Source organism: Pseudomonas sp. Irchel s3a18, assembly GCF_900187535.1.
GTDB lineage: Bacteria > Pseudomonadota > Gammaproteobacteria > Pseudomonadales > Pseudomonadaceae > Aquipseudomonas.
In genome coordinates this window covers 1-54,783 of the sequence record NZ_FYDV01000021.1, presented here as the reverse complement: position 1 = coordinate 54,783, position 54,783 = coordinate 1, and the positions used below count along the sequence as shown (strand labels likewise).

At 60.2% G+C, this 54,783-nt stretch carries 57 protein-coding genes and 1 riboswitch (1 of these 58 only partly in view); of the genes, 36 read left to right on the top strand and 21 right to left on the bottom strand.

The window, feature by feature from the left end:
• The 5 genes from prfA to CKW29_RS22360 form a co-directional block, all read left to right on the top strand.
• Window positions 1–974, top strand: the 3' portion of a protein-coding gene (gene prfA / locus CKW29_RS22380; RefSeq protein WP_095146715.1) for a peptide chain release factor 1. The gene continues 109 nt to the left of window position 1, outside the view; only the last 974 of its 1,083 coding nucleotides appear in the window; the start codon falls outside the window, past its left edge; it ends in the stop codon at window positions 972–974.
• The gene (gene prmC / locus CKW29_RS22375; RefSeq protein WP_095149130.1) at window positions 975–1,805 is read left to right on the top strand and encodes a peptide chain release factor N(5)-glutamine methyltransferase; all 831 of its coding nucleotides are present in this window, start codon (window positions 975–977) and stop codon (window positions 1,803–1,805) included.
• On the top strand, window positions 1,799–2,554 hold the full coding sequence (locus CKW29_RS22370; RefSeq protein WP_095146713.1) for a molybdopterin-synthase adenylyltransferase MoeB: 756 nt from the start codon (window positions 1,799–1,801) through the stop codon (window positions 2,552–2,554). The genes prmC and CKW29_RS22370 overlap by 7 nt, the downstream gene beginning before the upstream one ends.
• The gene (gene murI, locus CKW29_RS22365; protein WP_095146712.1) at window positions 2,547–3,338 is read left to right on the top strand and encodes a glutamate racemase; all 792 of its coding nucleotides are present in this window, start codon (window positions 2,547–2,549) and stop codon (window positions 3,336–3,338) included. Before CKW29_RS22370 ends, murI begins: the two co-directional genes overlap by 8 nt.
• Window positions 3,339–3,452: 114 nt before the next feature.
• Entirely contained in the window at window positions 3,453–3,971 is a 519-nt protein-coding gene (locus CKW29_RS22360; RefSeq protein ID WP_095146711.1) for an acyloxyacyl hydrolase, read from the top strand.
• Window positions 3,972–4,070: 99 nt separating this feature from the next.
• Here the strand turns inward: CKW29_RS22360 and CKW29_RS22355 are convergent, their stop codons facing one another.
• The 6 genes from CKW29_RS22355 to CKW29_RS22330 all read right to left on the bottom strand — a co-directional run bounded on the left by CKW29_RS22355 (window position 4,071) and on the right by CKW29_RS22330 (window position 9,836).
• The gene (locus CKW29_RS22355) at window positions 4,071–4,376 is read right to left on the bottom strand and encodes a YkgJ family cysteine cluster protein (protein ID WP_095080050.1); all 306 of its coding nucleotides are present in this window, start codon (window positions 4,374–4,376) and stop codon (window positions 4,071–4,073) included.
• Window positions 4,377–4,457: 81 nt separating this feature from the next.
• Window positions 4,458–5,240 (bottom strand): SDR family oxidoreductase, encoded by a 783-nt coding sequence (locus CKW29_RS22350; protein WP_095146710.1) that lies wholly within the window; start codon window positions 5,238–5,240, stop codon window positions 4,458–4,460.
• Window positions 5,241–5,293: 53 nt separating this feature from the next.
• A complete protein-coding gene (phrB, locus tag CKW29_RS22345) occupies window positions 5,294–6,739 on the bottom strand; it encodes a deoxyribodipyrimidine photo-lyase (protein ID WP_095146746.1) in 1,446 nt (481 codons plus the stop codon).
• A gap of 21 nt (window positions 6,740–6,760) precedes the next feature.
• Window positions 6,761–7,699, bottom strand: coding sequence for a MerR family transcriptional regulator (locus CKW29_RS22340; protein ID WP_095146709.1), 939 nt, complete (start codon window positions 7,697–7,699; stop codon window positions 6,761–6,763).
• Window positions 7,700–8,662, bottom strand: a complete 963-nt coding sequence (locus CKW29_RS22335) for a DUF523 and DUF1722 domain-containing protein (RefSeq protein WP_095146708.1) — start codon at window positions 8,660–8,662, stop codon at window positions 7,700–7,702.
• A 187-nt stretch (window positions 8,663–8,849) separates the two neighbouring features.
• A complete protein-coding gene (locus tag CKW29_RS22330; RefSeq protein WP_095146707.1) occupies window positions 8,850–9,836 on the bottom strand; it encodes an NAD(P)/FAD-dependent oxidoreductase in 987 nt (328 codons plus the stop codon).
• Between the two features lie 196 nt (window positions 9,837–10,032).
• On the opposite strand from CKW29_RS22330, the gene CKW29_RS22325 reads away from it, so the two are divergent.
• A complete protein-coding gene (locus CKW29_RS22325; RefSeq protein WP_095149129.1) occupies window positions 10,033–10,935 on the top strand; it encodes a TIGR01777 family oxidoreductase in 903 nt (300 codons plus the stop codon).
• Window positions 10,936–10,948: 13 nt separating this feature from the next.
• Window positions 10,949–11,971, top strand: a complete 1,023-nt coding sequence (gene hemH, locus CKW29_RS22320; protein ID WP_095146705.1) for a ferrochelatase — start codon at window positions 10,949–10,951, stop codon at window positions 11,969–11,971.
• Window positions 11,972–12,048: 77 nt separating this feature from the next.
• On the opposite strand, the gene CKW29_RS22315 is transcribed toward hemH, so the two are convergent.
• Entirely contained in the window at window positions 12,049–13,323 is a 1,275-nt protein-coding gene (locus tag CKW29_RS22315) for a uracil-xanthine permease family protein (RefSeq protein WP_095146704.1), read from the bottom strand.
• Window positions 13,324–13,325: 2 nt separating this feature from the next.
• Window positions 13,326–13,964: a uracil phosphoribosyltransferase gene (upp, locus tag CKW29_RS22310; RefSeq protein WP_095079728.1), complete on the bottom strand. Its 639-nt coding sequence runs from the start codon at window positions 13,962–13,964 to the stop codon at window positions 13,326–13,328.
• 165 nt (window positions 13,965–14,129) lie between these two features.
• Between upp and CKW29_RS22305 the strand changes: the two genes are divergently transcribed.
• From CKW29_RS22305 to CKW29_RS22290, 4 genes are all read left to right on the top strand, one after another.
• Complete coding sequence (locus CKW29_RS22305; protein ID WP_095080052.1) at window positions 14,130–14,687, top strand: hypoxanthine-guanine phosphoribosyltransferase; 558 nt, start codon at window positions 14,130–14,132, stop codon at window positions 14,685–14,687.
• Between the two features lie 2 nt (window positions 14,688–14,689).
• The gene (locus CKW29_RS22300) at window positions 14,690–15,163 is read left to right on the top strand and encodes a WbuC family cupin fold metalloprotein (RefSeq protein ID WP_095146703.1); all 474 of its coding nucleotides are present in this window, start codon (window positions 14,690–14,692) and stop codon (window positions 15,161–15,163) included.
• 49 nt (window positions 15,164–15,212) lie between these two features.
• The gene (locus CKW29_RS22295) at window positions 15,213–15,698 is read left to right on the top strand and encodes a hypothetical protein (protein WP_095149128.1); all 486 of its coding nucleotides are present in this window, start codon (window positions 15,213–15,215) and stop codon (window positions 15,696–15,698) included.
• 77 nt (window positions 15,699–15,775) lie between these two features.
• On the top strand, window positions 15,776–16,063 hold the full coding sequence (locus CKW29_RS22290) for a PA4642 family protein (RefSeq protein ID WP_095146701.1): 288 nt from the start codon (window positions 15,776–15,778) through the stop codon (window positions 16,061–16,063).
• A gap of 67 nt (window positions 16,064–16,130) precedes the next feature.
• On the opposite strand, the gene mqo is transcribed toward CKW29_RS22290, so the two are convergent.
• A complete protein-coding gene (mqo, locus tag CKW29_RS22285; protein ID WP_095146700.1) occupies window positions 16,131–17,639 on the bottom strand; it encodes a malate dehydrogenase (quinone) in 1,509 nt (502 codons plus the stop codon).
• 742 nt (window positions 17,640–18,381) lie between these two features.
• The gene (locus CKW29_RS22280) at window positions 18,382–18,615 is read right to left on the bottom strand and encodes a hypothetical protein (protein WP_095146699.1); all 234 of its coding nucleotides are present in this window, start codon (window positions 18,613–18,615) and stop codon (window positions 18,382–18,384) included.
• 182 nt (window positions 18,616–18,797) lie between these two features.
• Between CKW29_RS22280 and CKW29_RS22275 the strand changes: the two genes are divergently transcribed.
• Window positions 18,798–19,382, top strand: coding sequence for a YajG family lipoprotein (locus CKW29_RS22275; protein WP_095079739.1), 585 nt, complete (start codon window positions 18,798–18,800; stop codon window positions 19,380–19,382).
• Window positions 19,383–19,974: 592 nt separating this feature from the next.
• Here CKW29_RS22275 and CKW29_RS22270 read toward each other — a convergent pair.
• Complete coding sequence (locus CKW29_RS22270) at window positions 19,975–20,181, bottom strand: hypothetical protein (protein WP_095146698.1); 207 nt, start codon at window positions 20,179–20,181, stop codon at window positions 19,975–19,977.
• Window positions 20,182–20,375: 194 nt separating this feature from the next.
• Here CKW29_RS22270 and CKW29_RS22265 point away from each other — a divergent pair, with 194 nt between their 5' ends.
• Window positions 20,376–20,663, top strand: coding sequence for a hypothetical protein (locus tag CKW29_RS22265; RefSeq protein WP_095146697.1), 288 nt, complete (start codon window positions 20,376–20,378; stop codon window positions 20,661–20,663).
• Window positions 20,664–20,738: 75 nt separating this feature from the next.
• On the opposite strand, the gene CKW29_RS22260 is transcribed toward CKW29_RS22265, so the two are convergent.
• The gene (locus CKW29_RS22260) at window positions 20,739–21,905 is read right to left on the bottom strand and encodes a 1-acyl-sn-glycerol-3-phosphate acyltransferase (protein ID WP_095146696.1); all 1,167 of its coding nucleotides are present in this window, start codon (window positions 21,903–21,905) and stop codon (window positions 20,739–20,741) included.
• Between the two features lie 140 nt (window positions 21,906–22,045).
• On the opposite strand from CKW29_RS22260, the gene CKW29_RS22255 reads away from it, so the two are divergent.
• From CKW29_RS22255 to CKW29_RS22245, 3 genes are read left to right on the top strand one after another with little or no spacing between them, the layout of a single operon-like run.
• On the top strand, window positions 22,046–22,228 hold the full coding sequence (locus tag CKW29_RS22255) for a CPXCG motif-containing cysteine-rich protein (protein WP_052967976.1): 183 nt from the start codon (window positions 22,046–22,048) through the stop codon (window positions 22,226–22,228).
• 12 nt (window positions 22,229–22,240) lie between these two features.
• Window positions 22,241–22,501 (top strand): putative signal transducing protein, encoded by a 261-nt coding sequence (locus CKW29_RS22250; RefSeq protein ID WP_095146695.1) that lies wholly within the window; start codon window positions 22,241–22,243, stop codon window positions 22,499–22,501.
• Between the two features lie 35 nt (window positions 22,502–22,536).
• Window positions 22,537–23,157, top strand: a complete 621-nt coding sequence (locus CKW29_RS22245) for an SOS response-associated peptidase (protein ID WP_095146694.1) — start codon at window positions 22,537–22,539, stop codon at window positions 23,155–23,157.
• Window positions 23,158–23,242: 85 nt separating this feature from the next.
• On the opposite strand, the gene CKW29_RS22240 is transcribed toward CKW29_RS22245, so the two are convergent.
• A complete protein-coding gene (locus tag CKW29_RS22240) occupies window positions 23,243–25,384 on the bottom strand; it encodes a methyl-accepting chemotaxis protein (protein WP_095146693.1) in 2,142 nt (713 codons plus the stop codon).
• Window positions 25,385–25,659: 275 nt separating this feature from the next.
• Between CKW29_RS22240 and CKW29_RS22235 the strand changes: the two genes are divergently transcribed.
• The gene (locus CKW29_RS22235; RefSeq protein WP_095146692.1) at window positions 25,660–26,475 is read left to right on the top strand and encodes a M48 family metallopeptidase; all 816 of its coding nucleotides are present in this window, start codon (window positions 25,660–25,662) and stop codon (window positions 26,473–26,475) included.
• Window positions 26,476–26,531: 56 nt separating this feature from the next.
• Here CKW29_RS22235 and CKW29_RS22230 read toward each other — a convergent pair whose 3' ends face one another.
• The 3 genes from CKW29_RS22230 to CKW29_RS22220 form a co-directional block, all read right to left on the bottom strand.
• Entirely contained in the window at window positions 26,532–27,104 is a 573-nt protein-coding gene (locus tag CKW29_RS22230; RefSeq protein ID WP_095146691.1) for a TMEM165/GDT1 family protein, read from the bottom strand.
• A gap of 89 nt (window positions 27,105–27,193) precedes the next feature.
• Window positions 27,194–27,315: riboswitch (yybP-ykoY riboswitch) on the bottom strand.
• Between the two features lie 52 nt (window positions 27,316–27,367).
• A complete protein-coding gene (locus CKW29_RS22225) occupies window positions 27,368–28,366 on the bottom strand; it encodes a class I SAM-dependent methyltransferase (protein WP_095146690.1) in 999 nt (332 codons plus the stop codon).
• A 33-nt stretch (window positions 28,367–28,399) separates the two neighbouring features.
• Entirely contained in the window at window positions 28,400–29,365 is a 966-nt protein-coding gene (locus CKW29_RS22220) for a 2-hydroxyacid dehydrogenase (RefSeq protein WP_095146689.1), read from the bottom strand.
• A gap of 93 nt (window positions 29,366–29,458) precedes the next feature.
• On the opposite strand from CKW29_RS22220, the gene CKW29_RS22215 reads away from it, so the two are divergent.
• The 6 genes from CKW29_RS22215 (at window position 29,459) to CKW29_RS22190 (ending at window position 39,196) form a co-directional block, all read left to right on the top strand.
• Window positions 29,459–30,088, top strand: coding sequence for a LysE family translocator (locus tag CKW29_RS22215; RefSeq protein ID WP_095146688.1), 630 nt, complete (start codon window positions 29,459–29,461; stop codon window positions 30,086–30,088).
• A gap of 143 nt (window positions 30,089–30,231) precedes the next feature.
• On the top strand, window positions 30,232–31,914 hold the full coding sequence (locus tag CKW29_RS22210) for a fatty acid--CoA ligase (RefSeq protein ID WP_095149127.1): 1,683 nt from the start codon (window positions 30,232–30,234) through the stop codon (window positions 31,912–31,914).
• A 337-nt stretch (window positions 31,915–32,251) separates the two neighbouring features.
• Window positions 32,252–34,126 carry a DUF1302 domain-containing protein gene (locus tag CKW29_RS22205; RefSeq protein WP_095146686.1) on the top strand — a complete coding sequence of 625 codons (1,875 nt, stop codon included), beginning with the start codon at window positions 32,252–32,254 and terminating at the stop codon, window positions 34,124–34,126.
• Between the two features lie 27 nt (window positions 34,127–34,153).
• Complete coding sequence (locus CKW29_RS22200) at window positions 34,154–35,518, top strand: DUF1329 domain-containing protein (protein ID WP_095146685.1); 1,365 nt, start codon at window positions 34,154–34,156, stop codon at window positions 35,516–35,518.
• A 263-nt stretch (window positions 35,519–35,781) separates the two neighbouring features.
• A complete protein-coding gene (locus CKW29_RS22195) occupies window positions 35,782–38,523 on the top strand; it encodes a LuxR C-terminal-related transcriptional regulator (protein ID WP_095149126.1) in 2,742 nt (913 codons plus the stop codon).
• 172 nt (window positions 38,524–38,695) lie between these two features.
• On the top strand, window positions 38,696–39,196 hold the full coding sequence (locus CKW29_RS22190; protein ID WP_095146683.1) for a methylated-DNA--[protein]-cysteine S-methyltransferase: 501 nt from the start codon (window positions 38,696–38,698) through the stop codon (window positions 39,194–39,196).
• A 52-nt stretch (window positions 39,197–39,248) separates the two neighbouring features.
• On the opposite strand, the gene CKW29_RS22185 is transcribed toward CKW29_RS22190, so the two are convergent.
• A complete protein-coding gene (locus tag CKW29_RS22185) occupies window positions 39,249–39,710 on the bottom strand; it encodes a YMGG-like glycine zipper-containing protein (RefSeq protein WP_095146682.1) in 462 nt (153 codons plus the stop codon).
• A 41-nt stretch (window positions 39,711–39,751) separates the two neighbouring features.
• Window positions 39,752–40,432 (bottom strand): DUF3313 domain-containing protein, encoded by a 681-nt coding sequence (locus CKW29_RS22180; RefSeq protein WP_095149125.1) that lies wholly within the window; start codon window positions 40,430–40,432, stop codon window positions 39,752–39,754.
• 175 nt (window positions 40,433–40,607) lie between these two features.
• Here CKW29_RS22180 and CKW29_RS22175 point away from each other — a divergent pair, with 175 nt between their 5' ends.
• Both CKW29_RS22175 and CKW29_RS22170 read left to right on the top strand, forming a co-directional pair.
• Complete coding sequence (locus CKW29_RS22175; RefSeq protein ID WP_095149124.1) at window positions 40,608–41,252, top strand: MBL fold metallo-hydrolase; 645 nt, start codon at window positions 40,608–40,610, stop codon at window positions 41,250–41,252.
• Between the two features lie 117 nt (window positions 41,253–41,369).
• Window positions 41,370–42,074, top strand: coding sequence for an OmpA family protein (locus tag CKW29_RS22170; RefSeq protein ID WP_095146680.1), 705 nt, complete (start codon window positions 41,370–41,372; stop codon window positions 42,072–42,074).
• 92 nt (window positions 42,075–42,166) lie between these two features.
• Here CKW29_RS22170 and CKW29_RS22165 read toward each other — a convergent pair whose 3' ends face one another.
• Entirely contained in the window at window positions 42,167–42,601 is a 435-nt protein-coding gene (locus tag CKW29_RS22165; RefSeq protein WP_095079783.1) for a YhcB family protein, read from the bottom strand.
• 144 nt (window positions 42,602–42,745) lie between these two features.
• Between CKW29_RS22165 and CKW29_RS22160 the strand changes: the two genes are divergently transcribed.
• From CKW29_RS22160 to zapE, 3 genes are all read left to right on the top strand, one after another.
• Window positions 42,746–43,375 (top strand): alpha/beta hydrolase, encoded by a 630-nt coding sequence (locus CKW29_RS22160; protein WP_095146745.1) that lies wholly within the window; start codon window positions 42,746–42,748, stop codon window positions 43,373–43,375.
• A 24-nt stretch (window positions 43,376–43,399) separates the two neighbouring features.
• Window positions 43,400–44,755, top strand: coding sequence for a tryptophan--tRNA ligase (locus CKW29_RS22155; protein ID WP_095146679.1), 1,356 nt, complete (start codon window positions 43,400–43,402; stop codon window positions 44,753–44,755).
• 90 nt (window positions 44,756–44,845) lie between these two features.
• The gene (gene zapE, locus CKW29_RS22150) at window positions 44,846–45,940 is read left to right on the top strand and encodes a cell division protein ZapE (RefSeq protein ID WP_095079789.1); all 1,095 of its coding nucleotides are present in this window, start codon (window positions 44,846–44,848) and stop codon (window positions 45,938–45,940) included.
• Window positions 45,941–46,031: 91 nt separating this feature from the next.
• Here zapE and CKW29_RS22145 read toward each other — a convergent pair whose 3' ends face one another.
• On the bottom strand, window positions 46,032–46,928 hold the full coding sequence (locus tag CKW29_RS22145; RefSeq protein WP_176465348.1) for a GlxA family transcriptional regulator: 897 nt from the start codon (window positions 46,926–46,928) through the stop codon (window positions 46,032–46,034).
• A gap of 245 nt (window positions 46,929–47,173) precedes the next feature.
• On the opposite strand from CKW29_RS22145, the gene CKW29_RS22140 reads away from it, so the two are divergent.
• Entirely contained in the window at window positions 47,174–48,310 is a 1,137-nt protein-coding gene (locus CKW29_RS22140) for an acyl-CoA dehydrogenase family protein (protein WP_095146677.1), read from the top strand.
• A 139-nt stretch (window positions 48,311–48,449) separates the two neighbouring features.
• Here CKW29_RS22140 and CKW29_RS22135 read toward each other — a convergent pair whose 3' ends face one another.
• Window positions 48,450–49,490, bottom strand: a complete 1,041-nt coding sequence (locus tag CKW29_RS22135) for an NADP(H)-dependent aldo-keto reductase (RefSeq protein ID WP_095146676.1) — start codon at window positions 49,488–49,490, stop codon at window positions 48,450–48,452.
• A 245-nt stretch (window positions 49,491–49,735) separates the two neighbouring features.
• On the opposite strand from CKW29_RS22135, the gene rplM reads away from it, so the two are divergent.
• The 7 genes from rplM to CKW29_RS22100 all read left to right on the top strand — a co-directional run bounded on the left by rplM (window position 49,736) and on the right by CKW29_RS22100 (window position 54,608).
• Complete coding sequence (gene rplM, locus CKW29_RS22130; RefSeq protein WP_095146675.1) at window positions 49,736–50,164, top strand: 50S ribosomal protein L13; 429 nt, start codon at window positions 49,736–49,738, stop codon at window positions 50,162–50,164.
• A gap of 14 nt (window positions 50,165–50,178) precedes the next feature.
• Window positions 50,179–50,571: a 30S ribosomal protein S9 gene (gene rpsI, locus CKW29_RS22125; protein ID WP_002555064.1), complete on the top strand. Its 393-nt coding sequence runs from the start codon at window positions 50,179–50,181 to the stop codon at window positions 50,569–50,571.
• 253 nt (window positions 50,572–50,824) lie between these two features.
• Window positions 50,825–51,418 carry a ubiquinol-cytochrome c reductase iron-sulfur subunit gene (gene petA / locus CKW29_RS22120; protein ID WP_095146674.1) on the top strand — a complete coding sequence of 198 codons (594 nt, stop codon included), beginning with the start codon at window positions 50,825–50,827 and terminating at the stop codon, window positions 51,416–51,418.
• Window positions 51,418–52,629 (top strand): cytochrome bc complex cytochrome b subunit, encoded by a 1,212-nt coding sequence (locus CKW29_RS22115; RefSeq protein ID WP_095146673.1) that lies wholly within the window; start codon window positions 51,418–51,420, stop codon window positions 52,627–52,629. Before petA ends, CKW29_RS22115 begins: the two co-directional genes overlap by 1 nt.
• Window positions 52,629–53,411: a cytochrome c1 gene (locus CKW29_RS22110; RefSeq protein WP_095146672.1), complete on the top strand. Its 783-nt coding sequence runs from the start codon at window positions 52,629–52,631 to the stop codon at window positions 53,409–53,411. Before CKW29_RS22115 ends, CKW29_RS22110 begins: the two co-directional genes overlap by 1 nt.
• Before the next feature lie 149 nt (window positions 53,412–53,560).
• Entirely contained in the window at window positions 53,561–54,178 is a 618-nt protein-coding gene (locus CKW29_RS22105; protein WP_095146671.1) for a glutathione S-transferase N-terminal domain-containing protein, read from the top strand.
• Between the two features lie 16 nt (window positions 54,179–54,194).
• Window positions 54,195–54,608 (top strand): ClpXP protease specificity-enhancing factor, encoded by a 414-nt coding sequence (locus tag CKW29_RS22100; protein WP_095146670.1) that lies wholly within the window; start codon window positions 54,195–54,197, stop codon window positions 54,606–54,608.
• Window positions 54,609–54,783 lie beyond the last annotated feature (175 nt).

Below are 54,783 nucleotides of genomic sequence, written 5' to 3'. Positions count from 1 at the left end.
CCTACTCCAAGGAGTACGCGGAAGTCGAGCCGATTGTCGCCACCTATAAACAGTTGCTCAAAGTGCAGGGTGACCTTGAGGGCGCTCAGGCGCTGCTCAAGGACAGCGACCCGGACATGCGCGAAATGGCCGTGGAAGAAGTCCGCGAAGCCAAGGAGCAACTGATCGAACTCGAGGCCAGCCTGCAACGCATGCTGCTGCCCAAGGACCCGAACGACGGACGCAATGTGTTCCTGGAGATTCGCGCCGGCACCGGTGGTGACGAGGCGGCGATCTTCTCCGGCGACCTGTTCCGCATGTATTCGCGTTACGCCGAACGGCGTGGCTGGCGGGTCGAGATTCTCTCGGAAAACGAAGGCGAACACGGTGGCTATAAAGAAGTCATCGCCCGCGTTGAAGGCGAAAACGTCTACGGCAAGCTGAAGTTCGAATCCGGCGCGCACCGCGTGCAACGGGTTCCGGCCACTGAGTCCCAGGGCCGTATCCACACCTCGGCCTGCACCGTGGCGGTATTGCCGGAGCCTGATGAGCAGGAAGCGATCGAGATCAATCCATCGGACTTGCGCGTCGACACGTATCGTTCCTCCGGTGCCGGTGGCCAGCACGTGAACAAGACCGACTCGGCCATCCGGATTACCCACTTGCCGTCGGGCATCGTGGTCGAATGCCAGGAAGAACGTTCCCAGCACAAGAACCGGGCGCGGGCGATGTCCTGGCTGTCGGCCAAGCTCAACGATCAGCAAACCAGTGCCGCGGCCAATGCCATTGCCAGCGAGCGCAAGTTGCTGGTGGGCTCCGGTGATCGCTCCGAGCGGATTCGGACCTACAATTTTGCCCAAGGCCGGGTCACGGACCACCGGGTCAACCTGACGTTGTATTCCCTTGATGAAATCCTTGCCGGTGGCGTTGATGCCGTGATCGAGCCGTTGCTGGCCGAGTATCAGGCTGACCAACTGGCAGCGATAGGTGAGTAAATGACCATCATTGCCAGTTTGTTACGCGCAGCCGACCTGCCTGACTCGCCGACCGCGCGTCTGGATGCCGAGCTGCTGCTGGCCGCGGCCCTGGGCAAGTCCCGCAGTTTCTTGCACACCTGGCCCGAGCGCATCGTACCCAGCGAAGCCGCGCTGGTCTTTGCCGAGTACCTGCAGCGTCGTCGCTCCGGCGAGCCGGTGGCCTACATCCTCGGCCAGCAGGGTTTCTGGAAGCTGGACCTGGAAGTGGCACCGCACACGCTGATCCCGCGACCGGACACCGAATTGCTGGTGGAAACCGCGCTGGACCTGTTGCCCGCGACACCGGCCAAGGTGCTTGACCTGGGCACCGGCAGTGGCGCGATCGCCCTGGCGCTGGCCAGCGAGCGGCCGGCCTGGCAGGTCACGGCCGTGGACCGGGTCCTCGAAGCCGTGGCTTTGGCCGAGCGCAATCGCCAGCGTCTGCACCTGAATAATGTCAGTGTGCTCAGCAGTCACTGGTTCAGCGCGTTGAAAGAACATCGCTACACGCTGATCATCAGCAACCCGCCTTATATCGCCGCTGCCGACCCGCACCTGGCGGAAGGGGACGTGCGTTTTGAACCGGCCAGTGCGCTGGTGGCCGGCACCGATGGCCTTGATGACTTGCGCTTGATCATTGGCCAGGCGCCGCAGCATCTGGAAGCCGGTGGCTGGCTGATGCTCGAGCACGGTTACGATCAGGCCGACGCCGTGCGTGATCTGTTGCTGAATCAGGGCTTCGAAGAGGTCCACAGCCGCAAGGACCTCGGCGGCCATGAACGTATCAGCCTGGGGCGTCTACCGTGCTGAATGATCAGGAGCTGTTGCGCTATAGCCGGCAGATTCTGTTGCAACACGTCGACATCGACGGTCAATTGCGACTCAAGCAGAGTCGTGTACTGATCATCGGCCTCGGTGGGTTGGGGGCGCCGGTCGCGCTGTACCTGGCGGCGGCCGGGGTTGGCCAGTTGCATCTGGCGGACTTCGACACGGTCGACCTGACCAACCTGCAACGCCAGATCATTCATGACACCGACAGCGTCGGCCTGAGCAAGGTCGACTCGGCCATGGGTCGTCTGAAGGCGATCAACCCCGAGGTCCAGTTGATCCCCCATCGTGCTGCGCTGGACGAAGACTCACTGGCCGCCGCGGTATCGGCGGTTGACCTGGTGCTCGACTGCTCCGACAACTTTTCCACCCGTGAGGCGGTGAATGCGGCCTGCGTGGCGGCCCGCATACCCCTGGTCAGTGGCGCGGCCATTCGTCTGGAAGGGCAGCTTTCGGTGTTTGACCCGCGTCGTGCCGACAGCCCGTGTTACCACTGTTTGTACGGACACGGCAGTGAAGCCGAGCTGACCTGCAGCGAGGCGGGAGTGGTCGGCCCGTTGGTGGGACTGGTGGGCAGCCTGCAAGCGCTTGAGGCGCTGAAGCTGCTGGTGGGGTTCGGTGAGCCGCTGGTTGGACGCTTGTTGTTGATCGATGCCTTGGGCACCCGCTTCCGCGAACTGCGGGTCAAGCGTGATCCGGGTTGTAGTGTGTGTGGGGGCAAGCATGCGTGAGGCGCCTATCGGCGTATTCGATTCCGGCGTCGGTGGGTTGTCGGTGCTGGCGGAAATCCAGCGATTGCTGCCCAATGAATCACTGCTGTACGTCGGTGATTGCGGGCACATTCCCTACGGCGAGAAAACCCCGGAGTTCATTCGCCAGCGTTGCAGCGTAATGGCCGATTTTTTTGTGACGCAAGGCGCCAAGGCGGTCGTCGTGGCGTGCAACACGGCCACCGTGGCGGGGGTCGCGGATCTACGCCGTGATTACCCGCACTGGCCCATCGTTGGCATGGAGCCAGCGGTCAAGCCGGCAGCGGCGGCGACCCGCAGTGGCGTGGTCGGTGTGCTGGCCACTACCGGCACCTTGCAGAGTGCCAAGTTCGCGGCCTTGCTCGACCGTTTCGCCACCGATGTCCGGGTCGTTACTCAACCTTGCCCTGGCCTGGTGGACTTGATTGAAGCGGGGGATCTGCACAGCCCGGCATTGCGCTCCCTGCTGGGCGGTTACCTCGAACCCTTGTTGGCGGCCGGCTGCGACACCATTATTCTCGGCTGCACCCATTACCCCTTTCTCAAGCCGTTGCTCAGGCAACTGATCCCGACCGACATCAGCCTGATCGATACCGGCGCCGCGGTGGCCCGGCAACTCCAGCGCTTGCTGGCCGAACGCGAACTGCTGGCCGACGGGCCTGCAAGCCCTGCGCAGTTCTGGACCAGTGGCAGCGCGCAGCACTTCAGAAATATCTTGCCGATACTCTGGAATAACGCCGGGGTTGTGCGAAGCTTCAGCCTGTAGATCGTTGTCAGGAAGCGATTCAATCGGGTCGAACGTTCACGCGAAGGCTTCATTCTATTGCGGCGACTATCAGGCCAAAAAACTACAAAAATGTTCGCGAAAAGGATGTTTCTGATGAAGCGACTGTTCTGCCTGGCTGCGATTGCAGCTGCACTTTTGGGGCACAGCTACAGTGCGCAAGCGGCGGGTGTGGAGTTCGCAGTGGGTGAGACCAGCGAATCGACCATGGTCTACCGCCTGGGCATGCAATTCGATTGGGACAAGAGCTGGTTGCAGAGTGACATCGGCCGCGTGACCGGTTACTGGAGCGGGGCCTACACCTTCTGGGATGGCGACGAGGCATCGAGTAACCATAGTCTGTCGTTCTCGCCTGTATTCGTTTATGAATTCTCCGGGGAAAACATCAAGCCTTACCTGGAAGCCGGAATTGGCGTGGCGGCGTTTGTTCATACGGAAGTGGAAGACAACCAGCTCGGATCGTCTTTTCAATTCGAAGACCGCTTTGGCTTCGGCCTGCGCTTTGCCGGCGGACATGAGGTCGGCATACGCGCGTTCCATTATTCCAATGGCGGCATCAACCACCCGAACGACGGTGTCGAGAATTACTCGTTGCACTACACGATGCCGCTGTAACGTCCAAAGCGTCGCGGACCCGTCTTGCCCAAGGCACATGGCGTCTACAGGGGCGAAGCTTGCCCGCGATGGCGCCCGATTTCACATCAGGCCTGAAACTCAGCGGTACGCCGTCGCAATTCCCTGACGCTCCTCGATGCACTCCGGTGCCCCCATCTCGAACTCCCGGCAGATCAGCGGGCGTTTTTCGTAGATGGTGCACATCATCGTGTCGCGATCGAGTGCGGCGCACCAGCCGTCGTCCAGGCGCAGCATGACTTCCCCGCCCCAATCATCAGTGTCGATAAACCGGTCAGGTACGCCAGTGTCGGTGATCAGCATGACTTCGAGCTGGCAGCAGCAGGCCGCGCAGGTCGAGCAGGTGACCGCCGGCTCGACGATTTCGGTGAGGGGGATGGTGTTCATGGCAGGCAGTGTAAGGCAGCGAGCCATGGCTGTGTGAACGCTCTGACGGACGTTTTGCCGCAGCCTTGCGGCCGGCGACATTCATGGCGAGTCCTTGATGGGCGGCGAGCTCCTGAGCATGGGTTTGCCGATCACCAGTTTGACCTGGTCAGTCGGTTTCGACAGTGGCCACAGTTGCGACATATGCAAGGCCGGGAAGGCGATTTCCAATGGGCGCTGTTTAAGTTTTCCGACGATGTACCGCGCCGCCATGTCGACGGGCCAACTCAGGGGCATCGGGAACTCCGTTGCATCGATCAGCTGGGTGTCGACGTCGCCGGGGCTGACCACAGTGACTGCGATACCCTCCGGTGCCAGTTCGATACGCAAGGATTCAAACAGGTAACGCAGGCCGGCCTTCGACGTGCCATGGGCTTCTGCCCGAGGCAGCGGCAGGTAAGTCACTGAGCTGGCAATGCCCACCAGATGGGGGGCAGTGCCGGCACGTAGCAAGGGCAGGGCGGCTTCAGTGCAATAACTGCAGGCCAGCAGGTTGGTGCGCACCACATGTTCGATGATCGATGGGTCGAACGGTTGGGGGTCGACGTATTCACAGGTGCCGGCGTTGAGAATCACGCTGTCCAGCGCGCCCCACGCCTGCTGGATCTGTTCGCCGATTTCGCGCACGGTCTGGCTGTTGGTCAGGTTACCGGGGACCACCAGCACTTGCCCGGGATAGCGCAGTGCGAGCACCTTCAAGGATGCGCTTTTGCGTGCACTGACCGCCAGGTGCGCACCGGATCTCAACAATTCTTCGGCCAGCGCGGCGCCAATGCCGTTGCTGGCGCCCGTCAGCCAATACCGCCGTGGAGGCGTGAGACTCATCCCGTTCTCCTTTCAGTCAGCCAATAGCTCGGTCCAATGTGGGTACAGGTACATCACGCTATGCCCCGACACCCATCCAGGGACGCAGGCAGGTGTTTGAACGCCGCCAGTGCACGCTCGCGCGATTGGCTGAGGTTGACGATGGGTAGTGGATAGCCTGCTACGGCAAACAATCCGCCCGAGGCCGCCGGGTTGTGGATATCTTTGTTGTCCAGCCCGGCCAACTCAGGCAGCCAGTGTTTGATAAACAGCCCTTCGGGGTCGAATTTTGCCGATTGGCTCAACGGGTTGAAAATCCGGAACCAGGGCGCCGCGTCGGTGCCCGTGGAGGCACTCCACTGCCAGCCTCCGTTGTTCGCCGCCAGGTCGCCGTCGATCAGGTGGCGCATGAAAAAGCGTTCGCCCTCACGCCAGTCGATCAACAGGTTTTTGCTCAGGAACATCGCCACCACCATCCGCAGACGGTTGTGCATCCAGCCGGTGGCCAGCAGTTGGCGCATGGCCGCGTCGATGATGGGCAAGCCGGTGCGCGCCTCTTTCCAGGCGGCCAGTTCGTCAGGCGCTGTGCGCCAGGCCACGGCTTCGGTTTCCGGGCGAAAGGCCTGGTGGCGGGAGACCCGTGGGTAGCCCACCAGAATGTGTTTGTAGAATTCGCGCCACAGCAGCTCGTTGATCCAGGTCACTGCGCCAACGCTGCCACTGTCGAATTCACCCTGATTCGCTTGCAGTGCGGCGTGCAGGCATTGCCGGGGCGAAATCACGCCGGTGGCGAGGTAGGCCGACAACTGGCTGGTGCCGGGTTTGGCCGGCATGTCGCGTTCGTCCTGGTAGTAATGGATCTGTGCCTGGGCGAAAAACTCAAGCCGTCGGTGCGCTTCGTCCTCGCCTGCCGGCCAGAGTGCGTGCAGCTGCGCGCTCGGCGTCTCAAAGCCCGGGATCTGCTCGGGAACCGGGTCGCTGTTGATTGCCATGGGGGACTGAGCCTTGGGGGGCGCCACCAGCTGGGGCAGCGCGCCCTGCAAGCGGGCATGACAGACTTTGCGGAACTGGCTGTAAACCTTGAACCAGGTGCCGGTCTTGGTCAGCACACTGCCTGGCTTGAACAGCAATTGATCCAGGTAGTGATGGAAAGCGACTGCGCTGGCGTCGAGGGCCTGGCTGACGGCCGTATCCCGGCGTGTCTCATGAACGCCGTATTCTTCGTTGACGTGGACGGCCTCAACGTTCAGCTCGTTGCACAATGCAACCAGTACCCCGGGGGCGTCGTCCCAGCGGGGGGCGCTGCGGATCAGCAGGGGAATGTTCAGCTCGCCGAGCGCCTGGCTCAATGGCCGCAGGTTACGCAGCCAGAAGTCCACTTTGCACGGTGCATCATCGTGGGCCAGCCATTGCCCGGGGCTCAACAGGTACAACGCTACACTCGGGCCGCGCGCCGTGGCGGCCGAGAGAGCCGTGTTGTCATGCAAGCGCAGGTCGTTGCGCAGCCAGATCAATTGCAGGGTCGGTTTCGCCTTGGGCATTTAAATGAGTCCGCGCGCAAGCAGCATCTGGTGGGCCGCCAAGGGGTCTTTGGCGAGGAGTAAATCAGTGCAGTCTGTAGTGCTCACGGACAACTCGGTGTGGTGGATGCACACCGTGGGGCCGGCGATGAGTGTTGGGCAACTGACGTTGTGCAGAAGTTTCGTCAGCTGTTTGAGATTGATCGATGTGCTCGAGTACAGCAGTACCGCGCGTGCTTGCAGGTGCTCGACCGCCAGGGCCAGTTCGCCCGCCGGCAGCGGCCCGTCGAACACTTCCACCGGGCAGTCGGTGCTGCTGATCAGCCAGGCGGCCAGCCACAGTTGCGGCTCCAGTGGCAGGTCGGAGTGGTTGATCAGCAACAGCGGCGCACCGCGCAGCTGGCGGTTGTTGTGGTAGAGCCTGGCGCCCAATTTGCTGCGCAACCAACCATGGAAGAACCGTTGTTCCATCCGTGCGCCGAACTGCCCCTGCCAGCGCTGCTCGAGTTCGCCCAGTAGCGGCATCAGCAGTTGCTCGCACAAGGTCCGGGGCGGGTACAGCGACATGGCCTGGTTGATCAGGTCGTCGACCTCCCGCTCGGCTAGCTGACTGATGGCCCGGGTCAGTTTCTGGCGCAGGATCTTCCACTCGTTTTCCACCGTCGTGCTGAACGTCTGTGGCGTGTCGAGCAGCGGCTTGACCTGGCTCACGGCTACGCCACGGTTGAGCCAGGTCACAATGGTGTGGATGCGTTGTACATGGTCGGCCGAGAACAGGCGGTGCCCCTTTGGACTGCGCTGCGGCACGATCAGCCCGTAACGGCGCTCCCAGGCACGCAAGGTGATGGCATTGACGCCGGTCACGCGGGCCACGTCGCGGATCGGCAGCCAGCCTTCAGCCAGTGCCTGTTGGTAACCGGCGCTGCAATCCTGAGCATGGGTATCGGGTTGGTTGTTCATTTAAATCGCATTTCGCAGGCTGAGATTTTCCGGGTGCGGCTGCAGGTAGACCTGTTGCGCAACGTACGGGTCGGGATGTTGGCGCAAGTGATGCTTGAGCAGGGTCAGGGGAACCACCAGCGGCACGATGCCGTGGCGATACTGGCTGATCAGGTGCTGCATTTCCTGCTTGTCCTCGTGGCTGATGACTCGTTTGAAATAGCCGGCAAGGTGTTGCAGTACGTTGCTGTGAGTGCGGCGGGTGGCGCATTGCGTGAGGGCTGTCATCAGCGCCTTGAAGTAGCGCGGGCCCAGCTCATCGGGATCGCTCTGGCCCGGGCGACCCAGCAGATTGCCCAGGGCTTTGTATTGCACCGGGTTGTGGGCCATCAGCAGGTACTTGTAACGGGCGTGGAAGTCGGTCAGACCCTGGCGGCTCAACCCGGCTCGCAACACTGTCTGCCATGCGGCGTAGACGAATACCCGGGTCAGGAAGTTCTCGCGCAGTATCGGATCGTTGAGCCGGCCGTCTTCCTCCACCGGCATGCTTGGGTGTCGGGCGCAAAACGCCTGGGCGTAGATGCCACGTGCGCCGCCGTCCTGGAGGTTGCCGTTGGCGTGATAGACCCTGACTCGCTCCAGGCCACAGGAGGGTGATTTCTGCATGAAGACATAGCCGCAGATATCGCCGAGCTCACTGGCCATGCGCTGCCCGTAATCGGCCAGCAGGCGGGTGACATCGCGTTCAGGGTTCAGGGTGCCGACGGCGTGTGGTTGCCGCAGATCGCCGACCAGGCGAATCGGCTCGCGAGGTACCCCCAGGCCAATGGCGACTTCGGGGCAAACCGGGACACACTCGACGTAATCGCCAAGGGTCTGGCTGCACAGCCGGGACGCTTTATGCCCGCCGTTGTACCTGACCTCGGCACCCATCAGGCAGGCACTGATGGCGATTTTCGGTTTGCTCGTGCTCTGACTGTTCATCGAAGTGCCTCGGATCTAAACCTGTACAAGTAGTTGGTGTTGTACAGCTTTGTTTGATCATAGATTCGATGTTGTACAAGTCAAATTTTTTGTATAGGTTTTTGTCGGGCAGGGGCATAGGGCGCTACAGATACAGGGTGTTGGCCTGCGTGGCGTCACTTCCAGCCCGTCTATCCGGTCGCAGCGTTCACTGCAGGTGCGCATGCAAGCGGCGTGCAGCTTCCTGGCCGCTCAACCAGGCGCCTTCTACGCGTCCGGACAGGCACCAGTCGCCGCACACGTACAAGCCCAGGTCGGCATCTGCCAGTGCACCCCACTCATGGTTGCCGGCCGGGCGAGCATAGAGCCAGCGATGGGCCAGGCTGAAGCTGGGAGCGGGCATGGCGCTGTGCAACAGCTCGGCGAAGGCACCGTGCAGTTGCTCGATCACCGCTTCCTTGGACAGGTCGATGTGTTGTCGGCTCCAGGCGCTGGTGGCATGCAGGATCCAGGTGTCCAGGGTATTGTCGCGCCCGGGTTTGCTGCGATTGCGAGCCAGCCAGTCGAGCGCGCTGTCCTGGACGAAGCAGCCTTCCATGGGCGTTTCCAGCGGCGTTTCGAAGGCCAGGGCTACGGCCCAGGTCGGGTCCATTTTTACCCCCGCGGCAACCCCGGCGAGTTTCGGTGCCGCCGCCAGCAAGGCCGTGGCCTGTGGTGCCGGCGTCGCAATCACGACATGGCTGAAGGGGCCATGGGTGAAGCCCTCGGCGTCCTGCAGGTGCCAATGTTCTTCGCCGCGGTAGACCTCGGTGATGCGGCAGGCGAAGTGCACTTCCGTATCGCCGATCAGGGCGCGAGTGATGGCGCTCATGCGGGGTGTGCCCACCCAGCGGGTCTGTTCATCCGGCGAGGTACTGAGCTGTCCGCCATGAAAGTTGTAGAGCTGAGGCGCCCATTCAGCGACCCAGCCATTGGCATGCCAGCGCTGGACTTCAGTGACGAATCGGCGATCGCGGGCGGTGAAATACTGTGCGCCCATATCCAGTGAGCCGGCATCGCTGCGCTTGCTCGACATGCGGCCGCCACTGCCTCGGCTTTTATCGAACAATTGCACGACGTGCCCGGCTTCCTGCAGGGCTTGTGCTGCAGAAAGTCCGGCGATTCCGGTGCCGATGATTGCGATGGGTACAGTCATAGGGGGCCTCGTTTACCTTTCTCTACAGGCTACGCTTCGGGCCAAACCTGTACAATTTTATTTTTTGGTATAACTTTCAGCGTTCTCGTTCTGGCAGCTTGGCCTATTGTTAATCACAGAGCCGCCCGATCCGAAACATCCCTGCCTATAAAAATAGACTAGTGATCGGGGTAAAACGCCACGCGAGGAACACGTCATGCACATATTGCTGACCGGCGGTACTGGTTTGATAGGACGCCAGCTGTGCCGACTCTGGTTGAGCCAGGGGCACAGCCTGACGGTGTGGAGCCGCAAGCCGGAAAAGGTGCCTGCCTTATGCGGTGCCAAGGTGCGTGGCATTGGCCGCCTGGAAGACATTGGCCCCGCATCGGTGGACGCGGTGATCAATCTGGCCGGGGCTCCCATTGCCAGCCGACTCTGGACCCATCGACGCAAGGCAGTGCTCTGGAGCAGTCGGATCAGCCTGACAGAAACCCTGCTGGCATGGCTGGACAGTCGCGAACAAAAACCACGGGTGATGATTTCCGGATCGGCCGTGGGCTGGTACGGCGATGGTGGAGAACGTGAGTTGAGCGAGGACTCGCCCCCGGTCAGCGAGGATTTCGCCAGCCAATTGTGCATTGCCTGGGAAGAAACCGCGCAGCGGGCCGAGGCCTTGGGCATTCGCGTGGTGCTGGTGCGTACTGGCCTGGTGCTGTCGGCGGAGGGCGGCTTTTTGTCGCGGCTCTTGTTGCCCTTCAAGGCCGGGCTGGGCGGGCCGATTGGCAATGGTCGGCAGTGGATGTCGTGGATCCATATCGAGGATCAAATCGGCCTGATTGATTTTCTTCTGCATCAGAATGATGCCAGTGGTCCTTATAATGCCTGCGCGCCCAAACCGGTGCGCAATCGCGAGTTTGCCAAGACATTGGCCGGTGTACTGCACCGGCCGGCGTTCATGCCGTTGCCGTCCCTTGTGCTCAAGGTCGGTCTTGGCGAGTTGTCACTGTTGTTACTCGGTGGCCAGCGGGCAACACCGTCGCGTTTGATGGCGGCGGGTTTCACTTTCCGGTTCACTGATTTGCGTGCGGCTCTGGATGACTTGTCCAGCCGCCTTTGAAATAGGACGTTGCATGACCGATCACGCGTTGCTCCTGGTCAACCTGGGCTCGCCCGCTTCCACACAAGTCGCGGACGTGCGCAGCTACCTCAATCAATTTCTGATGGACCCCTACGTTATTGACCTGCCCTGGCCGGTTCGACGCTTGCTGGTTTCGCTGATTCTGATCAAGCGCCCCGAGCAGTCGGCCCACGCCTACGCCTCGATCTGGTGGGAAGAAGGCTCACCCCTGGTGGTGCTCAGTCGTCGCTTGCAGCAGGTAATGACTGCGCAATGGACCCAGGGGCCGGTCGAGCTGGCGATGCGTTATGGCGAGCCGTCGATTGAGACGGTACTCACACGCATCGCTGCGCAAGGTATCAAGCAGGTCACGCTCGCACCGCTGTACCCGCAGTTTGCTGACAGCACCGTGACGACCGTCGTCGAGGAAGCCAGGCGGGTCGTGCGTGAGAAGAAGCTGGATGTGCAGTTCTCTATTCTTCAACCGTTCTACGATCAGCCTGAATACCTAGACGCCTTGGCTGCCAGCGCCAGGCCGTACCTTGAGCAGGACTACGATCACCTGCTGCTGAGTTTTCACGGGTTGCCGGAGCGACACCTGAAGAAGCTCAACCCGGGCCATCGCTTTGAAGGCGGCGGCGATTGCTGTGCCGGTGCGCCTGCCGAGGTGGTTGCCACCTGTTATCGCGGTCAATGCCTGCGCACGGCGGCTGCACTGGCCGAGCGCATGGGGTTGCCCGACGGCAAATGGTCAGTGTCATTCCAGTCGCGGTTGGGGCGCGCCAAATGGATCGAACCCTACACTGAAGCCCGTCTCGATCAGTTGGCCAAACAAGGTGTGAAGAAGGTGCTGGTGATGTGCCCGGCGTTTGTCGCCGACTGCATCGAAACCCTGGAAGAAATCGGTGATCGTGGGCGGGAGCAGTTCCGCGAGGCGGGTGGCGAGGAGTTGGTGCTGGTACCGTGCCTGAACGATGACCCGCAGTGGGCGCAGGCGTTGAACACATTGTGTGAAAGGGCGCCGATCGCTGTGTAGGCGCATACATTGAAGTGACGGCAGGCTTGTTGTTGCGAGGGAGTAAGCTCCCTCGCAACAGACGATTGAGTCGCCGGTTACAACAACGGCTCATCCGGCAGTTTTTTCTTCCAGCCATCATTCCCCGGCAGGATCAGGTTCAACGCAATCGCCACAATGGCGCACAACGCGATGCCCTTGAGGCCGAAGTCATCCGGACCGGTACCGGTACCGACCAGCACACCGCCAATCCCGAATACCAGCGTGACCGAGACAATCACCAGGTTACGCGCTTCGCCCAGGTCGATCTTGTGGCGGATCATGGTGTTCATGCCCACCGCCGCGATCGAACCGAACAACAGGCACAGAATCCCGCCCATGACGGGCACTGGAATGCTTTGCAGCAGTGCGCCGAACTTGCCGATGAACGCCAGGCTCATGGCAAAGATCGCCGCCCAGGTCATGATTTTCGGGTTGTAGTTCTTGGTCAGCATCACCGCGCCCGTGACTTCGGCGTAGGTGGTGTTGGGCGGGCCGCCGAGCAGGCCGGCTGCGGTGGTGGCGATCCCGTCACCAAACAGTGTGCGGTGCAGGCCAGGCTTTTTCAGGTAGTCACGACCGGTCACACTGCCGACCGCGATCACGCCACCGATGTGTTCGATGGCCGGGGCCAGGGCCACCGGGACAATAAACAGAATCGCCTGCCAGTTGAACTCGGGGGCGGTGAATTGCGGCAGCGCGAACCAGGGCGCGGCGGCGATCTTCGCGGTATCGACGACACCGAAGAAAAACGCCATGCCAAACCCGACCAGCACGCCGGAGATGATCGGCACCAGGCGGAAGATACCTTTGCCGAACACCGCCACGATCAGGGTGGTCAGCAGCGCCGGCATGGAGATCATCATTGCCGTCTGGTAAGGAATTAGCTCGGTACCGTCGCCGGCCTTGCCCATGGCCATGTTCGCGGCAATCGGCGCCATGGCCAGGCCGATCGAGATGATCACCGGGCCAATGACTACCGGCGGCAGCAAGCGGTCGATGAACCCGGTGCCCTTGATCTTCACGGCCAGGCCCAGGAAGGTGTAGACGAAACCGGCCGCCATGACCCCGCCCATGGTCGCTGCCAGGCCGAACTGGCCCTTGGCGAGAATGATCGGAGTGATGAAGGCAAAGCTCGACGCCAGGAACACCGGGACCTGACGCCCGGTCACGACCTGGAACAAAATGGTCCCCAGGCCCGCCGTGAACAGCGCGACATTGGGGTCGAGGCCGGTAATCAGCGGCATCAACACCAGGGCGCCAAACGCCACGAACAGCATCTGCGCACCCGACAACACCTGGCGCCAGAGCGGATCGTTGAACTCATCCTGCATGCTCACGCGTCCTTCTGCTTGGTGCCGAAGATCTTGTCGCCAGCATCGCCAAGCCCAGGAATGATGTAGCCATGTTCGTTCAGTTTCTGATCGATGGAGGCGGTGTAGATGGTCACGTCCGGGTGAGCCTTCTCTACCACGGCGATGCCTTCGGGGGCGGCCACCAGGACCATGGCACAGATGTCCTTGCAGCCGGCCTTTTTCAGCAGGTCGATGGTCGCGACCATCGAGCCGCCAGTGGCGAGCATCGGGTCGATGATCATGGCCAACCGTTCGTCGATCTCCGGAACCAGCTTCTCCAGATAGGTGTGCGCTTCGAGGGTTTCCTCGTTGCGAGCCACGCCCACGGCGCTGACTTTGGCGCCCGGGATCAGGCTCAGGACACCTTCGAGCATGCCGATGCCGGCGCGCAGGATCGGCACGACGGTAATTTTCTTACCGGCGATTTTTTCGACCGAAACGGTGCCGCACCAGCCCTCGATGTCATAGGATTCAAGGGGCAGGTCTTTGGTAGCCTCGTAGGTCAGCAGTGCACCGACTTCCTGAGCAAGCTCACGGAAATTCTTCGTGCTAATGTCTGCGCGGCGCATAAGGCCAAGTTTGTGTCGGATCAGCGGGTGGCGGATCTCACGGATGGGCATAGGGAAAGGCTCCGGCGGCGGGCAAAAAAACCGGCCTAGATTAATCTATCCGAGGGTGTTGTCCTATAGACATACAGTACGTTAGTCCAGAAACGCTTGATCTGGCTCGTCTGGATGCGTACCTTTGCCCGCTTTTCCGAATCCGCCACCCCCTTGGAGAGCGCCATGTCCGCTGATCTCGAGCATATCCGTCAAATCATGCGAGAGGCTGACTGCCTGTACACCGAAGCTGAAGTCGAGGCGGCCATCGCCCGCGTCGGTGCACACATCAACGAACAACTGGCTGACAGCAATCCGGTGGTGTTCTGTGTCATGAACGGCGGCCTGATTTTCTCCGGAAAGCTGCTGACTCATCTGAAGTTCCCGCTGGAAGCTTCCTACCTGCACGCGACCCGCTATCGCAACGAAACCAGCGGCGGCGACCTGTTCTGGAAAGCCAAGCCGGAAGTGTCGTTCATCGACCGTGACGTGCTGATCATCGATGACATTCTCGACGAAGGTCACACCCTGGGTGCGATCATCGACTTCTGCAAGCACGCCGGCGCCCGCAAGGTCCACACCGCCGTACTGATCGACAAGGACCACGACCGCAAGGCGCGTCCTGATCTCAAGGCGGACTTCGTCGGCTTGCCATGCATCGACCGTTACATCTTCGGTTACGGCATGGACTACAAGGGTTACTGGCGCAACGCCAACGGGATCTACGCCGTTAAAGGAATGTAAACATGACAACGCCGAGCTTTCTCGATCAAACACTGTTTGCTGACTTGGCCGAGAAAGCCGCGGCCAGTCCTCGCGGGCGTCAGCACCACAACTTCCATCAAATGGAAGAGCCGTGCCATCGCATGGCCGTTGGCTTGCAGCCAGCGACTTACATCCCGCCTCACCGGCACCTGAGCGACGATAAGGCTGAAACCCTGTTGGTGCTCAAGGGGCGTCTCGGCGTACTGATCTTTGATGAGCATGGCGAAGTCGTTGCAAAACGCATTCTGCAGGCGGGCGGCGAGACGTTGGGTGTGGACCTTCCCGCCAGGGTCTACCATGGCCTAGTGGTGCTGGAGGCTGATAGTGTCATGTTCGAATGCAAGTCCGGGCCTTACCGGCCGGTAGGTGAGGGCGAGCACGCGTATTGGGCTCCCCGCGAAGGTGAGCCTGGCGTCGTCGAGTATCACGCCTGGATGCGCGCGCAGTTCGATTGACGGCGCGCTTCACGCTGCTACAGTGCTGGGCCCCCCTTCGGAGCCTGTCATGAGCCTTTTGATTCGCTGTTGCGCTGCGCTGTTATTGAGCGTCAGCCTGCCGCTGGCGGCCGCCCCCGCGCTGATGCACGGGCAGTTTCTGCCTCCCGATGACCTGACCCTGCGTGATGCGGCGCCCGAACAGCAGCAATTGTTGCAGGTTACCGAGTATTCGGTGGTGGTCGGCAGCCAGCGTCAGTCCAGCCAGCAACCGATTCCGATTACTTCACCCCTGATGATTCGCCTCAAAGGCAAAGCCATGAACAAAGGGGCGAGCATCAGTCAGGTGTTGGTGAATTTTGATGGCGAAAGCAAAAGCCTGAAAAAGCCGATTTACGACGAGCAGACCAAGACCCTCACGCTGTATTACCCAATGGCCCAATACCGGGTGGTGATCGACTTGCTGCGCAGCGGGACGGTGTATTGCCAGTTCCTCAGCTATGGTAATGGCCATGTCTGGGCGGATCTGCACACCGGGGCCGTGCGCTCGCGCTGAAGGTTGGTCGTTGAGGCCTGGGTCAGGGCAGGGGTAAACTGCTGGCCCCGTGAAATGTCTGCGAGCTGGAGTCGGCAATGCGTAAAGATAAGAAGCAGTTGATTGGTGACGAGATCGGCGATGCGCAGATCAAATTGTTCCTCGATTTCGAGCCGGCTGACGCGACTTCACCGTCCCTGCACAAACTGATCAAGGCCTACCGCGGCCTGCGTATCGACGATTTCGAGCGGTTTCTGGTGTTTTTTGTCGAGGCTGGTCATGACCTAGATGGCAAGGATGAGCACGGCAATGACTTCATTGCCCTGATTTCGGACCAGCGCAACGCCGAGGACTACATCGAACTGATCCGCAAAGCGCGCGGCTAAGGTTTTCGAAGCGACAAAAAAAACGCCCCGCTCTCAAGGAGAACGGGGCGTTTTTCATGGGCGAGGATCAAGCGAAGCTTGGGGTCTCGCTGCTTTCTTCTACCAGTTCCAGTGCGACATTGTTCTGCGTGTTGATCTTGCGATACAGCGCAGCGTCGGTTTCCAGAACCTTTTCCCGGGCTGGGAAGATTTCTGCCAGCTTGGCCGCCCATTCACCGGAGGCTTTGTTCGGGAAGCATTTCTCGATCAGCTCAAGCATGATCGAAACGGTCACCGAGGCACCCGGCGAAGCGCCGAGCAAGGCCGCAAGCGAACCGTCCTTGGCCGCCACCAGTTCGGTACCGAACTGCAGGACGCCGCCCTTTTTCGGGTCTTTCTTGATGATCTGCACGCGCTGGCCTGCAACTTCCAGGCGCCAGTCTTCGGCCTTGGCTTCAGGGTAGAAGCGACGCAGCGATTCCAGGCGTTGTTCCATCGATTGCATCACTTCGCTGACCAGGTACTTGGTCAGGTCCATGTTGTTTTTCGCGACCGCCAGCATCGGGCCGATGTTGCCGGCGCGTACCGACATCGGCAGGTCCATGAACGAACCGTGCTTGAGGAACTTGGTGGTGAAGCCGGCATAAGGTCCGAACAGCAGGGACTTCTTGCCATCAACCACGCGGGTGTCCAGGTGCGGCACCGACATCGGCGGCGAACCGACGGCTGCCTGGCTGTAGACCTTGGCCTGGTGGTGCTTGACCACTTCCGGGTTGTCGCAACGCAGCCACTGGCCGCTGATCGGGAAGCCGCCGAAGCCTTTGCTTTCTTCGATGCCCGAGGCCTGCAACAGCGGCAAGGCCGCACCGCCGGCACCGAGGAAGACGAATTTTGCATCGACATCACGGGTGTTGCCGCTGTTGACGTCCTTGATGCTGACAGTCCAGCCGTTGGCGTTACGCTTGAGACCGGTCACGCGCTTGCAGTACTTGACCTGGGCATCGGGTGCGCTGGTCAGGTGCTTGAGCAACTGATTGGTCAGGGCGCCGAAGTTGACGTCGGTACCATTGATCACACGGGTCGCGGCGACGGTTTCATCAGCCGGACGACCAGGCATCATCAATGGCATCCACTGCGCCATTGTTGCCTTGTCTTCGGTGTATTCCATGTCCGCGAAGGCGTGGTGCCTGCTCAGCACCTTGAACCGTTCCTTGAGGAACGAAACGCCAGCGTCACCCTGCACGAAGCTCAGGTGCGGGACCGGGCTGATAAAGGATTTCGACGAGCCGAAGGTGCCTTTTTTGGTCAGGTACGACCAGAATTGCTTCGACACCTCGAACTGAGTGTTGATGTGCACGGCTTTCTTGATGTCGACGCTGCCGTCAGCGGCCTGTGGCGTGTAGTTCAGCTCACACAGCCCGGCGTGACCGGTGCCGGCGTTGTTCCACGGGTTGGAACTCTCCGCGGCACCGGAATCCATCAGCTCGACGACTTCCAGCTTGATCGCGGGGTCGAGCTCTTTGAGCAGCACGGCGAGGGTGGCACTCATGATGCCCGCCCCAACCAGTACCACGTCGACTGCTTCGTTATGCGCCATTTAACGCGTCTCCAAAATCTGCAGCACCAAATTGTCGGCATAGCTGCCAGGAGTTACAGGGCATGTTCTGTTGTGCCCCGGGTCACTCATGGCCAGGATCGCCATGTCCGAATCTTCGCAATTTTTCGCAACTTCGACAGACGCTACCCACCGGCTTCAGGGTTCCTATGAACTCACTTCAGCGCGCGGGAGGCAATTCGACTTATGGTCGATACGTCTGTTTGTGCAACCAAATCCGTAGCGGACAGGCTTCAGGCTCCGGTTCTTGAGGAGTGCTCGGTCCTGTGTAATTGGGCTGTTGTAGACGCTAATGGTGCATGTTCAGACGCAAAACTATTCATTTGCTCGCCACACTCTTGTGAAGTTGTGAAAACCCGTTTTTTCACGCTCTTTTGAAGACGTGAACCTCAAAAAAGGGCTATCTGCGCCTGGCACCGGGCCCGAGGATAGATTGCCAGCATGGGTTACATGGCAGGCAAAACGGGCAAACAGCTCAGTGACCGAGCGTCATGACAGCTCTGGCAGATGCGCGAAAAGTGGTGGTTTGCAGGGTAAACAGCAAGCTCGCCAGCTTCACTCGATCTGTGTGGGCGGCTCTCTGTGGGCGGTGCGGGGGAGCCAATACGCGAGTATTAGCGATGCTGCGAGGCCCGATCAGGAGACGTCCTTATAATCGGGGGGAGATTGTAGCGAAGAAACGCAGGGAAATGGTCGTGTTTAATGACTTTTATTAGCCGTTCGGTCAGGTGGCCAACACGCGGTGCAACCGTGCGCGAGCAATGCGTGGGGTCACGCGGGCGCTGGCGGGTAGGGATTGGTGCAACCAATGAGGGCGAATCTCGTTGATTTCCACCCAGCCGTCACCCATTGGCGGCACACGACAGTGCTTGAATGCCAGACAGCAGTCGTTGCTGTCGAGCCGGACGAAGCTGCGGAAATTACGGTGTGGAGCAAACAGCGACCAGAAAAACTGCATGGCAATGCCCTCGAGCGGTGACAGCGTTGACGTTAGCAGTGTGGCATGACACTCGGGTTACCAGGGGCTCGCTCGGCGTAACATTGCGCAAGTCTTCAGCCTATGTTCAGGGTCGCTGGTTTGAAGCGAGTGGCCCCCGCTATACTGCCGCTCTGTTTGTGCCTGATTCTGGAGAGAAGCGCATGTTGCAACGCCTGTTGTTCGGTTTGATCACTGTGACCAGTTTGACGCTGGTTGGCTGCGCCCACAGCCCGCAGCAACTAGCCCCGGAGCCGAAACTGACGACTCAACTGGCGCCGGTCGGTCATGGTCAGCCGGTGGTGGTGAAGGTGGTTGACGGTCGTCCGTCGCCGACCTTGGGCACCCGTGGCGGCCTGTACCCGGAAACCAGCGCGATTACGGTGCAAAGCGCGCAGATCCTGCCGAAGTTGCAGGCTCAGGCTGAAGCGGCTGTGCGTCTGTTGGGTTTCACGCCGACGGCCAATGCCTACAACGCGCCGCAGTTGACCGTGACCTTGGCCGAGCTGAAGTATCAGTCGCCTAAAGAAGGCATGTATGTGACCGAGGCGACCATCGGTGCGACTTTCCGTTCTGATGTGCAGAATGCCAACCGTCGCTATAGCGGTCGTTACGGTGCGTCGCTGGATCAGCGTTTTGGTATGGCGCCGAATCAGGAGACCAACACCAAGCTGGTCGGTGATGTCTTGAGTGATGCGTTGACTCGTTTGTTCAAGGATCCGACGGTGGGTCAGGTCCTGGGCGAGTAACGGTTTGCGGTGTGTCTGAAGAAGCCCGGTTTCAGTGATGAGCCGGGTTTTTTTGTTTCTGTTGAATGATCTGTGGGCTTGCCCGCGAAGGCGGCTTGGCAGCCAAACATTCTCTTGCAGGTGCGGTGTACATATCCGTTGCTGCGGTCATGGCGACTTATGGTTTCGCCTGACGGCGACTCACTTTTTTTACAAGCGCCTAAAAAAAGTAAGCAAAAAAACGCTTCGCCCCGAGCGTCCTGCCCCTCGCCAAGGCTCGGGGTTCCCTCGACTCCGGCATTCCTCAGGGGGCATCGCCCTCCGGTCGGCTTCGCTCGACCTCCATGCGATGTCCTCGACTGTGTCGAGGGGCGCTGCGCGCCACTCCCCTGATGAACGCCTGCGCTCGGCCTGCCGAAGGGGCGGGTGGATCAAGAGCCAGAGCAAGATCAAGAGCGGCAGGCGAGCTAACGCTCGGCCTGTTGAGTGGTGGGGCGGGTGTACGTTGGTTTGTTTTTTTTGGCGGGGTAGCGGTATTGCGCTTGTACGTGAAGGCGGCCTGATTGCTGATCAGGCACACCCTGTATTCACCCAGATGCGTCAGCAACTGTCTTCACGCGGCTTGCGAGTAGAAGTCCAGTACGCTGACGCCGGTCAGCAGGTCGGTTTCCGGCAGGTCGGGGTGCTGGTGTCCGCCCAGGGCACAGTAGACGAGCCAGTGGCGGTCTTGAACGTTGAAGGCCAGGCTGCCGACGAGGGTTTGTTGTTCGTCGGTCGGGGTAATGAGGTAAAGGCGATCCTGGTTTTCGGCGTGCAGCATGACAAGCTCCGTGTCGGTTTCGAGGGGCGACAGCTTGGCGTGTTTAGATGACGAAGACGTGACGCAGGGCATGAGTCGGTCGAATGGCCGGTTTTTTGTCGGAAAGCGAGGGCAGGGAGCAGGGCTTTGGGTAGAATCCGCGCCGCGGGTGTTGTTTCGATGTCCCGTATGCCCCGTTTCGCATGAGGTTCACGATGTCGTTGCAAATGATCTGGTCGTTGTTTACCGCTCACCCCGCCAAACTGATCAATATCTTCGCGCTGCTGGTGGCCTGCCCCGGTGGCTGGTTGTTGCACGCGACCCGTCGTCGCGAGCAGCAGGCCCGGGCCAGTCTCGCCGCGCAGGCCGGGCGTGCGGATGCCGACACGCAGGTGCACTTGTCGAGTATCGCAACCCTGCGCATGAACCGCTTTTTCTACGCGTTCGGCTTTGCCTGCCTGGGCCTGGCGTTGCTGGTGTCGTGGATCAGTACGCGGATCTGACGGCGGCCGGGAGCCTGTCCCGGGCAAACAAAAACGGCGCCCCGAGGGGCGCCGCTTTTGTTTGAAGCCAAAGCCTTACAGCGGTAAACCCGCCTTGACCCGGTACTGATTGCGCACCGGTGTCGCGTATTGCAGCACCAGGAACGGGCGGTGTTCCTCGGGGCAGGCGTCGAGGCGGTTTTGCCATTCTTGCCCGGCCTTGGCCAGTTCTTCGGCCGGGAACAGTTCGGCAGCCTTCGGCACCTGCAATTGTGGGTCGGCGTCGTTCCACTGGGCGTACGCCAGGTAGTGCACCGGGAACAACCGGTAACCGCCGAGGATCTGCTTGTCCATCTCGACCGCCAGTTGCTTGGTGTCGTCGAACAGCTCGGTGATGGGCGCTGCAAAGTTGACGTGGACCCGGCCCTTGTAGCCGGTAATGCCCTTGGCGATGCTCACATCGTCCTCGCCCGGTGCTTTGGTGTAACTGCCGGTGGTGGCGCGGATGTACAGCTCGCGGGCCTTGGCCTGGTCGCACGGGTCGTACTCGTAGCTGATCGACACCGGGGTCAGGTTCAGCGACTGGATGACCTCGCCGAACGGCTCGTCCTTGCGGCTCATGTGAAACATCTTGAGGATCGCCGACTCGGTGCGATCGTCTCCGTCCTTGGCGCGGCCTTCGGCCTGGGCGATCCAGATCGAGGCGCAATCGTTGCGGATCGAATGGTTGATGTACGCCGACAGCAACTGATACGCCGCCATCTTCTCGCGCCGGCCGGTAATGGAGCGGTGTACGATAAAGCTCTTGTTCAGGCGCATCAGGTCGCTGACGAAGGGCTTTTGCAGCAGGTTGTCGCCAATGGCGATGCGTGGCGTGGGCAGGCCGGCGTGGTAGATCGCGTAGTTGACGAACGCCGGGTCCATCACGATGTCGCGATGGTTGGCCAGGAACAGATAGGCGCTGCCGGACTTGAATTGCTCGACGCCGGTGTAGGTCACACCGTCGGTTGCGCGCTCGATGGTGTGGTCGACATAGAACTCGACCTTGTCCTGCAGCGTTGCAACCGAGGTGACACCGGCAAACTCTCGGCGCAGCCGATGAGCTATAAGTGGTTTGAGCATCCAGCCCAGGGCGCCGGCAAAGCGCGGGAAGCGAAAGTGGGTGAGGATATCTAGAAACGCCTTGTCGCTCAGCAGCCGTGCCAGCACTGCCGGGACTTCGCTGTCGTCGTAAGGTCGGATGGCATCGAATTCGCCCATCATGCTCTCTTGTTAGAAACGGCTAGGGTAAGTAATGGATCGGATCGAATCCACACAGGGTACGGTCTGAAAAAGCAGCTCAAACAAAAATAGCCCTGCAAATAGACCGGCGATTATACGCACAAGTCACTTGGGAGACCGCGATGCTGGAAACCGAGCGCTATGAATGCCCTTACTGTGGTGAAGAAGTGGAGGCTGTTCTGGATTTATCTGGCGGTGACCAGACGTATATCGAGGACTGTCCAGTGTGCTGTCGCCCCATCACCTTTGTTCTGCAGACCGACGGTCATGAGTGGTTGCTCGAAGTTCACAGCGAAAACGAGTGAGGGGTGGCTTTTATGCAGCGCATCTACGAACCGGAAAACCTGATGGAAGGTGAGTTGCTGCAAGGCATGCTGGCCAGCGAAGGCGTGGAAGCGCATCTGGTGGGGCGCGATTTGCTCGGTGGCACGGGTGAGTTGCCGGCGTCTGGGCTGCTGGGCCTGGCGGTGGACAATGACCAGGCCCAGTACGCCCGAGAGCTGATTGCGGCCTACAATGCCGCTCTGCCGCTGCCCGGTGACGAACCGGATAGCTTTCCCGGCGTGCTGGTCTGTTAGGCTGGTGTTCGTTTGATCAAGAGTCGTGTTGCCCCATGTGTGGACGTTTTGCCCTGTTTCGTTGGAACCCCGCGTTTGCGGCCTTGCCCGGTTTTCCGGCCGATCAGCAGGCGCAGTGGAATATTTCGCCCAATGATTCGGTGCTGATCCTGCGCGCCGAGGCGGGCCAGCGTACCCTTGCGCGTGCCCGCTGGGGGTTGACGCCGGCGTGGCTGACCGATTTGTCGAAGACGCCGGCCCATGCCCGGGCGGAAACCGTCGCCGAGCAGCCGATGTTTCGCGAGGCCTTGCGCCTGCGCCGTTGCCTGTTACCGGCCAACGGCTTCTACGAATGGCGCGGTACCACCCGCAAGCGCCCGTACTGGCTGACGCCAGGAGAAGGTTCGGCATTGTTTTTTGCCGCGATCTGGGAAGCGTATCCGGTGCAGGAGCAGGTCTGGTTGAGTACGGCGGTGGTGACTCAGGCCGCCGCCAGCCAACGCCGGCCGTTGATTCTCGATGCGGCAGGGCAGGAAGCCTGGCTCAACCCCGAAACCCCGCTGCACGCCCTGCAGGCGCTGCTCGCCAGCGAGCCTGCCGCCTTGCGCGAGCGGGTGCTGGCGAACCTGGTGAATGATCCGAAGCTCAATGCACCGGAGTGCCTGACCCCGGGTTGAGTTTTTCGCAATCTGGCCGATCATTCCCACGTTCCGTGTGGGAATGCATCCCGTGACGCTCTGCGTCGCACCCATGGACCTTCAGTTAAACTCTGAACTGATTGATCAACCGTCGCTGCTGCTCGGCCAGCTTGGTCAGGTCCGCACTGGCCGCACTCGACTCATCCGCGCCGCCGGCCACTTCATTGGCCACCTGACCGATATTGATCACGTTGCGGTTGATGTCGTCGGCCACTGCGCTTTGCTCTTCGGCGGCGCTGGCGATCTGGGTGTTCATGTCGTTGATCACGGACACGGCCCGGGTAATGGTCTCCAGCGCCTGCGCCGCCCTGGCGGCGTGTTGTACGCTTTCGTCGGTCCTGTTCTGGCTGTCCTCCATCACCCGCACCACGTCGCGCGTGCCTTGTTGCAACTGTTGAATCATCGACTGGATTTCTTCGGTGGCCTGCTGGGTTTTCTGCGCCAGGTTGCGCACTTCATCGGCTACTACTGCAAAGCCGCGGCCCTGCTCGCCGGCCCGCGCCGCTTCAATGGCGGCGTTCAGGGCCAGCAGGTTGGTCTGCTCGGCAATCCCGCGAATGGCGGTCAGGATCGCATTGATGTTTTCGCTGTCCTTGGCCAGGGTTTGCACCACGCCGACGGCATTGCCGATTTCCACCGCCAGGGCGCCAATCGAGATCGAGGTGTCGCGCACGATCTGCATGCCCTGGGTGGCCGCCTGATCGGCGTGGCTGGCGGCCTGCGCGGCCTGGGTTGCATTGCGTGCCACGTCCTGGGCGGTCGCGGTCATTTCCTGCACGGCAGTGGCCACCTGATCGATTTCGGCCATTTGCTTGTGCACGCCCAGGTTGGTGCGAATGGCGATGTCTGCGGTGTGCTCCGATGAGTCGCTGACGCTCTGCACCGAGGTCACCACCTGGGTGATCATCGCCTGCAGTTTTGCCAGGAAGGTGTTGAAGCCCTTGGCGATCGAGCCGAGTTCGTCGGCGCGGTCGCTGGTCAGGCGACGGGTCAGGTCACCTTCGCCCTGGGCGATGTCATCGAGCATCGCCACCATCTGCTTCAGCGGTCGGGCGATGCCATGGCCTACGAGCCAGATCACCAGCAGTCCCAGGCCGGCAATTCCCAGGCCGACCATGGCCATGCCAAACGTGTCGGCCTTGCGCTGGCTGTTCAGGTCGCCCTGCAGTTGTTGCAGGTCGGCCATCACGGCGTTCAGCGGCAATTGCAGCAGCAGGGTCCAGCGCGCGTCGGTCTGGCCGATGCCGAACGGTAGGTACAGTTCGATCTTGCCGTTGGTTTTATCGACGTTGTAGGTCACTTCGCCGCGACTGAGGTTGCCCAGGTTGGCCAACTGATTGGCGTCCAATATGTCGCTGACTTTTTCGCCGAACTTGCTTGGGTCCTTGGTGTAGGCCACCAGGCGCTGGTTGCCGCCAATCAGGGCCATTTCACCGGCACCGTTGTACAGCTTCTGGTTGGCGGCCAGGAGCATGTCCTGAATGAAGTTCACCGACAGGTCGGCGCCGACAATGCCCTGAAAGGTGCCGTTGAGCATGATCGGTTCGATGAAGGAGGCGAGCATGACGATCTTGTCGCCGACCTTGTAGGGCGCGGGGTCGATCACGCAGGATTTTTTACTCTCCTGGGAGCACAGGTAGTACTCACTGGCGCGCACGCCGGTGGATAGCACGGTGCGGTCGTTCACGTCCGCCAGTTTATCCAGGCCCAGGCTGCCGTCATCATTGCGGAACCACCACGGCAGGAAGCGTCCGGTGGTGGCGTCGACTCCGATGTCCTTGCTGCCAACGTAGGCCGTGTCGTTGTGATCCAGCGCATTGGGTTCCCAGCCGATGTAGGCGCCGAGAATTTTCGGGTTCTTCGCGACGTTCTCCTTGATCAGGCTGACCAGTTGCTCACGGCTGAGACTCAACACGGGCTTGCCCTCGGCATCCTGGGAGCCGATCAGTGTGTTGACCCGCACCAGGCCACCGGCGATCAGCAGCGGCGCTTCCAGTTCGCGCTGGATCTGGCTGACCTGGGTCTGTGCCAGGCCGCGCAGGCGTTGCTCGATGACTTGTTCGAACTGGGCCTGGGTCCGTTGCTGGACCATTTCCTGAGTGCGTGCACCGGCAAACAGCGCGTACAACACCAGCGCAACCACCACGCTGAGCACGATGGCTCCGGCGAGTGCGGCGACGGAAAACTGAATCGACTTGAATTTCATAAAGGCTCCGGACGCAGGAGGGCATCTGCCGAGCTTTATCGGCGGGGGGATGGCGGTCCATGAGCGGAAATTTCATGAATGACTGTTTTTGGCCCGGATGTGTCGCATCGAGACCGGTGTCGGGCCTTGATGCCATTGACCGAGGGGTGTTTTATAAAGGGATTGAGACTTGGGGATGGGGCCGGGCGGGAAATGGCGTGTTACACGTCTGTTGCATCTGGCGCAGATACAGCGCACCGCCTACGATACGCGCCATGTTTTCAGGGAGAGCTTTCATGAGTAAAAGTTGGGTTTTGTGTGCGCTGGGTGCCAGTTTGCTGATCGCTGGCTGTCAGTCGGTCAACACCACCAGCGGTGGCGCCGTGGGTGTGGAGCGCTCGCAGTGGATGTTCAGCATGCTGTCGACCGATGAGGTCAACCAGATGTATGCCCAGTCCTACCAGAAGACAGTGGGCGAGGCGGGCAAAAAAGGCGTGCTGGACCAGACCAGCAGCGATGCCAGGCGGGTCGATGCCATCGCCACGCGCCTGATCGCCCAGGCGCCGAACTTTCGCCCGGATTCGGCGCACTGGAAGTGGGAAGTCAACCTGATCAAGAGTGACGAACTCAACGCCAATTGCGGCCCCGGCGGCAAGATCATTTTCTACACCGGGCTGATCGACAAGCTCAAGCTCACCGACGACGAAATTGCCGCGATCATGGGCCATGAAATCGCCCACGCCCTGCGCGAGCACGGTCGTGAAGCGATGTCCAAGGCCTATGGCATTGAAATGGCCAAGCAGGGCGCTGGCGTGTTGCTCGGCCTGGGCCAGGATACCCTGGCGCTGGCCGATACCGTGGCCAACTACGGCATGACCTTGCCCAACAGCCGCGCCAACGAAAACGAAGCCGACCTGATCGGCCTGGAACTGGCCGCGCGCGCCGGCTACAACCCGAACGCAGCGATCACCCTGTGGAACAAAATGAGCAAGGTCTCCGGAGGTTCGCCGCCTGAGTTCATGAGCACTCACCCGGCTTCCAGCAGCCGGATCGAGTCGCTGCAGGCGGCGATCCCGAAAGTCATGCCGCTTTACAACAGCAGCAAGAGGTAAGCGGCAAGCTGCAAGTAGAAGCCGAGTCGCTCTGCTTGCAGCTTATGGCTTGCCGCTTAAAGCTGCAGAGCTTTGTACACCGCAACAATAGCCAGGATGAAGAACGCCGACGCTGCCAGGCGCCGGATCAGGGTCAGGGGCAGTTTGTCCGCGGCAAAGTTACCGGCCAGGACCACCGGCACGTTGGCGATCAGCATGCCGAGGGTGGTGCCGATAATCACCAGCCACAGCTCAGGGTATTGCGCTGCGAGCATTACGGTGGCGATCTGGGTCTTGTCACCGATTTCCGCCAGGAAGAAGGCAATCAGCGTGGTGAGGAAGGGTCCGAACTTGCGGGCCGTGCTGGCTTCGTCGTCATCCATCTTGTCCGGCACCAGGGTCCACAGCGCGGTGGCGGCAAAGCTGGCGGCAAGGATCCAGTGCAGCACCGAATCCGAAAAGAAGCTGCCGAACCAGGCGCCGACGGCACCGGCGGCGGCATGGTTGGCCAGGGTCGCAGCGACGATACCGGCGATGATCGGCCAGGGTTTGCGAAAGCGGGCGGCGAGAATGAGAGCGAGCAGTTGCGTCTTGTCGCCGATTTCGGCCAAGGCAACGACTGCGGTGGGAACGAGTAGAGAATCCAGCATCAGGGCATTCCTAAGGGGCGGGTCGACACGGCTATGACACGTACAGCCTTCCCGCCCCGGGTAAGGTGTGCGTGTCATAGGTCTTGTCAAACCCTGCGGTCCGTCTGTGCGGACGCTTGGGTCGCATACGCCATGATCTGAGGATCAAGTATGTTGACGTATGCCGGACGAGCATGGCGCTCGTGGGAGACTACTCCCCTAGGACGGAGCGGATTCTGCCTAGGCAAAATCCATTCGGCAAGCGTTCTTTTTCAACAGGGTATTCAACCGCGCTTGGCTCGGTAGATACGGAAACCCTGTCCTTCGGCCTTGATCGAACAGGCGCCCAGATGCTCTTCGATCAGCGGCTGGTACTTCAGGAAACTATTGGCTACCAGGCGAAGTTCCCCACCATTTTTCAGATGTTTGGCCGCTTTTCGCAGCAGGTTTTCCGTGGCGAAGTAATCGGTATGAACCCCGACATGGAACGGTGGATTACTCAGGATCGCGCTCAAACCCATGGGCGCGGCGTCGATGCCATCTCCGGTCAACACCTCGGCTTCCAGGCCGTTAGCGGCCAGTGTCAGGCGGCTGCTGGCAGCGGCGAACGCATCGACGTCCAGCAGGGTGACGGTGTTGTGCGGGTAACGACGCTTCACCGCGGCCCCCAGAACGCCAGCACCGCAACCGAAGTCCAGCAAGTGACCGCTGGGCAGTTTGTCCAGGTGTTCAAGCAGCAGGGCGCTACCGCGATCCAGGCGACCATGGCTAAACACGCCCGGCAGGCTGATGACTTTCAGCGGGCCTTCGGCCAATGGCAGCTCATAGGTTTGCGCCAGGCTCTCCAGTGATTTGGCCTGCGGTGCGTTGGCCACGGTCACTTGCCAGAGCTGGCAATGCCGCGCGCTGTCGAGCTTGCGCGGTTTGCCAAAAGGGTTCAGCTGCTTGGCGGCGCCCTCGATGCCGCTGCGCTTTTCACCTACCAGGTACAGTTCGCGACCGGCCAGGCGCGAGGCGAGGGCGTTGAGGATGTAATCGGTCAGGTCCTTGGATTTGGGCAGGAACACCACGGCCGTTTCAAATTCGCGGCTCGGGGCATTCACGCCAAAATGGCTGCGCTCGGCAAAGCGCGCATCCAGCGCCGCCTGATCGCCGGCATGCCAGCACCAGCCGTGGGCCTTGGGTAACTTGCCGAGCAAGTCATCGGCGGGCAAACCGGCCAGTAGCAATTGACCTTGAAACAATTCGGCCTGACGAAGCAGTACTTCACTGCGCGGATCCATAACCTGCTCCTTGAAAAAAAGTGCGGCAGTTTATCAACTGACGACCCGCAGCGCTGTACCGCTGAAAAAACCTTGGGCGTTCTCGCTCAATTGGCCGACGATCCGTTGCCGAGCCTCGCGGCTGCCCCAGGCGTTGTGCGGGGTCACGATCAAGCGGGGAATATCGTTGGCCAGCAGGGGGTTGCCTGCGGTCGGCGGTTCGACGCTCAGCACGTCGGTTGCCGCGCCACCCAGATGACCACTGCGCAAGGCATCGGCCAGGGCCTGTTCGTCGATCAGGCCACCGCGCGCGGTGTTGACCACGAAGGCGCCGGGTTTGAGCAGCGCCAACTCGCGCGCTCCGATGAAGTGACGAGTGTGTTCGTTGAGCGGGCAATGCAAGGTCAGGGCGTCGACCTGCGCGAGCAGTTCATCCAGCGGTACACGGTCGGCGCGCGCCGGGCGTCCGGGAATCTGGCCCGTGATGACCCGCATGCCAAAGGCTTCGGCCAGCCGGGCAACCGCGCCACCCAGTTCGCCATGGCCGAGCAGGCCGAGGGTCTTGCCTTGCAGTTCGACGATCGGGTAATCCAGCAGGCAGAACTGGCTGGCTTGCTGCCAGCGACCTGCACCGACGGCTTTCTGATAGTCGCCCAGGCGGGTGGCGAGGTTGAGCAGCAACATGAGGGTGTGCTGCGCCACCGATGGCGTGCCGTAGCCCTGGCAGTTGCTCACGGTAATGCCTTGGGCACGGGCGGCGACCAGATCCACGTTGTTGGTGCCGGTGGCGGCGATCAGTATCAGCTTCAGGTTCGGGCAGGCCTTGAGGGTGGTGGCGTTGAGCGGGACTTTGTTGCTGATGGCCACGCTGGCGCCTTGCAGCCGTTCAACGACGTTATCAGGGGTGGTCAGCGATTGCAGTTGCAAGTCATCGAAGCACTGTTGCAAGCCACTGAGGTCAAGGTCACCCAGGTCAAGCGAGCTGTGGTCGAGGAAAACGGCGCGGCGATTGTTCGTCATTAACTGTACCTTTTGCGCATGAGTCTGAAGGCGTAATCTGCCGAGCCTACCAGATGAAATAACTAGTTACGCTTGGCCTAAAGGAGCCCCACCATGTACTGGACAGAGTTTTTGACCGTTGCCCTGATTCACCTGCTGGCCGTCGCGAGCCCGGGCCCGGACTTTGCCGTGGTGGTGCGTGAGGCGGTGACCCACGGTCGTCGCGCCGGGACGTGGACGGCGCTGGGTGTCGGCAGCGCGATTTTCCTGCATGTGGGTTACTCGTTGCTGGGTATCGGCCTGATCGTTTCGCAGTCGATCGTGCTGTTCAACGCGCTCAAGTGGCTGGCGGCTGCCTACCTGCTGTACATCGGTTTCAAGGCCTTGCGCGCGCAACCGGCGAAGCCTTCGACCGAAAACCTGCACAAGGAAGCCGGCGAACGCACGGCCCGTGGCGCGTTCACCTCGGGCTTCGTGACCAATGGCCTGAACCCCAAGGCCACGCTGTTCTTCCTGTCGCTGTTCACCGTGGTGATCAACCCGCACACACCGCTGGCGGTGCAGGCCGGCTACGGGATCTACCTGGCCGTCGCCACCGCGATCTGGTTTTGCCTGGTGGCGATGTTGTTCAGCCAGCAGCGTGTGCGCGCCGGTTTCGCCCGCATGGGGCACTGGTTTGATCGCATGATGGGCGCAGTACTGATCGCAATCGGCGTAAAACTGGCCCTTACCGAGATGCATTGATCAGATTGTCGATGCGAATGCTGGCGCAAAGCCAGTATTTGCGCCGCTCTGCAAATCATTCCTTTGGCTGATTTGGCGCGCGTCCAGGCTGATTAAAGTGCCTACTTTACGCCACGACCGTGCAGTCAGATAAAGGGATGCTTATGTTGCAGACTCGCGTTATTCCACCAGCTGAAGGTGCTTATCAATACCCGCTGTTGATCAAGCGATTGCTGATGTCCGGCAGCCGTTACGAGAAAACCCGCGAGATTGTCTACCGCGACCAGTTGCGCTACAGCTATCCGACCCTGATCGAGCGTGTCGCGCGGCTGGCCAACGTGCTTACGGCCGCTGGGGTCAAGGCCGGCGATACCGTGGCGGTGATGGACTGGGACAGCCATCGCTACCTGGAATGCATGTTTGCCATCCCGATGATCGGTGCGGTGATTCACACCATCAACGTACGTCTTTCACCCGAGCAGATCCTCTACACCATGAACCACGCCGAGGACCGCTTCGTGCTGGTCAACAGCGAGTTCGTCGGGCTGTACCAGGCCATCGCCGGGCACCTGACCACGGTCGAGCAGACCCTGCTACTGACCGACCTGCCGGAAAAAACCGCCGACCTGCCGAACCTGATGGGCGAGTACGAACAATTGCTGGCTGCCGCGAGCCCGGAGTATACCTTCGAGGATTTCGACGAGAACTCGGTGGCAACGACCTTCTATACCACCGGCACCACCGGCAATCCCAAGGGGGTGTACTTTACCCATCGGCAACTGGTGCTGCACACCATGGGTGTTTCGACGATCATGGGCAGCATCGACAGCGTCCGCTTGCTGGGCACCAGCGACGTGTACATGCCGATTACCCCGATGTTCCACGTGCATGCCTGGGGGCTGCCGTATGTGGCCACCATGCTGGGCCTCAAGCAGGTCTACCCCGGCCGTTACGACCCGGAATACCTGGTGGAGTTGTGGCGCAAGGAAAAAGTCAGCTTCTCCCATTGCGTGCCGACCATCCTGCAAATGCTGCTCAACGCCAAGGCGGCGCAAGGCACGGACTTCGGTGGCTGGAAAATCGTCATCGGCGGCAGCGCGCTCAATCGTGCGCTGTACGAGGCGGCCAAGGCCAAGGGCATTCAATTGACGGCGGCCTATGGCATGTCGGAAACCGGTCCGCTGGTGTCCTGTGCGCACCTTAACGATGAGTTGATGGCCGGTACCGAAGACGAGCGCACCACCTACCGGATCAAGGCCGGGGTGCCGGGGCCCCTGGTGGAAGCGGCTATCGTCGATGCCGACGGTAACTTCCTGCCGGCGGACGGTGAGTCCCAGGGCGAGTTGGTGTTGCGTGCACCGTGGCTCACCGAAGGTTACTTCAAAGAGCCGCAGAAGGGGTCAGAACTGTGGGCCGGGGGCTGGTTGCACACCGGCGACGTGGCGACCCTGGACAGCATGGGGATAATCGACATCCGTGACCGGATCAAGGACGTCATCAAGACCGGCGGCGAGTGGGTTTCTTCCCTGGACCTGGAAGACCTGATCAGCCGTCATGCAGCGGTACGTGAAGTAGCAGTGGTCGGTATTGCGGACCCGCAATGGGGTGAGCGTCCGTTTGCCCTGCTGGTGCTTCGTGAAGGCCACATACTCGGGGCCAAGGAACTCAAGGAACACCTCAAACCGTTCGTCGAGCAGGGACACCTGAGCAAGTGGGCCATCCCGAGTCAGATTGCCCTTGTTACTGAAATTCCCAAGACCAGTGTCGGCAAGCTGGACAAAAAACGCATTCGGGTCGACATCACCGAATGGCAGGCCAATAACAGCACCTTCCTCTCGACGCTTTAAGCCCCCCTTGCCGTGCCCGAAAGGGCGCGGCAGGCCCACCAAGCAAGCGCTTGGCTTGTCAAATCCATATTTTCAGCCATCCTTGCCGTGCCGGCATCTGCCGGACTGGCAGAAGGACTGTTCCAGAGTGGTCGGGGGCTGCAAATCACACTTTAGAGGGATCATGCAGTACAGCCTGCTGGATATAGTCCGTTCAAGGATTTTTAAGAACGGGGCACACGCACGAACAGGGGCGATGCAACTTTGAACGATTTGGCGAGCGCATGGCTCACTGTCCTTCAGAGCGTTTTTAAAAGTGCTAAACGCCATAACAATAAAAGCACATGGAGTAGCGTCGATGACATCAGTAAACCAGTTCTGGCGCCGGGCGAAACTGCCTCTGGCGGTCAGTCTCGCCTCTACGCTCGCCGGGCCTGCATTCGGCGTCAGTTTCAACATTGGTGAAATCGAAGGTCAGTTCGACTCGTCCCTTTCGTTGGGTGCAAGTTGGTCTACCGAGAGCGCCAACAAGAACCTCATCGGCGTCAACAACGGCGGTCACGGCCTGTCCCAGACCTCCGACGATGGCCACTTGAACTTCAAAAGCGGGGAAACCTTTTCGAAGATCTTCAAGGGCATCCATGATCTTGAATTGAAGTACGGCGATACCGGCGTCTTTGTGCGGGGCAAATACTGGTACGACTTTGAACTCCAGGACGAAAGCCGTCCGTTCAAGGACATCAGCGACGACAATCGCAAGGAAGGCGCCAAGTCCGCAGGCGGCCAGATCCTCGACGCTTTCGTCTACCACAACTACGCCATCGCCGAGCAGCCGGGTTCCGTGCGCTTGGGCAAACAGGTCGTCAGTTGGGGTGAAAGTACCTTCATCGGCGGCGGCATCAACTCGATCAACCCGATCGACGTTTCCGCGTTCCGTCGCCCGGGCGCCGAGATCAAGGAAGGCCTGATTCCGGTCAACATGTTCTATGTGTCCCAGAGCCTGACCGAGAACCTCTCCGCCGAAGCCTTCTACCAGCTGGAGTGGGATCAGACTGTCGTCGATAACTGCGGTACCTTCTTCTCCCAGCCAGACATCATCGCCGACGGTTGCGATAACAACCTGCGGGTGCTGAACAAGCGTTCGACCATTCCGGCCATCGCGCTGGGGCCATTGGCTGCCAACGGCGTCGACGTCAACGAGGAAGGTGTGCTGGTGCGTCGCGGGCCAGACCACGATGCGCGGGACAGCGGCCAGTGGGGCGCGTCCTTCAAGTACATGTTCGACCCGCTGGACACCGAGTTCGGTGCCTACTTCATGAACTACCACAGCCGTGCGCCGATCTTCAGCGCCACCGGTGCTCCGCAGTCGGTCTATAACACCGCGGCATCACTGCCAGGACCGTTCGCCGCGCTCGGGCCACTGTTGGTGGCCGGCAACTCGGAGTACTTCGTCGAGTACCCGGAAGACATTCGCCTCTACGGCCTGAGCTTCTCCACCACCTTGCCTACCGGCACGGCGTGGCAAGGCGAGGTCAGCTACCGTCCGAATGCGCCGGTGCAGCTGAACTCCACCGACATTCTGTTCGCGGGTGTACGTCCTTTGGGTGGCGCGCTGGCCAACGCTTCGCTGCTCTCGGCCTCGCCGGGTTCCGACCTGAACGGTTATCGCCGCAAGGAAGTGACTCAGTTCCAGACCACCCTGACGCACTTCTTTGACCAGGTCATGGGCGCCAGTCGCCTGACCCTGGTGGGTGAAGTCGGCGTGACCCACGTAGGTGGGCTGGAGAGTACTTCAGATGTGCGTTATGGCCGTGACCCGGTTTATGGTCCGGGCGAACTGCCCAACGGCTCCTGTGAATTCCTCAACGGGAGGACCATTGCTGGCGCCGGTCCAGGTACGGCGACCAACAATGCTACCCGTAACTGTAACGACGAGGGTTTCACCACGCCAACCTCGTGGGGCTACCGTGGTCGTGCCATCTGGGATTACAACGATGCCATCGCCGGCGTCAACCTCAAGCCGAACGTGGCCTGGTCCCATGATGTGGAAGGTTACTCGCCAGGCCCTGGCGGAAACTTCGAGGAGGGTCGTAAAGCGGTCAGCCTGGGGCTCGATGCCGAATACCAGAACACCTACACCGCAAGCCTCAACTACACCAACTTCTTCGACGGCAAGTACACCACCGTGGATGACCGTGATTTCGTCGCGCTCAGCTTCGGCGTGAACTTCTAAGCACTGCTTTTTCAGGACGAACAAGAAATGAAAATGACCAAGAATCTGTTGCACGTCGGGGTACTGGGGCTGTCGTTGCTGGCGACCGGTGTCATGGCCGCGGTCCCGGCAGCTGAAGCGGACAAGCTGGGCAAGAGCCTGACGCCGATGGGCGCGGAAATGGCGGGCAATGCCGATGGTTCGATCCCGACCTGGAAACCCCTGGCCAAGAACGCCGGTACCGTTGACAGCAAAGGCTTCCTGTCCAACCCGTATGGCAGCGAGCAACCCCTGTTCACCATCACCGCGCAGAATGTCGACAAGTACAAGGACAAGTTGGCACCGGGCCAATACGCGATGTTCAAGCGTTACCCGGAAACCTACAAAATGCCGGTGTATCCGTCCCATCGTGGTTCCACCGTGCCGGCTGACGTATTTGCCGCCATCAAGCGCAATGCCACCAACACCAGCCTGGTCTCCGGTGGCAACGGTCTGGAAAACTTCGAAACGGCCATCCCGTTCCCGATCCCGAAAAGTGGTGTGGAAGTCATCTGGAACCACATCACCCGCTATCGTGGCGGCAGCGTGACCCGCCTGGTGACCCAGGCCACGCCACAAGCGAACGGCTCGTACAGCCTGGTGTACTTCCAGGACCAGTTCGTGTTCCGCGACAAGATGAAGGACTACGACCCGAAAAACCCGGGCAACATCCTGTTCTACTTCAAACAGAAAGTGACCGCGCCAGCGCGTCTGGCCGGTGGTGTGCTGCTGGTTCACGAAACCCTCGACCAGGTCAAGGAACCACGCTCGGCGTGGGTCTACAACGCTGGTCAGCGTCGTGTGCGCCGGGCCCCGCAAGTGTCCTACGATGGCCCGGGTACCGCGGCCGACGGCCTGCGTACGTCCGACAACCTGGACATGTACAACGGTGCACCGGACCGTTACGACTGGAAGCTCGAAGGCAAGAAGGAAATGTACATCGCCTCCGACAGCTACAAGCTCGACGATCCGAAGCTCAAGTACGCCGACATCATCAAGGCCGGCCACATCAACCAGGACCTGGCGCGTTACGAGCTGCGTCGCGTCTGGCATGTGGTCGCAACCCTGAAGGAAGGTCAGCGCCACATCTATGCCAAGCGTGACTTCTACATCGACGAAGACACCTGGCAAGCCGCGGTGATTGACCACTACGACGGTCGTGGTCAACTGTGGCGCGTGGCCGAGGCCCATGCCGAGGACTACTACGACAAGCAAGTGCCGTGGTATGCCCTGGAAACCCTCTACGACCTGCAGTCCGGCCGCTACCTGGCGCTGGGCATGAAGAACGAAGAGAAGCAGGCCTATGACTTCGGCTTTACGGCCACCACCAGCGACTTCACCCCGGCGGCACTGCGCCAGGAAGGTGTTCGCTAATACGCTGTAACGAGGCCGCATCCTCGAAAAACGCCCCGACTGGTTCGGGGCGTTTTTTTGCGTTCCGCAAACCGGCCCGGCAACCTGCCTGACACACCGCGCCGTTACATTGGCCGGTGTTTGTAACGCCATACGGTCGATATGACAGAGTCGCCATGCACTTTTTGTAGCCATTTGTAGCAATAACCTTCAATCCGCCTCTGTTTACCGCTAGTCTGCGGACATCTGCAATGCCGACAACAGCACTTCAATAAGAGTTGGCTATGACTGACCTGTTCCGAATCCAGCCCCCCACCAGCACGGCACTGCCGATGCCGGAAGGGCGTTTTTACCGCCCACCCTTGCCTGATGGCTATGTACTGCGGCCTCGCTTGTGCGAGCGGCTGAGTGCTGGCCTGCAGGGGCGATTGCTGCTGGTCAGTGCGCCGGCCGGCTTCGGTAAAAGCTCATTGGCGGTGGAGTTCTGTCAGAGCCTGCCGGCGCACTGGCAAAGCCTGTGGCTGGGGCTAAGCGCGCGGGACAGTGATCCGGGGCGCTTCCTGGAGCGGCTGCTGGAAGGCCTGCAACACTATTTCCCCCGATTGGGCAGCCAGGCCCTTGGCCTGTTGAAGATGCGTCAGCGGCATCAACCGTTCGCCTTCGAAGAGTGGCTGGACGGGCTGCTGGATGAGTTGGCCGGCCAGTTGTCGACCAACAGGCCGTTGCTGCTGGTGCTGGATGACTATCACCTGGCCCAGGGGCCGGTACTTGATCGCTGTCTGCAATTTTTCCTCAATCACTTGCCCGATGGCCTGCTGGTCATGGTGACCAGTCGCCAGCGTCCGGACTGGCATCTGGCGCGTTTGCGCCTGTCGCGCCAGTTGCTCGAACTGCATGAACAGGACCTGCGCCTGACCCACGACGAATCCCTGGCCCTGCTTGACCGGCACAGCAGCTCGCTACGCGGCGAAGCGCTGGAGAGCCTGATTTCGCGCAGCGAAGGCTGGGTCGCCGGGCTGCGATTCTGGCTGTTGGCGGCCTCTGAGGCAGGGAGTGGAGGTGCGTTGCCGCAACCGCTGCACGGGGGTGAAGGACTGATCCGCGACTACCTGCTCGAAGAAGTCATCGATTGCCTGCCTCCCGAGGTGCAGTCGTTTCTCTACGATACGGCTCCGCAAGAACGCTTTTGCAGCGAGCTGTGTGACGCGGTGCGCGAGGCGCATGACAGCGCCGAGATCCTGCGCTTTCTGCTGTCCCATCAGGTGTTTCTGGTGCCACTGGACGAACATGGCCACTGGTATCGCTATCACCACCTGTTTTCCGACCTGTTGCGCAGTCGGCCGACCGCCAATGCGGTGGTCCCGACCGCCAGCCTGCACCTGCGCGCTTGTCGTTGGTTCAATGCCCAGGGGCTGCTCGACGAAGCTGTCGAACAGGCGTTGCGCGCCGGGCATCTGGACGTTGCGGCCAACCTGGTGCAGAACCTGTCCGAGGAGCAACTGCTGGCCGAGCAGAACGTGGGCATGCTGTTGCGCTGGAAAATGGACTTGCCCGACAGCCTGCTGATCAGCACCCCGCGCCTGATCGTGCTGTACAGCTGGGCGTTGGGGATGGCCTGCCAGCTGGATGCCGCCGAGGAGTTGGCCAGCCATTTGAGCCGGTTCCTGCCGGCCCCTTCGGCCACTGCACAGAAGTCCATGCTCGCGCAGTGGCTGGCGCTGAGCGGGATCATTGCCCGGGGGCGTGGCCAGCGTGAACTGACCTTGCGCTACTGCAGCGAAGCCCTGGAGAGCCTGCCGCAAAAACGTTACGGCCAGCGCTTGATGTGCCTGTCGACCTTGTCCAACCTGGCCATCGTCGATGCCGACCTGTGGCGTGCCCGTGGCCTGAACCGTGAGTCGCTGGAGCTGGCGCAACGGGTCGGCAATCCATTATTCGAGGCGCTGGCCCATTACGACCGGGCGCGGGTGCTGCAGGCGCGGGGGGAAATTCTCCGCTCGCTGGAGGAAGTGCATCAGGGCCAGAAACGCTTGCAGGGGCTGGCACCGCAGCGCCTGTATGCGGTTCGTGCACGCCTGACCCTGTATGAAGGTTTTTTGCTGACCCTGCGCCTGCAGCCCGAAGCCGGGTTGGCGCGATTGCACCAGGGCCTGAGTGAGGCGCGGGCCTGTCGCGACATCAGTGTGTTGATCGGCCACTGTGTGATCGCCAGGCTTGAGGGCGGTAAAGGCGAGTTTGCCAAGGCATTCGCCGAATTGGGTGAGGCCGAGCGGCTGATGCATATCTGGGACGTGCCGCCTATCTACTACCTGGCGATGATCACGCTGGTCAAATGCGAACTCTGGCTGGCCCAGGGCCGTACCGACCTGGCCGAGGCCTGGCTGATGCGACTCGGCCAGACCTACAACGGCGAACAGGCCGCGGCGCCCCCCGAATTCCACCCACAAATGCCGTTGCACATCGAGTTGCAACAAGCCCTGCTGGAGTCCATACAAGGGCAGCCGATGCTGGCCGAAGGGCGACTCAATGCCTTGTTGGAGCATGGACAGAAAACCGGCCGCCAGTTGCTCAGCGTCATGGCGCTGAGTCAGAAGGTTGCCTTGTTACTGAACACTGGACGCGAGCCGCAAGCGCGACAGGCCTTGGCGCAAGCGTTCGAAGCGGCCGCCGTCGGCGGCGCATTGCAACCCTTTGAGTGGCTGCTGCGCGAGCGTGCGCACTGGTTGCGCGAACAACTGGCGCACTGTCCAGACAGCTCGTTGCGTCAGAGCCTGATGGAGCGTTTACCGCACGCCGCGATCCGCGAAAGTGCAGAGCCGCAGCACGGCGCGGAAACCCTCAGCGTCCGCGAACACGCGGTGCTGCAACTGATCGCCCGAGGCTGCTCGAACCAGGAAATCAGCGATCAGCTGTTCATCTCGCTGCACACGGTGAAAACCCACGCCAGCCACATCAACAGTAAACTGGGGGTCGAGCGCCGTACACAAGCCGTGGCCCGGGCGAAAGAATTGGGACTACTGGCATAACCCTCGGTCCTATTGCCCGCGGAATCTCAAGCTCGCGCGCTGCAATGTCCTGTCCATCCAGCAGTTCAACCGCAAGAAACGTAGTTCTTGCGGTTGAATCACCCATTATTGTGAATGTGTCCCCTGACAACGATGAACGATCGCTCTTGAGCGTCGGATCAAGGAGTCTCCCATGTCATACGTGTTTAAGCGGATGCCTTCACCGGTCGGCACCCTCACCCTGATAGCCAAGGGCAACAAGCTCTGCGCCATTCTCTGGGAAAACGAAAAGCTCAACCGGGTACGCATCGGCCCGCTGCAGGAAGATATCCACAGCCCGGTTCTGCAGGAAGCCGAACACCAGCTCAAGCAGTACTTTGCCGGTCACCGCGACCGCTTTGATCTGGAGCTGGACTTTGCCGGTACTGAGTTCCAGCAAAAGGTCTGGCGCGCGTTGTTGACCATTCCGTTCGGGGAAACCCGCAGCTATAGCCAGATTGCCCAACAGATTGGCAGCCCCAGGGCCGTACGGGCAGTGGGGGCGGCCAATGGCAAGAACCCGATCTCGATTGTCACGCCCTGTCATCGGGTGATTGGCGCATCAGGAAGTCTGACCGGGTTTGCCGGTGGGCTGGCGGCGAAGCAGTTTTTGTTGGGGCTGGAGGGGAAGGAGACGTTGCCTTTGGGGTTCTGACGGGGAGCGGGGGGCTGTTTCCGTGGTTCCGGAGGCGGCTACCCGTCTGCGGTCAAGGCAAGACGTTATAGCCCCGCTGTTGCAGGCAACTGGTATAGACCGAGTTGCTGGCGTTGACGTTTTGTTCGGAGGTGCTCATGTTCTGCCGGCGTTCCTGGCGTTGTCTCGATGCTCCGACGACAGCACCGGCAGCCGCTGCGCTCTGGGCACGATTCTGGCGGTAGTCTTGCTTGACGTCATCGTCGACCTGATCGTACAACTCTTCATGCTGGCGGCCCCGGACCTCCGCTGCCACGCTCCCGGCGACAGCCGCGGTGGCCGCGCCTTTTACACGACCGCCTGTCGGCACCGTGTTTTGTGTCGGGTATTGGGCGTTGGCCTGGGATTGGCAAGCGCTGGTGTCTTGCTGGATGGTCTGGGAGGTCTGGTTGTTGAGTGGGACAACCGTGACCGCCAGGGCGCTGGAACTGGCGAGTAGCCCGAGCACCGACAGAATAGACGTCAATTTTTTCATGAACTCGGGCCTCTCATGGGTCCAGTGCGATGACGGATGGCTTACTGCTTGGAAAGCAGGGCTTGCATGTCAGCGGAGACGGTCTTGATCGCTGCCTTGAAGTCTTTGGCGGTAATCGGCGTGTCGGAGTTTTCCAGGCCTTCACCGAAAACCTTGCGCACCATCTTGGCGACCGGCAAGCCGGATTTGGCGTCGATCAGGTCGGCTTCGATATACAGTTCGGCAATCTGGTCGCGGGTACCCATGGCAGCCTGAGTGGTGCCGACAATTGCTGCGATCGGAACGGCTTCATACCAGTGCATGGGTTCGTTCGAGGCAGATACCTCGGTGATCGCCGCGTGCATGATCAGGGTCCGGGAGCCCTCAGGCGCCAGCTTGGTACTCGAAACGACCTTGTACTGCTGTGCAAGGGTGTTTCTGGTGCTTTCGTTCGCCATGAATTGCAGGTCTTTCAGGGTGCTCAGGCTGACCCGGTCGGTCGGCTTCGGCTCTGGATACAGTTCCAGTTGGTCGAATACCACCGTGGAGTACGCCCCAGGCTTGAAGCCAGGCGCTACCCAACGCAGCACTTTCTGGCCACTTGGCGAGGTGGTCTCTTGCAGGCCTTCGTAGTTAGGCAGGAAGCCGGAGTATTGCTCCTGTTCCGTCACTTTCGAGACGCAACCGGTCAGCAGCACGCTGCTCAGTGCAATACCCACCATCCATTTACTCGACATACTCATAAAATTCGTACCCTGGTCAAAGAGCCGGGAGGGTGCCCGAACCCGATCGGCAATTCGAATCATTGATTCTCAAAAAAAGATCAAATGACCGCTCTTGGCCCGGGGTTGCCTGCCAGGTATCGCCATTCCATGACGACCTGGGTCAAAATGGGCGATCCACTCTTCAGGAGTCTCCATGGACGCCGCAAAACCCGCGCTCATCCGCGAAACCTTTCCCGTCGGCCCTTTGCAGTGCAACTGCACGATCATCGGCGATCCGATCACTAAAAAGGCGATTGTCGTCGACCCGGGTGGCAATCATGAGTTGATTCTGGCGCGGCTGGAGGCCTTGGGGTTGAAGGTGGTGAGCATCATTCATACCCATGCGCACCTGGATCACTTCCTGGCCTCCGGTCAGTTGAAGGAAAAAACCGGCGCCACCTTGCACCTGCATAAGGAAGATCAGTTCCTCTGGGATAATCTGGAGATGCAGTGCGGCATGTTCGGGGTGCCCTATACGCCGGTGCCGCCGCCGGATCGCTGGCTGGCCGATGATGAGGAACTGGCTTGCGGTTGTGGCGTGGCGTTGCACACGCCGGGGCATACGCCGGGTTCCATGAGTTTCTGGTTTTCCGAGGCTAAGCTGCTGATTGCCGGTGACACGCTGTTTCGGCGCGGGGTAGGGCGCACGGACTTGTGGGGCGGTGATCAGGCGACTATCGTGCGCTCGATCAAGCAGCGCCTGTACACCCTCGATGAAGAGGCAACGGTAGTAACCGGACATGGTCCGGATACCCGCCTGGGTGATGAAATGCGTGACAATCCATTTGTACGAGCCTAGATCCCCTGGTGTTGGAGGCGGCCACGGAATTTTTGCCGGTCGCTGTGTTCCAACTTCCGCAAGGGTCTATTGCCAACGTCCGTTGCACCACAGAATGTAAAAAAGTAGGAGCTTTCCATGTTCACCTCGCGTCGTTTGATTATTGTCGCTACTGCCGTGGCCTTGTTGTCTGGCTGTGCGTCCCCTAACACCTATGACAACCAGGGTCAGGCCGACGGCGGCTCCACGGGCATGAGCAAGACCGCCAAATACGGCGGCCTGGGTGCGCTGGCAGGTGCCCTGGCGGGCGCGGCCATCAACCACGACAACCGTGGCAAGGGCGCGCTGATCGGCGCTGCCGTGGTCGGTGCTTCCGCCGCCGGTTACGGCTACTACGCCGACCAGCAGGAAAAGAAACTGCGCGCCAGCATGGCCAACACCGGTGTTGAAGTGCAGCGTCAGGGTGATCAGATCAAGCTGATCATGCCGGGTAATATCACGTTCGCCACCGATTCGGCGAATATCGCATCAGGCTTCTACCAGCCGCTGAATAATCTGGCCGGCTCCCTGAAGGAGTTCAACCAGAACCAGATCGAGATCGTCGGCTACACCGACAGCACCGGCAGCCGCCAGCACAACATGGACCTGTCCCAGCGTCGTGCCCAGAGCGTGGCTACCTACCTGACGTCCCAGGGCGTGAGTGGTGCCAACCTGAGTGCTCGTGGTGCCGGCCCGGATAATCCGGTCGCCAGCAACGGTGACACCAATGGTCGTGCGCAGAACCGTCGCGTCGAGGTCAATCTCAAGGCGATCCCTGGTCAGCAGTACGGCCAGGTCCAGTAATACCCGCAAGTGCCTGACTGAACCCCGGGCGTAAAAAAGCCCGCCCGATCCTCAGCAGATCGGGCGGGCTTTTTATATTGCGCGAAACCTGATTACTTTTTCAGACCGTAATGCTCATCGAGCATGCCCGGTGCGTTCGGCGTTTTGGGAGCGTAGTCGCGAGGCGGTTCCTGATCGCGCGGCGGTGTCAGGCGTTCCCGTGGCGCTTGCACGGCATCGGCCTGCAGGGCCGCCAGCAGGCGTTGGCGAGTCTGTTCGTCCAGGGCCAGGCGGTTGGCGCCCTCGGCGAGGTGGTCTTGTACTTCCTGATAGCTCTGAGTGAGTTTCTTCACCAGCATTGCGGTGCTGTTGAAGTGGGTGACCACTTCATTCTGATAGCTGTCAAAACGTTCCTGAATGTCATCCAGCTGTCGTTGCGTGCTGTTAGGCACGGCATTGGGCAGCAAGCGAGCAACCAGGAATCCAATGGCGACACCGGCAACCAGGGCAAGAGTCGGCAACAACCAAACTAAGAGCGAGTGTTCCACGAGTCCTTCCTCTATAAACGGCTTTGCTTTACGTTAACGGCTCGAACCTGCGCTGTATACCGCGATTCACTCGCAATAGATTGGCACAGACAATTTGCTAGACGAGTCGACCCGATTCGAGGTCACGGAGTTCCTTCCTTGCTGATGCGTGAAACCCCTGTAGTGATTGATGGCCCGGTCGGCCAGCTCGAGGCCCTTTACCTGGACAACGAGCAACCACGCGGCCTGGCGCTGATCTGCCATCCCAACCCGGTGCAGGGTGGCACCATGCTCAATAAAGTCGTGTCGACCTTGCAGCGCACTGCCCGCGATGCCGGTCTGATCACATTACGTTTTAATTATCGGGGTGTAGGCGCCAGCGCCGGCAGCCATGACATGGGCAGCGGTGAAGTCGACGACGCGCAAGCCGTGGCCGAATGGTTTCGCGCCAAACACCCTGGCTTGCCGATGACGCTGTTCGGTTTTTCCTTCGGTGGGTTTGTCGCGGCCAGCCTTGGCGGGCGCCTGGAAGCCAAGGGGGAGAACCTGGATCGGCTGTTCATGGTGGCGCCGGCGGTGATGCGCCTGGGTGATCAGGATCAGTTGCCCAGGCACTGTGCACTGACGTTGATCCAGCCGGAAACCGACGAAGTCATCGATCCGCAGCTGGTTTACGACTGGTCCGAGGCCCTTGATCGCCCCCATGAGCTGCTGAAAGTGGCAGAATGCGGACACTTTTTTCACGGCAAGCTGACCGATCTCAAGGATCTGATCCTGCCGCGCCTTTCGAATTGATTGCAGTCAGATAAGCGATTACCCATGACTACTCGTACGCGCATCCTCACCGGTATCACCACCACCGGCACTCCGCACCTGGGCAACTACGCCGGCGCGATCCGCCCGGCAATCGTCGCCAGCCGTGACAGCAATGCCGATTCGTTCTACTTCCTGGCCGACTACCACGCCCTGATCAAGTGCGATGACCCGCTGCGCATCCAGCGCTCGCGTCTGGAAATCGCCGCGACCTGGCTGGCCGGTGGCCTGGATGTGGATCGGGTCACCTTTTACCGCCAGTCCGACATCCCGGAAATCCCCGAGCTCACCTGGTTGCTGACCTGTGTCGCGGCCAAGGGCCTGCTCAACCGTGCGCACGCCTACAAGGCGTCGGTGGATAAGAACGTCGAAACCGGGGAAGACCCGGATGCCGGTATCACCATGGGCCTGTACAGCTACCCGGTGCTGATGGCGGCGGACATTCTGATGTTCAACGCGCACAAGGTGCCGGTCGGCCGCGATCAGATCCAGCACGTGGAAATGGCCCGCGACATCGGCCAGCGTTTCAACCACCTGTTTGGCCAGGGCAAAGAGTTCTTCACCATGCCCGAGGCGTTGATCGAGGAGAGCGTCGCCACCTTGCCGGGCCTCGATGGCCGCAAGATGTCGAAAAGCTACGACAACACCATTCCGTTGTTCTCAAGCGCCAAGGAAATGAAGGACGCGATTTCGCGGATCGTCACCGACTCCCGCGCTCCGGGCGAAGCCAAGGACCCGGACAACTCGCACCTGTTCACCTTGTTCCAGGCCTTTGCCACCCCGGCACAGGCCGACGAGTTCCGCAGTGAGCTGTTGCAGGGCCTGGGCTGGGGCGAGGCGAAGAACCGTCTGTTCCAACTGCTCGACAGCGAGCTGGGCGAGTCCCGCGATCGATACTACAAGCTGATGGAGCGTCCATCCGACCTGGAGGACATTCTGCAGATCGGTGCGAAAAAGGCCCGTGCGGTCGCCACGCCGTTCCTGAATGAACTGCGTGAGGCGGTTGGCCTGCGTTCCTTCGTCAACCAGACGCAGGTGGCGGCGACCACCAAGAAGAAAGCCGTGAAAGCCGCGCGCTTTGTCAGCTTCCGTGAAGAGGACGGCAGTTTCCGTTTCCGTCTGCTGGCCGCTGATGGCGAGCAACTGCTGTTGTCGCGTCACTTCGCCGACGGTAAAACCGCAGGTCAGGTGACCAAGCAGCTGCAATCCGGCCAGGCGCTGGATGTGCGCAGCGAAGACCTGAGCTTCAGTGTCTGGCTGGAAGGCGAGTGTGTCGGCGACAGCCCAGCCTTCGCGGACAGTGCGGCGCGAGACGTCGCTATCGACGCCCTGCGGGTTGCTCTGACGCCCGTACAGGAATAATCAGCGGCTCGGCCCGACCAAGGGCCGATTGCCATTCTTCAGGGCCGTCGCTACAGTGTCGGCCCGTTTTTGTTGCCTTGCTAACGAATTATGACGCCCCTAGAACGATATCAAGCTGATCTGAAACGCCCGGAGTTCTTCCACGACGCGGCCCAGGAAACTGCTGTGCGCCATTTGCAGCGCCTGTACGACGATCTGGTCGCGGCTTCGCAGAGCAAGCCGGGCCTGCTCGGCAAGCTGTTTGGCAAAAAGGACCAGGCGCCGGTCAAGGGCCTGTACTTCTGGGGCGGCGTAGGTCGCGGCAAGACTTACCTGGTCGACACCTTCTACGAAGCGCTGCCGTTCAAGGAAAAGTCCCGTACTCACTTCCACCGCTTCATGAAGCGTGTGCACGAAGAGATGAAGACCCTGGGCGGCGAGAAAAACCCGCTGACCATCATCGCCAAGCGTTTTTCCAACGAAGCGCGGGTGATCTGTTTCGATGAGTTCTTCGTGTCCGACATCACCGACGCGATGATCCTCGGCACCCTGATGGAAGAACTGTTCAAGAACGGCGTGACCCTGGTGGCCACGTCGAACATCGTGCCGGACGGCCTGTACAAGGACGGTCTGCAGCGCGCGCGGTTCCTGCCGGCTATCGCGCTGATCAAGCAGAATACCGACATCGTCAACGTCGACAGCGGCGTCGACTACCGTCTGCGTCACCTGGAGCAAGCGGAGCTGTTCCACTGTCCGCTCGACGAAGCGTCCCACGAAAGTCTGCGCAAGAGTTTCCGCGCGCTGACGCCGGAATGCACGGCCGCGGTCGAGAACGACGTGCTGATGATCGAGAACCGCGAGATTCGCGCCTTGCGCACCTGCGACGACGTTGCCTGGTTCGACTTCCGCGAACTGTGCGACGGTCCGCGCAGCCAGAACGACTACATCGAACTGGGCAAGATCTTCCATGCCGTGCTGCTCAGCGGCGTAGAGCAGATGAGCGTCACCACCGATGACATCGCCCGGCGTTTCATCAACATGGTCGACGAGTTCTACGACCGTAACGTCAAGCTGATCATTTCTGCTGAAGTCGAACTCAAGGACCTCTATACCGGCGGTCGCCTGAACTTCGAGTTCCAGCGCACCCTCAGCCGCCTGCTGGAAATGCAGTCCCACGAGTTCCTGTCGCGGGCACACAAGCCGTAGGGCGTTTCGGAAAATAAAAAAGGGCCTGCATTGCAGGCCCTTTTTTGTGCGCTGAAGAACCCGAATCTTGATTGGTGTTGAGCCTTACGAGCTATGCCGCTTGCTGGAATTGCTGCCGATACTGGTTCGGCGACAGCTCGGTGTGCTGGCGGAACAGACGGGCGAAGAAGCTCGCGTCGTCGTAGCCGACTTCGTAGCTGATGGTCTTGATGCTCTTGCGGCTGCCCGAGAGCAGGCCCTTGGCGGTTTCGATGCGCAACCGTTGCAGGTAGTGCAGCGGCTTGTCGCCGGTGGCGGTCTGGAAGCGGCGCATGAAGTTGCGGATGCTCATGCCGTGTTCACGGGCGACGTCTTCGAAGCGGAACTTGTCGGCAAAGTGCTCTTCGAGCCAGTGCTGGATCTGCAGGATGATCACATCCTGATGCAGCTTCTGTCCGCCGAAGCCAATGCGGCCGGGGGAATAGCTGCGCTGCACTTCATACAGGATGTCACGGGCCACGGCCTGGGACACGTTGGCGCCACAGAAACGCTCGATCAGGTAGATATAGAGGTCGCAGGCCGAGGTGGTGCCGCCGGCGCAGTACAGGTTGTCGGCGTCGGTCAGGTGCTTGTCCTTGTTGAGTTGGACATTGGGGAAGCGTTCCTCGAAGGCGTTGAAAAAGCGCCAGTAGGTGGTCGCTTCCTTGCCATCGAGCAATCCGGCTTCGGCCAGCCAGAACACCCCGGTGGCCTCGCCGCAGAGCACCGCTCCACGGGTGTGTTGCTCGCGCAACCATGGCAGCACTTGTGGATAACGTTGGCACAGGGTGTCGAAATCGTCCCAGAAGGCCGGGAGGATGATGATGTCAGTGTTTTCCAGGCCGCCGTCCACCGGCATGAGCACATCGCTGAAGCTGTTGACGGGTTTACCGTCGGGGCTGACCACGCGGGTTTCGAATCCGGGAGTCAGGCCATGACCCTGTTGTTTGCCGTAGCGCAGGCTGGCCAGGTGGAAGAAATCCTTGGCCTGCATGAGGGTGTAGGCAAAAACCCGGTCGATAGCCAGGATACTGACACGCCGCAAGGGCGAGGAGGGTTGGATAGACATAATTCAATTTATTCTTATAGGGGAAAGTGGTCACCAAGCGGCTGGATCGTCTTATTTTTTGGCTGATGTGTCCAGTGTCCTGTTCCGGGCGTGGGGCTTAGGCTCTGGGATTCAATTTTCGGCCAACAATAATCACAGGTGCCCCGATGATTCCAAGAACCTTGTTCAGTTCCGAGCACGAACTGTTTCGCGACAGCGTACGAACCTTCCTCGAGAAAGAGGCCGTGCCCTTTCATGCTCAATGGGAAAAGCAGGGTTACATCGACCGTGAACTCTGGAGCAAGGCAGGGGAGGCGGGGATGCTGTGTTCCCATCTGCCGGAAGAGTACGGTGGCCTCGGTGCGGATTTTCTCTACAGCGCGGTGGTCATCGAGGAGGTGGGGCGGCTGGGGCTGACCGGCATCGGCTTCTCCCTGCATTCGGACATCGTGGCGCCGTACATCCTGCATTACGGCAGTGAAGCCTTGAAACACAAATACCTACCCAAGCTGGTCTCGGGGGAAATGGTCACCGCCATTGCCATGACCGAGCCCGGTGCCGGTTCCGACCTGCAAGGGGTGAAAACCACCGCAGTGCTGGACGGTGATGAGTACGTGATCAACGGCTCGAAAACCTTCATTACCAACGGTTTTCTCGCGGACCTGGTGATTGTCGTGGCCAAGACCGATCCCAAGGCCGGGGCCAAGGGCACCAGCCTGTTCCTGGTGGAAGCCGACACCCCGGGCTTCGACAAGGGCAAGCGCCTGGAAAAGGTCGGTATGAAGGCCCAGGACACCTCCGAGCTGTTCTTCCAGGACGTGCGGATTCCCAAGGAGAACCTGTTGGGGCAAGCCGGGATGGGTTTTGCCTACCTGATGCAAGAGCTGCCACAGGAGCGCCTGACGGTGGCCGTCGGTGGCCTGGCCTCGGCCGAGGCGGCGTTGCAGTGGACGCTGGACTATACCCGCGAGCGCAAGGCGTTCGGCAAGTCGATCGCCGACTTCCAGAACACCCGCTTCAAGCTGGCGGAAATGGCCACCGAGATCCAGATTGGTCGGGTGTTCGTCGACCGCTGCCTGGAGCTGCACCTGCAAGGCAAGCTCGACGTGCCGACGGCGGCGATGGCCAAGTACTGGGGCACCGACCTGCAATGCAAGGTGCTCGACGAGTGCGTGCAACTGCACGGCGGCTACGGCTTCATGTGGGAATACCCGATCGCCCGGGCGTGGGCGGATGCGCGCGTGCAGCGGATCTATGCCGGGACCAATGAAATCATGAAGGAGATTATTGCGCGGTCGCTTTGATTCGGTGTTGAGCGTTCCCGCGCTCTGCGTGGGAACGCTGTTATGGACGCTCTGCGTCCGCCGTTGATGCTGTGACGTAGAGCGTCACGGGACGCATTCCCACGCGGGAGCGTGGGAATGATCATCATCTAAAGGTCAATCAGGGCGCAGGGTTCGGGTGATCCTTGTGAATCGCCTCGATTCCCGCCAGCACTTCGTCGGACAACTTCAGGTCGACGCTGGCGATGTTGCTGTCCAGTTGTTCCAGCGTCGTTGCGCCGATGATGTTGCTGGTGACGAACGGTTGCTGGTTCACGAACGCCAGGGCCATTTGAGCCGGGTCCAGGCCGTGCTCGCGGGCCAGCGCCACATAACGACTGCACGCGGCTTCCGACTGCGGGTTGAAGTAGCGGCTGAAGCGACTGTAGAGGCTCAGGCGGCCTTTTGCCGGGCGAGCCCCACCTTCGTACTTGCCTGAGAGAAAGCCGAACGCCAGCGGCGAGTAGGCGAGCAATCCGCACTGTTCGCGAATGGCGATTTCCGCCAGGCCCACTTCAAAGCTGCGGTTGAGCAGGTTGTAGGGGTTCTGGATCGAGACCGTTCGTGGCCAGCCGCGGGCTTCGGCCAGGGCGAGGAAGCGCATGGTGCCCCACGGGGTTTCGTTGGACAGGCCGATGTGGCGAATCTTGCCGGCCTTGACCTGTTCGTCCAGTGCTTCAAGGGTGTCCTCGAGCGGCGTCAGGTTGACTTCACTCTTGTGCTTGTAGCCCAACTGGCCAAAAAAGTTGGTGCTGCGCTCCGGCCAGTGCAGCTGGTAGAGGTCGATCCAGTCGGTCTGCAGGCGCTTGAGGCTGGCATCCAGGGCCTGGACGATGTGTTCGCGATTGTGCTTGAGATGGCCGTCGCGGATGTAGTCGATGGTGTTGCCCGGCCCCGCGATCTTGCTGGCCAGGACCCAGTCGGCGCGATCGCCGTGGCGTTTGAAGTAGTTGCCGATGTAGCGCTCGGTGCTGGCGTAGGTTTCGGCCTTGGGCGGTACCGGGTACATTTCGGCGGTGTCGATGAAATTGATCCCGGCGCGCTTGGCCCGTTCAATCTGCGCGAAGGCTTCAGCCTCGCTGTTTTGCTCGCCCCAGGTCATGGTTCCGAGGCAGATGGCGCTCACTTTCAGGTCGGTGCGGCCTAGCTGGCGATAGTCCATCGGGTGCTCCCTTGGCAAAACATTCATAAAAGCAGGTTGAAAAATTTTTTACAATCTGCATAATTGCGCACCTCTTTCTGCAGTGGAAGTGATGCGCCGCCGCCGAAGAATCTTGCCGTTGAACGGACGCGCCGACCCGAGCCCCCGAAAGCGTCTGTATCCGGCTGCCTTTGACTTGTCAAAGTACGCACTATTCAGTAAGATCCGCCGTCTAATTTACAGGGCGGCCCCTGAGGCTATAAAGAATGAAAACTTTTACTGCTAAACCGGAAACAGTACAGCGCGACTGGTTTGTCGTCGATGCTGCAGGTCAGACCCTGGGTCGTCTGGCCACTGAGATCGCGAGCCGTCTGCGTGGCAAGCACAAGCCTGAGTACACTCCTCACGTTGACACCGGCGACTACATCGTCGTTATCAATGCCGAGCAGATCCGTGTTACCGGTGCTAAAACCACTGACAAAATGTACTACTCCCACTCCGGTTTCCCGGGCGGCATCAAGTCGATCAACTTTGAAAAGCTGATCGCCAAGGCCCCTGAGCGCGTGATCGAGACCGCGGTTAAAGGCATGCTGCCTAAGAACCCACTGGGTCGCGACATGTATCGTAAGCTGAAAGTCTATGCGGGCGCTGCTCACCCTCATACTGCTCAGCAGCCCCAAGAACTGAAGTTTTAACGGAATAGTTCATTATGTCGGCGACTCAAAATTACGGCACTGGCCGTCGCAAGACCGCAACCGCACGCGTTTTCCTGCGTCCGGGTACTGGTAACATCTCCATCAACAACCGTTCGCTGGATAATTTCTTCGGTCGCGAAACTGCCCGCATGGTAGTTCGTCAGCCGCTGGAATTGACTGAGACTGTCGAGAAGTTCGACATCTACGTCACCGTGATCGGTGGTGGTGTAAGTGGTCAAGCTGGCGCAATCCGCCACGGTATCACTCGCGCTCTGATGCAGTACGACGAAACCCTGCGTGGCGCTCTGCGCAAAGCTGGCTTCGTGACTCGCGATGCTCGTGAAGTTGAACGTAAGAAAGTTGGTCTGCGTAAAGCGCGTAAGCGTCCGCAGTACTCGAAGCGTTAATTCGCTTTCGCGTTCAAAGGCGCCCAGTCTCCTCACGGAGCTGGGCGTTTTTTATGGGCCAAGATTTGTGGTGTGACAACTTGCCACATCCGTAGAGGCCCTATACTACAAGGCTTGGCGGTTGTGCCGGGTGGTAATTACCTTGTCAGAATTGGGGCTTTTCATTACCATTCGGCAAAATTTTTATAAGTTCAGATTTTTACTTAGTAGATGCCTGATTTAACAGGCCACAAAGCTGATGGGAGAGGACTGAATGAGCAATGACGGCGTGAATGCAGGCCGGCGTCGCTTTCTGGTAGCAGCCACATCCGTGGTGGGTGCTGCAGGAGCGGTGGGGGCTGCGGTCCCGTTCGTGGGGTCGTGGTTTCCCAGTGCCAAGGCGAAGGCCGCAGGTGCACCGGTGAAAGTGAATGTCAGCAAAATCGAACCAGGTCAGCAAATGATTGCTGAATGGCGCGGTCAGCCGGTGTTCATCGTCCGCCGTACCCAGGAGATTTTGGGGAATCTTACGAAGATCGAGGGTGATCTCTCCGATCCGGACTCCAAGAGCTCGGTACAACCGACCTATGTGGACCCCAAGACGCGTTCGATCAAGCCAGAGGTTCTGCTGCTGATCGGTATTTGCACGCACCTGGGCTGTTCTCCGACTTTCCGTCCAGAAGTGGCGCCAGCGGATCTTGGTCCGAAATGGGTAGGGGGTTATTTCTGCCCTTGCCACGGTTCCCACTACGATCTGGCTGGCCGTGTCTTCAAGTCGCAGCCTGCGCCTTTGAACCTGCCAGTTCCCCCGCATTCCTATGAGTCGGATGACATCATTGTCGTCGGCGTCGATACGGAGAAAGCGTGATGAGCAAGTTCATGGATTGGGTTGATGCGCGCTTTCCCGCCACCAAAATGTGGGAAGACCATCTCAGCAAGTACTACGCCCCGAAGAACTTCAACTTCTTCTACTTCTTTGGCTCCCTGGCGCTGCTGGTTCTGGTTAACCAGATCGTAACCGGCGTCTGGTTGACCATGAGCTACACCCCGTCGGCGGAAGAGGCGTTCGCCTCCGTCGAATACATCATGCGCGACGTCGAGTACGGCTCGATCCTGCGTCTGCTGCACTCCACCGGCGCTTCGGCGTTCTTCATCGTGGTTTACCTGCACATGTTCCGTGGCCTGCTCTACGGTTCGTACCAGAAGCCGCGTGAGCTGGTGTGGGTGTTCGGCATGCTGATCTACCTGGCGCTGATGGCAGAGGCCTTCATGGGCTACCTGCTGCCTTGGGGCCAGATGTCCTACTGGGGTGCCCAGGTGATCATCTCGCTGTTCGGTGCGATCCCGGTCATCGGCGACGACCTGACCCAGTGGATCCGTGGTGACTACCTGATTTCGGGCATCACCCTGAACCGCTTCTTTGCCTTGCACGTAGTCGCCTTGCCGATCGTGATTCTTGGTCTGGTGGTGCTGCACGTTCTGGCGCTGCACGAAGTCGGTTCGAACAACCCTGACGGCGTGGACATCAAGAAGTACAAGGACGAAAACGGCGTACCGCTGGACGGCATTGCCTTCCACCCATACTACACCGTGAAAGATATCGTCGGCGTTGTGGTGTTCCTGTTCATCTTCTGCTCGATCGTGTTCTTCTTCCCGGAAATGGGCGGTTACTTCCTCGAGAAGCCGAACTTTGAAGTGGCGAACGCATTCAAGACTCCTGAGCACATCGCTCCGGTCTGGTACTTCACCCCGTTCTACGCGATCCTGCGTGCGGTTCCGGACAAGCTCCTGGGCGTCATCGCCATGGGTGCCGCGATTGCCGTGCTGTTTGTCCTGCCTTGGCTTGACCGCAGTCCGGTCAAATCTATGCGCTACAAAGGCTGGCTGAGCAAGATCTGGCTCTGGGTGTTCTGCATTTCGTTCGTGATTCTGGGTGTGTTGGGTGTGTTGGCTCCAACACCGGGTCGTACGCTGCTGTCGCAGGTATGTACCTTCCTGTACTTCGCCTACTTCATTCTGATGCCGTTCTACACCAGGCTCGAGAAGACCAAACCGGTTCCGGAAAGGGTGACTGGCTGATGAAAAAGCTATTTGCTGTACTGATTCTTGCGGCTATGCCTGTGTTCTCGTTCGCGTCTTCGGCGGGCGGTCCTGAGCTGGAAAAGGTCGATATCGACGTTTCCGACAAAGCGGCAATGCAAGATGGCGCACGTACGTTCGCCAACTACTGCATGGGTTGCCACAGTGCCAAGTTCCAGCGCTATGAGCGCGTTGCCGACGATCTGGGGATTCCTCACGATCTGATGTTGAAGAACCTGGTGTTCACCGGCGCCAAGATTGGCGATCACATGAGCATCGGTATGCAGCCGGCAGACGCCAAGGCCTGGTTCGGTGCTGCGCCGCCTGACCTGACCCTGGTGGCTCGCGTTCGTGGTACCGACTGGCTGTACGGTTACCTGAAGTCGTTCTACGAAGATCCGTCGCGCCCTTGGGGTGTGAACAACAAGGTGTTCCCGAACGTGGGCATGCCTAACGTGCTGGTCGGCCTGCAAGGTCGCCAGGTCGTAGGTTGCAAACAGGTTCAGGTCGTCGAAGACGGCAAGAAGCAATATGATCCGCTGACCGGCACGCCGCTGACTCATGAAGCGTGCGATCAGTTGACCATCGTGCCGAAGTCCGGTGCTCTGACTGAAGAGCAGTTCGATGAGAAGGTCAAGAATCTGGTAACCTTCCTCGCTTACTCGGCTAACCCGGTTAAGCTGGAGCACCAGCGCATTGGTACCTATGTGTTGCTGTACCTGGCGTTCTTCTTCGTATTCGCCTATCTGCTCAAGCGCGAATACTGGAAAGATGTGCATTGATATAGCTTCAAGTAATTGCTGTTAACCGCGCGCGCCCAAGGGCGCCTCCGAAAGTGTAACGAGTCTGGTCATCCAGGCGTTACGGGAGGCGCCCTCTGGGCGCGCTCGTTTTTCCGCTCCGATAATTTCAACAAGCGAGGAGGATCGCCATGGGCGTGACCAATCGGTTGGCCTGTTACTCCGACCCCGCCGACCACTATTCCCACCGAGTGCGAATCGTACTGGCAGAGAAGGGTGTCAGCGCCGAGATCATCAGTGTGGAGGCGGGCCGTCAGCCGCCAAAACTGATCGAAGTGAACCCCTACGGCAGCTTGCCCACCCTGGTCGATCGTGACCTGGCGTTGTGGGAGTCGACGGTGGTGATGGAATACCTGGATGAGCGTTACCCGCATCCGCCTTTGCTGCCGGTTTATCCCGTGGCGCGTGCCAACAGCCGTCTGCTGATACATCGCATTCAGCGCGACTGGTGTGGCCTGGTGGATCTGATTCTGGATTCGCGGACCAAGGAGCCCGCGCGCGTACAGGCTCGCAAGGAGTTGCGTGAAAGTCTCACCGGGGTTTCGCCGTTATTTGCCGACAAACCTTTTTTCCTGAGTGATGAACAAAGCCTGGTGGATTGTTGCCTATTGCCAATACTCTGGCGTTTGCCGATGCTAGGTATCGAACTGCCGCGGCCTGCCAAGCCGCTGCTTGATTATATGGAGCGCCAGTTTGCGCGTGAGGCATTCCAGGCGAGCCTGTCTGCTGCCGAACGCGATATGCGCTAAGGCTTAAGGAGCCGCTATGAACTCCAGTCGACCTTATTTGGTCCGCGCGCTCTATGAGTGGATTGTGGACAACGACTGCACACCGCACATGCTGGTCAATTCCGAGTTTCCATCGGTGCAGGTCCCCCAGGGGTTTGCCAGTGATGGACAGATTGTTCTGAACGTCTCTCCTGCGGCTGTTCGTCATCTGCACATGGATAACGAGGCGGTCAGCTTCGAGGGGCGCTTCGGTGGTGTTCCTCATACCCTGTACGTGCCTGTAGGTGCGATCCTGGGCATTTACGCCCGGGAAAATGGTCAGGGTATGGTGTTCGATCTGGAATCGCCTCTGGATGACGAGGAAGAGATCGAGCAGGAAGGTGATCAGTCTCCACCCGATGACGAGCCGCCGCGCCCAAGCGGTCGACCCAGTTTGAAGGTGGTGAAGTAATAAAAAAGGCGATCCGGATGGATCGCCTTTTTTGTGCGTGCGCCAGGCATGGCGCGTTGCGCGTAAGCGCAACCAGTTTGGCTATGGTGGCCACGCTGGTGACTTGGAGGTGCAAGTCCTCTACACACCCGGCAAGGGGAAGTGTTAGCCAGAGGCAAGGGTGTCGCGGGTGACC

What these genes read in the sequence shown, in the direction of transcription:
- prmC (WP_095149130.1), top strand. Translation starts at nt 975, where the DNA reads ATGACCATCATTGCCAGTTTGTTACGCGCAGCCGACCTGCCTGACTCG.
- murI (WP_095146712.1), top strand. Translation starts at nt 2,547, where the DNA reads ATGCGTGAGGCGCCTATCGGCGTATTCGATTCCGGCGTCGGTGGGTTG.
- CKW29_RS22360 (WP_095146711.1), top strand. Translation starts at nt 3,453, where the DNA reads ATGAAGCGACTGTTCTGCCTGGCTGCGATTGCAGCTGCACTTTTGGGG.
- CKW29_RS22355 (WP_095080050.1), bottom strand. Translation starts at nt 4,376, where the DNA reads ATGAACACCATCCCCCTCACCGAAATCGTCGAGCCGGCGGTCACCTGC.
- CKW29_RS22350 (WP_095146710.1), bottom strand. Translation starts at nt 5,240, where the DNA reads ATGAGTCTCACGCCTCCACGGCGGTATTGGCTGACGGGCGCCAGCAAC.
- CKW29_RS22340 (WP_095146709.1), bottom strand. Translation starts at nt 7,699, where the DNA reads ATGAACAACCAACCCGATACCCATGCTCAGGATTGCAGCGCCGGTTAC.
- CKW29_RS22335 (WP_095146708.1), bottom strand. Translation starts at nt 8,662, where the DNA reads ATGAACAGTCAGAGCACGAGCAAACCGAAAATCGCCATCAGTGCCTGC.
- CKW29_RS22330 (WP_095146707.1), bottom strand. Translation starts at nt 9,836, where the DNA reads ATGACTGTACCCATCGCAATCATCGGCACCGGAATCGCCGGACTTTCT.
- CKW29_RS22325 (WP_095149129.1), top strand. Translation starts at nt 10,033, where the DNA reads ATGCACATATTGCTGACCGGCGGTACTGGTTTGATAGGACGCCAGCTG.
- hemH (WP_095146705.1), top strand. Translation starts at nt 10,949, where the DNA reads ATGACCGATCACGCGTTGCTCCTGGTCAACCTGGGCTCGCCCGCTTCC.
- CKW29_RS22315 (WP_095146704.1), bottom strand. Translation starts at nt 13,323, where the DNA reads ATGCAGGATGAGTTCAACGATCCGCTCTGGCGCCAGGTGTTGTCGGGT.
- upp (WP_095079728.1), bottom strand. Translation starts at nt 13,964, where the DNA reads ATGCCCATCCGTGAGATCCGCCACCCGCTGATCCGACACAAACTTGGC.
- CKW29_RS22305 (WP_095080052.1), top strand. Translation starts at nt 14,130, where the DNA reads ATGTCCGCTGATCTCGAGCATATCCGTCAAATCATGCGAGAGGCTGAC.
- CKW29_RS22300 (WP_095146703.1), top strand. Translation starts at nt 14,690, where the DNA reads ATGACAACGCCGAGCTTTCTCGATCAAACACTGTTTGCTGACTTGGCC.
- CKW29_RS22295 (WP_095149128.1), top strand. Translation starts at nt 15,213, where the DNA reads ATGAGCCTTTTGATTCGCTGTTGCGCTGCGCTGTTATTGAGCGTCAGC.
- CKW29_RS22290 (WP_095146701.1), top strand. Translation starts at nt 15,776, where the DNA reads ATGCGTAAAGATAAGAAGCAGTTGATTGGTGACGAGATCGGCGATGCG.
- mqo (WP_095146700.1), bottom strand. Translation starts at nt 17,639, where the DNA reads ATGGCGCATAACGAAGCAGTCGACGTGGTACTGGTTGGGGCGGGCATC.
- CKW29_RS22280 (WP_095146699.1), bottom strand. Translation starts at nt 18,615, where the DNA reads ATGCAGTTTTTCTGGTCGCTGTTTGCTCCACACCGTAATTTCCGCAGC.
- CKW29_RS22275 (WP_095079739.1), top strand. Translation starts at nt 18,798, where the DNA reads ATGTTGCAACGCCTGTTGTTCGGTTTGATCACTGTGACCAGTTTGACG.
- CKW29_RS22270 (WP_095146698.1), bottom strand. Translation starts at nt 20,181, where the DNA reads ATGCTGCACGCCGAAAACCAGGATCGCCTTTACCTCATTACCCCGACC.
- CKW29_RS22265 (WP_095146697.1), top strand. Translation starts at nt 20,376, where the DNA reads ATGTCGTTGCAAATGATCTGGTCGTTGTTTACCGCTCACCCCGCCAAA.
- CKW29_RS22260 (WP_095146696.1), bottom strand. Translation starts at nt 21,905, where the DNA reads ATGATGGGCGAATTCGATGCCATCCGACCTTACGACGACAGCGAAGTC.
- CKW29_RS22255 (WP_052967976.1), top strand. Translation starts at nt 22,046, where the DNA reads ATGCTGGAAACCGAGCGCTATGAATGCCCTTACTGTGGTGAAGAAGTG.
- CKW29_RS22250 (WP_095146695.1), top strand. Translation starts at nt 22,241, where the DNA reads ATGCAGCGCATCTACGAACCGGAAAACCTGATGGAAGGTGAGTTGCTG.
- CKW29_RS22245 (WP_095146694.1), top strand. Translation starts at nt 22,537, where the DNA reads ATGTGTGGACGTTTTGCCCTGTTTCGTTGGAACCCCGCGTTTGCGGCC.
- CKW29_RS22240 (WP_095146693.1), bottom strand. Translation starts at nt 25,384, where the DNA reads ATGAAATTCAAGTCGATTCAGTTTTCCGTCGCCGCACTCGCCGGAGCC.
- CKW29_RS22235 (WP_095146692.1), top strand. Translation starts at nt 25,660, where the DNA reads ATGAGTAAAAGTTGGGTTTTGTGTGCGCTGGGTGCCAGTTTGCTGATC.
- CKW29_RS22230 (WP_095146691.1), bottom strand. Translation starts at nt 27,104, where the DNA reads ATGCTGGATTCTCTACTCGTTCCCACCGCAGTCGTTGCCTTGGCCGAA.
- CKW29_RS22225 (WP_095146690.1), bottom strand. Translation starts at nt 28,366, where the DNA reads ATGGATCCGCGCAGTGAAGTACTGCTTCGTCAGGCCGAATTGTTTCAA.
- CKW29_RS22220 (WP_095146689.1), bottom strand. Translation starts at nt 29,365, where the DNA reads ATGACGAACAATCGCCGCGCCGTTTTCCTCGACCACAGCTCGCTTGAC.
- CKW29_RS22215 (WP_095146688.1), top strand. Translation starts at nt 29,459, where the DNA reads ATGTACTGGACAGAGTTTTTGACCGTTGCCCTGATTCACCTGCTGGCC.
- CKW29_RS22210 (WP_095149127.1), top strand. Translation starts at nt 30,232, where the DNA reads ATGTTGCAGACTCGCGTTATTCCACCAGCTGAAGGTGCTTATCAATAC.
- CKW29_RS22205 (WP_095146686.1), top strand. Translation starts at nt 32,252, where the DNA reads ATGACATCAGTAAACCAGTTCTGGCGCCGGGCGAAACTGCCTCTGGCG.
- CKW29_RS22200 (WP_095146685.1), top strand. Translation starts at nt 34,154, where the DNA reads ATGAAAATGACCAAGAATCTGTTGCACGTCGGGGTACTGGGGCTGTCG.
- CKW29_RS22195 (WP_095149126.1), top strand. Translation starts at nt 35,782, where the DNA reads ATGACTGACCTGTTCCGAATCCAGCCCCCCACCAGCACGGCACTGCCG.
- CKW29_RS22190 (WP_095146683.1), top strand. Translation starts at nt 38,696, where the DNA reads ATGTCATACGTGTTTAAGCGGATGCCTTCACCGGTCGGCACCCTCACC.
- CKW29_RS22185 (WP_095146682.1), bottom strand. Translation starts at nt 39,710, where the DNA reads ATGAAAAAATTGACGTCTATTCTGTCGGTGCTCGGGCTACTCGCCAGT.
- CKW29_RS22180 (WP_095149125.1), bottom strand. Translation starts at nt 40,432, where the DNA reads ATGAGTATGTCGAGTAAATGGATGGTGGGTATTGCACTGAGCAGCGTG.
- CKW29_RS22175 (WP_095149124.1), top strand. Translation starts at nt 40,608, where the DNA reads ATGGACGCCGCAAAACCCGCGCTCATCCGCGAAACCTTTCCCGTCGGC.
- CKW29_RS22170 (WP_095146680.1), top strand. Translation starts at nt 41,370, where the DNA reads ATGTTCACCTCGCGTCGTTTGATTATTGTCGCTACTGCCGTGGCCTTG.
- CKW29_RS22160 (WP_095146745.1), top strand. Translation starts at nt 42,746, where the DNA reads ATGCGTGAAACCCCTGTAGTGATTGATGGCCCGGTCGGCCAGCTCGAG.
- CKW29_RS22155 (WP_095146679.1), top strand. Translation starts at nt 43,400, where the DNA reads ATGACTACTCGTACGCGCATCCTCACCGGTATCACCACCACCGGCACT.
- zapE (WP_095079789.1), top strand. Translation starts at nt 44,846, where the DNA reads ATGACGCCCCTAGAACGATATCAAGCTGATCTGAAACGCCCGGAGTTC.
- CKW29_RS22140 (WP_095146677.1), top strand. Translation starts at nt 47,174, where the DNA reads ATGATTCCAAGAACCTTGTTCAGTTCCGAGCACGAACTGTTTCGCGAC.
- CKW29_RS22135 (WP_095146676.1), bottom strand. Translation starts at nt 49,490, where the DNA reads ATGGACTATCGCCAGCTAGGCCGCACCGACCTGAAAGTGAGCGCCATC.
- rplM (WP_095146675.1), top strand. Translation starts at nt 49,736, where the DNA reads ATGAAAACTTTTACTGCTAAACCGGAAACAGTACAGCGCGACTGGTTT.
- rpsI (WP_002555064.1), top strand. Translation starts at nt 50,179, where the DNA reads ATGTCGGCGACTCAAAATTACGGCACTGGCCGTCGCAAGACCGCAACC.
- petA (WP_095146674.1), top strand. Translation starts at nt 50,825, where the DNA reads ATGAGCAATGACGGCGTGAATGCAGGCCGGCGTCGCTTTCTGGTAGCA.
- CKW29_RS22115 (WP_095146673.1), top strand. Translation starts at nt 51,418, where the DNA reads ATGAGCAAGTTCATGGATTGGGTTGATGCGCGCTTTCCCGCCACCAAA.
- CKW29_RS22110 (WP_095146672.1), top strand. Translation starts at nt 52,629, where the DNA reads ATGAAAAAGCTATTTGCTGTACTGATTCTTGCGGCTATGCCTGTGTTC.
- CKW29_RS22105 (WP_095146671.1), top strand. Translation starts at nt 53,561, where the DNA reads ATGGGCGTGACCAATCGGTTGGCCTGTTACTCCGACCCCGCCGACCAC.
- CKW29_RS22100 (WP_095146670.1), top strand. Translation starts at nt 54,195, where the DNA reads ATGAACTCCAGTCGACCTTATTTGGTCCGCGCGCTCTATGAGTGGATT.